The organism is Sphingopyxis chilensis (assembly GCF_035930445.1).
Taxonomy (GTDB): Bacteria; Pseudomonadota; Alphaproteobacteria; order Sphingomonadales; family Sphingomonadaceae; genus Sphingopyxis; species Sphingopyxis chilensis.
The window spans coordinates 2433481-2491022 of record NZ_CP142394.1 but is presented as its reverse complement, the minus strand read 5'-3'; the positions used below and the strand labels follow the sequence as shown (position 1 = coordinate 2491022).

At 65.2% G+C, this 57542-nt stretch carries 48 protein-coding genes (2 of these 48 only partly in view); 29 read left to right on the top strand and 19 right to left on the bottom strand.

The genetic code is table 11. The features are described from left to right. Together VSX79_RS11550 and VSX79_RS11545 are read right to left on the bottom strand one after the other, a co-directional pair. Positions 1-709: the 5' portion of an SDR family NAD(P)-dependent oxidoreductase gene (locus tag VSX79_RS11550; protein WP_326913408.1), read on the bottom strand. The gene continues 179 nt to the left of window position 1, outside the view; the window shows 709 of its 888 coding nt (coding positions 1-709); its start codon is at positions 707-709; its stop codon lies beyond the left edge, outside the window. Beyond that, positions 706-2001, bottom strand: a complete 1296-nt coding sequence (locus VSX79_RS11545) for a spinster family MFS transporter (protein ID WP_179495300.1) — start codon at positions 1999-2001, stop codon at positions 706-708. The genes VSX79_RS11550 and VSX79_RS11545 overlap by 4 nt, the downstream gene beginning before the upstream one ends. A 108-nt stretch (positions 2002-2109) precedes the next feature. Between VSX79_RS11545 and VSX79_RS11540 the strand changes: the two genes are divergently transcribed. Continuing rightward, positions 2110-2877, top strand: coding sequence for an SDR family NAD(P)-dependent oxidoreductase (locus VSX79_RS11540; protein WP_179495302.1), 768 nt, complete (start codon positions 2110-2112; stop codon positions 2875-2877). A 113-nt stretch (positions 2878-2990) separates the two neighbouring features. On the opposite strand, the gene VSX79_RS11535 is transcribed toward VSX79_RS11540, so the two are convergent. The 3 genes from VSX79_RS11535 to VSX79_RS11525 are packed head-to-tail and all read right to left on the bottom strand — an operon-like array spanning position 2991 to position 6459. Next, on the bottom strand, positions 2991-3701 hold the full coding sequence (locus VSX79_RS11535) for a glutathione binding-like protein (RefSeq protein ID WP_326913407.1): 711 nt from the start codon (positions 3699-3701) through the stop codon (positions 2991-2993). Next, positions 3698-4195 carry a nuclear transport factor 2 family protein gene (locus tag VSX79_RS11530; RefSeq protein ID WP_179495306.1) on the bottom strand — a complete coding sequence of 166 codons (498 nt, stop codon included), beginning with the start codon at positions 4193-4195 and terminating at the stop codon, positions 3698-3700. Before VSX79_RS11530 ends, VSX79_RS11535 begins: the two co-directional genes overlap by 4 nt. An 11-nt stretch (positions 4196-4206) precedes the next feature. Beyond that, positions 4207-6459, bottom strand: coding sequence for a TonB-dependent receptor (locus tag VSX79_RS11525; protein WP_326913406.1), 2253 nt, complete (start codon positions 6457-6459; stop codon positions 4207-4209). A 123-nt stretch (positions 6460-6582) separates the two neighbouring features. On the opposite strand from VSX79_RS11525, the gene VSX79_RS11520 reads away from it, so the two are divergent. Beyond that, positions 6583-7089: a DUF3237 domain-containing protein gene (locus VSX79_RS11520; RefSeq protein WP_326913405.1), complete on the top strand. Its 507-nt coding sequence runs from the start codon at positions 6583-6585 to the stop codon at positions 7087-7089. Between the two features lies 1 nt (position 7090). Then, the gene (locus tag VSX79_RS11515; protein WP_179495309.1) at positions 7091-7816 is read left to right on the top strand and encodes a glutathione binding-like protein; all 726 of its coding nucleotides are present in this window, start codon (positions 7091-7093) and stop codon (positions 7814-7816) included. Positions 7817-7871: 55 nt separating this feature from the next. Here the strand turns inward: VSX79_RS11515 and VSX79_RS11510 are convergent, their stop codons facing one another. Continuing rightward, entirely contained in the window at positions 7872-8525 is a 654-nt protein-coding gene (locus VSX79_RS11510) for a hydrolase (RefSeq protein ID WP_326913404.1), read from the bottom strand. A 149-nt stretch (positions 8526-8674) separates the two neighbouring features. On the opposite strand from VSX79_RS11510, the gene VSX79_RS11505 reads away from it, so the two are divergent. Then, entirely contained in the window at positions 8675-9565 is an 891-nt protein-coding gene (locus VSX79_RS11505) for a LysR family transcriptional regulator (RefSeq protein WP_326913403.1), read from the top strand. Positions 9566-9569: 4 nt separating this feature from the next. On the opposite strand, the gene VSX79_RS11500 is transcribed toward VSX79_RS11505, so the two are convergent. Beyond that, positions 9570-10274 (bottom strand): glutathione S-transferase family protein, encoded by a 705-nt coding sequence (locus VSX79_RS11500; RefSeq protein ID WP_326913402.1) that lies wholly within the window; start codon positions 10272-10274, stop codon positions 9570-9572. A gap of 4 nt (positions 10275-10278) precedes the next feature. After that, complete coding sequence (locus VSX79_RS11495; protein WP_326913401.1) at positions 10279-11442, bottom strand: CaiB/BaiF CoA transferase family protein; 1164 nt, start codon at positions 11440-11442, stop codon at positions 10279-10281. 118 nt (positions 11443-11560) lie between these two features. Here VSX79_RS11495 and VSX79_RS11490 point away from each other — a divergent pair, with 118 nt between their 5' ends. Beyond that, positions 11561-12463: a hydroxymethylglutaryl-CoA lyase gene (locus VSX79_RS11490; protein WP_326913400.1), complete on the top strand. Its 903-nt coding sequence runs from the start codon at positions 11561-11563 to the stop codon at positions 12461-12463. 50 nt (positions 12464-12513) lie between these two features. Here VSX79_RS11490 and VSX79_RS11485 read toward each other — a convergent pair whose 3' ends face one another. Continuing rightward, complete coding sequence (locus VSX79_RS11485; protein WP_179495317.1) at positions 12514-13425, bottom strand: DMT family transporter; 912 nt, start codon at positions 13423-13425, stop codon at positions 12514-12516. Positions 13426-13703: 278 nt separating this feature from the next. Here VSX79_RS11485 and VSX79_RS11480 point away from each other — a divergent pair, with 278 nt between their 5' ends. Next, entirely contained in the window at positions 13704-14687 is a 984-nt protein-coding gene (locus VSX79_RS11480) for an acyl-CoA dehydrogenase family protein (protein ID WP_326913399.1), read from the top strand. On the opposite strand, the gene VSX79_RS11475 is transcribed toward VSX79_RS11480, so the two are convergent. Both VSX79_RS11475 and VSX79_RS11470 read right to left on the bottom strand, forming a co-directional pair. Then, positions 14684-15808 carry an acyl-CoA dehydrogenase family protein gene (locus tag VSX79_RS11475; protein WP_326913398.1) on the bottom strand — a complete coding sequence of 375 codons (1125 nt, stop codon included), beginning with the start codon at positions 15806-15808 and terminating at the stop codon, positions 14684-14686. The two genes, VSX79_RS11480 and VSX79_RS11475, sit on opposite strands and share 4 nt — an antisense overlap. A 55-nt stretch (positions 15809-15863) precedes the next feature. Further along, positions 15864-16613, bottom strand: coding sequence for a helix-turn-helix transcriptional regulator (locus tag VSX79_RS11470; protein WP_326913397.1), 750 nt, complete (start codon positions 16611-16613; stop codon positions 15864-15866). A gap of 147 nt (positions 16614-16760) precedes the next feature. Between VSX79_RS11470 and VSX79_RS11465 the strand changes: the two genes are divergently transcribed. Beyond that, positions 16761-19199: a TonB-dependent receptor gene (locus VSX79_RS11465; RefSeq protein ID WP_326913396.1), complete on the top strand. Its 2439-nt coding sequence runs from the start codon at positions 16761-16763 to the stop codon at positions 19197-19199. A 13-nt stretch (positions 19200-19212) separates the two neighbouring features. Further along, positions 19213-20112 (top strand): oxygenase MpaB family protein, encoded by a 900-nt coding sequence (locus VSX79_RS11460; protein WP_326913395.1) that lies wholly within the window; start codon positions 19213-19215, stop codon positions 20110-20112. On the opposite strand, the gene VSX79_RS11455 is transcribed toward VSX79_RS11460, so the two are convergent. Continuing rightward, a complete protein-coding gene (locus tag VSX79_RS11455) occupies positions 20109-21806 on the bottom strand; it encodes an N-acyl-D-amino-acid deacylase family protein (RefSeq protein ID WP_179495327.1) in 1698 nt (565 codons plus the stop codon). The two genes, VSX79_RS11460 and VSX79_RS11455, sit on opposite strands and share 4 nt — an antisense overlap. A gap of 23 nt (positions 21807-21829) precedes the next feature. Next, on the bottom strand, positions 21830-22453 hold the full coding sequence (locus tag VSX79_RS11450; protein ID WP_179495329.1) for a helix-turn-helix domain-containing protein: 624 nt from the start codon (positions 22451-22453) through the stop codon (positions 21830-21832). Between the two features lie 141 nt (positions 22454-22594). Here VSX79_RS11450 and VSX79_RS11445 point away from each other — a divergent pair, with 141 nt between their 5' ends. From VSX79_RS11445 to VSX79_RS11410, 8 genes are all read left to right on the top strand, one after another. Further along, a complete protein-coding gene (locus VSX79_RS11445) occupies positions 22595-24574 on the top strand; it encodes a serine hydrolase (RefSeq protein WP_179495331.1) in 1980 nt (659 codons plus the stop codon). A gap of 23 nt (positions 24575-24597) precedes the next feature. Continuing rightward, entirely contained in the window at positions 24598-25581 is a 984-nt protein-coding gene (locus tag VSX79_RS11440; protein ID WP_326913394.1) for a dipeptide epimerase, read from the top strand. An 84-nt stretch (positions 25582-25665) separates the two neighbouring features. Further along, positions 25666-26808 (top strand): dipeptidase, encoded by a 1143-nt coding sequence (locus VSX79_RS11435; RefSeq protein WP_179495335.1) that lies wholly within the window; start codon positions 25666-25668, stop codon positions 26806-26808. A 4-nt stretch (positions 26809-26812) separates the two neighbouring features. Then, entirely contained in the window at positions 26813-28999 is a 2187-nt protein-coding gene (locus VSX79_RS11430) for a TonB-dependent receptor (RefSeq protein WP_326913393.1), read from the top strand. Between the two features lie 20 nt (positions 29000-29019). Beyond that, positions 29020-30060 (top strand): DUF1611 domain-containing protein, encoded by a 1041-nt coding sequence (locus VSX79_RS11425; protein ID WP_179495339.1) that lies wholly within the window; start codon positions 29020-29022, stop codon positions 30058-30060. Continuing rightward, a complete protein-coding gene (locus tag VSX79_RS11420; protein ID WP_179495341.1) occupies positions 30057-31196 on the top strand; it encodes a YkvI family membrane protein in 1140 nt (379 codons plus the stop codon). The genes VSX79_RS11425 and VSX79_RS11420 overlap by 4 nt, the downstream gene beginning before the upstream one ends. Next, entirely contained in the window at positions 31193-32770 is a 1578-nt protein-coding gene (locus VSX79_RS11415; RefSeq protein ID WP_326913392.1) for a serine hydrolase, read from the top strand. Before VSX79_RS11420 ends, VSX79_RS11415 begins: the two co-directional genes overlap by 4 nt. Continuing rightward, positions 32767-33948 (top strand): dipeptidase, encoded by a 1182-nt coding sequence (locus VSX79_RS11410; RefSeq protein WP_179495346.1) that lies wholly within the window; start codon positions 32767-32769, stop codon positions 33946-33948. Before VSX79_RS11415 ends, VSX79_RS11410 begins: the two co-directional genes overlap by 4 nt. A 6-nt stretch (positions 33949-33954) precedes the next feature. Here VSX79_RS11410 and VSX79_RS11405 read toward each other — a convergent pair whose 3' ends face one another. Beyond that, entirely contained in the window at positions 33955-35292 is a 1338-nt protein-coding gene (locus VSX79_RS11405; RefSeq protein ID WP_179495348.1) for a sigma-54-dependent transcriptional regulator, read from the bottom strand. Further along, positions 35289-37085, bottom strand: coding sequence for a sensor histidine kinase (locus tag VSX79_RS11400; protein ID WP_179495350.1), 1797 nt, complete (start codon positions 37083-37085; stop codon positions 35289-35291). The genes VSX79_RS11405 and VSX79_RS11400 overlap by 4 nt, the downstream gene beginning before the upstream one ends. Positions 37086-37277: 192 nt before the next feature. On the opposite strand from VSX79_RS11400, the gene VSX79_RS11395 reads away from it, so the two are divergent. From VSX79_RS11395 to VSX79_RS11370, 6 genes are all read left to right on the top strand, one after another. Further along, positions 37278-38639: a dicarboxylate/amino acid:cation symporter gene (locus VSX79_RS11395; protein ID WP_257018072.1), complete on the top strand. Its 1362-nt coding sequence runs from the start codon at positions 37278-37280 to the stop codon at positions 38637-38639. Positions 38640-38677: 38 nt separating this feature from the next. After that, a complete protein-coding gene (locus tag VSX79_RS11390; protein WP_326913391.1) occupies positions 38678-41809 on the top strand; it encodes a TonB-dependent receptor plug domain-containing protein in 3132 nt (1043 codons plus the stop codon). Between the two features lie 56 nt (positions 41810-41865). Next, positions 41866-42780, top strand: a complete 915-nt coding sequence (locus tag VSX79_RS11385) for a DUF4886 domain-containing protein (protein WP_326913390.1) — start codon at positions 41866-41868, stop codon at positions 42778-42780. 61 nt (positions 42781-42841) lie between these two features. Beyond that, positions 42842-43402, top strand: coding sequence for a hypothetical protein (locus tag VSX79_RS11380; protein ID WP_326913389.1), 561 nt, complete (start codon positions 42842-42844; stop codon positions 43400-43402). After that, positions 43402-43884: a DUF421 domain-containing protein gene (locus VSX79_RS11375; protein WP_179495360.1), complete on the top strand. Its 483-nt coding sequence runs from the start codon at positions 43402-43404 to the stop codon at positions 43882-43884. The genes VSX79_RS11380 and VSX79_RS11375 overlap by 1 nt, the downstream gene beginning before the upstream one ends. 60 nt (positions 43885-43944) lie before the next feature. Beyond that, positions 43945-45999, top strand: coding sequence for a transglycosylase domain-containing protein (locus VSX79_RS11370; RefSeq protein WP_326913388.1), 2055 nt, complete (start codon positions 43945-43947; stop codon positions 45997-45999). A 9-nt stretch (positions 46000-46008) separates the two neighbouring features. Here the strand turns inward: VSX79_RS11370 and VSX79_RS11365 are convergent, their stop codons facing one another. From VSX79_RS11365 to VSX79_RS11350, 4 genes are read right to left on the bottom strand one after another with little or no spacing between them, the layout of a single operon-like run. Beyond that, positions 46009-47109, bottom strand: coding sequence for a DNA alkylation repair protein (locus VSX79_RS11365; RefSeq protein ID WP_326913387.1), 1101 nt, complete (start codon positions 47107-47109; stop codon positions 46009-46011). 10 nt (positions 47110-47119) lie between these two features. After that, complete coding sequence (locus tag VSX79_RS11360) at positions 47120-48520, bottom strand: efflux transporter outer membrane subunit (protein ID WP_326913386.1); 1401 nt, start codon at positions 48518-48520, stop codon at positions 47120-47122. Then, positions 48513-51677 carry an efflux RND transporter permease subunit gene (locus VSX79_RS11355; RefSeq protein WP_179495374.1) on the bottom strand — a complete coding sequence of 1055 codons (3165 nt, stop codon included), beginning with the start codon at positions 51675-51677 and terminating at the stop codon, positions 48513-48515. The genes VSX79_RS11360 and VSX79_RS11355 overlap by 8 nt, the downstream gene beginning before the upstream one ends. A 6-nt stretch (positions 51678-51683) precedes the next feature. Beyond that, complete coding sequence (locus VSX79_RS11350) at positions 51684-52838, bottom strand: efflux RND transporter periplasmic adaptor subunit (protein ID WP_179495375.1); 1155 nt, start codon at positions 52836-52838, stop codon at positions 51684-51686. A 141-nt stretch (positions 52839-52979) separates the two neighbouring features. Here VSX79_RS11350 and VSX79_RS11345 point away from each other — a divergent pair, with 141 nt between their 5' ends. From VSX79_RS11345 to rplA, 7 genes are all read left to right on the top strand, one after another. Continuing rightward, complete coding sequence (locus tag VSX79_RS11345) at positions 52980-53585, top strand: TetR/AcrR family transcriptional regulator (protein ID WP_326913385.1); 606 nt, start codon at positions 52980-52982, stop codon at positions 53583-53585. 80 nt (positions 53586-53665) lie between these two features. Then, positions 53666-54994, top strand: a complete 1329-nt coding sequence (locus VSX79_RS11340; RefSeq protein ID WP_326913384.1) for an MFS transporter — start codon at positions 53666-53668, stop codon at positions 54992-54994. 157 nt (positions 54995-55151) lie between these two features. Then, positions 55152-55349: a preprotein translocase subunit SecE gene (gene secE, locus VSX79_RS11335; protein ID WP_037554036.1), complete on the top strand. Its 198-nt coding sequence runs from the start codon at positions 55152-55154 to the stop codon at positions 55347-55349. A 32-nt stretch (positions 55350-55381) separates the two neighbouring features. Further along, positions 55382-55918: a transcription termination/antitermination protein NusG gene (gene nusG / locus VSX79_RS11330; protein ID WP_093508678.1), complete on the top strand. Its 537-nt coding sequence runs from the start codon at positions 55382-55384 to the stop codon at positions 55916-55918. A 33-nt stretch (positions 55919-55951) separates the two neighbouring features. After that, a complete protein-coding gene (locus VSX79_RS11325) occupies positions 55952-56878 on the top strand; it encodes an acyl-CoA thioesterase (protein WP_179495379.1) in 927 nt (308 codons plus the stop codon). Positions 56879-57032: 154 nt separating this feature from the next. Further along, positions 57033-57464, top strand: a complete 432-nt coding sequence (gene rplK / locus VSX79_RS11320) for a 50S ribosomal protein L11 (protein WP_058808269.1) — start codon at positions 57033-57035, stop codon at positions 57462-57464. A gap of 2 nt (positions 57465-57466) precedes the next feature. After that, on the top strand, positions 57467-57542 hold the 5' portion of the coding sequence (gene rplA, locus VSX79_RS11315) for a 50S ribosomal protein L1 (RefSeq protein ID WP_179495381.1). Its footprint extends 623 nt past the window's final position; 76 of the gene's 699 nt are visible here — the first part of the coding sequence; it begins with the start codon at positions 57467-57469; its stop codon lies off the right edge, out of view.

Below are 57542 nucleotides of genomic sequence, written 5' to 3'. Positions count from 1 at the left end.
CCTGCACGACGCGCGCACCGACTTTTGCAGGGTCCATGCCACCGGCGAGCACACCCTGCATCGCCTGGCTTGTCGCCGCCGCCTTGCCGAGCTCGTTTTCGACTGGGCGCAGGTCGAGCGTCGTCTCGACGATCCGCGTCGCGGACATGCCGGGCATCAGCACCGAGATATCGACGCAGCTTTCGGCGAGTTCGTTGCGGAGCGCCATCGCGATACCGAGCGTGGCGTATTTGGAGCTGATATAGGCGACCGAAATCGGCGGCGGCACGATCGCGACCATCGACGAGGTGATGACGAGATGGCTCGGTTCGCCGCTCGCCTTCATGTCGCCGAGAAAGGTGCGACAGGCATAAAGATGCGCGTGCGCGTTGACCGCATAGTTCCAGCGCCAGACGTCGGTGTCATATTCCTCGAACGGCCCCGACCCGCCGCCGACGCCGGCGTTACTGAACAGGATGCGGACGGCACCGAAATCGCGTGCCGCTTCTCCCGCTGCGGCCCAGCTTTCCTCGCTCGTCACGTCGAGCCGGAGGCCGAGAGCCTTCGCGCCTTCGCTTTGCAGTTGTGCCGCCGCAGTTTCGGCGCCTGTGCCATCGATATCGGCGAGGATGACCGATGCGCCCTTGGCAGCCAGCGCCTTGGCGGTGGCGAACCCAAGCCCGCTCGCTCCGCCGGTGATGAACGCAGTCTTGCCCGCGACGCTGGTCATTCGGCGAAATCCTTCTCAAGGTAGCGGGTCATGCGAAACTGCGCGAGGCCTGCGGCGGCGGCGAAGGGCATCAGCGCCATCAGCGCCCACCTGAGACTGTCGTCGCCATATCCGGGCTTCAGGCTGTCGCTGACGATCCCGGCGAACAGCGGGCCGAGGCCGAGGCCCACGATGTTGAACATCAGCATCAGCACGGCGGCGGCGGTCGCCCGGCTGCGCGGCGGCGTCAAATTCTGCACCAGAGCCAAGGCGGGCGCGACATAGGCGGTGCACGCCGCCATCGGGACCAGCATGAGGGCGAGCGACAGCTGCCAGCTGTCGACGAGCAGCGCGGCGATGAAGGTCGGGATCAGCACCAGCGTTGCGAGCGCGGGGATCGAACCATAGGCGCGTGCCGACCGTTTCGCCCGGTGGCTGACGAGCCAGCCGCCGCCGAGGATGCCGACGCCGAAGGTGATACCGGCGGCCGGGCCGAAATATGTTGCCATCGCGTCGAGTGGCATCTTCTGGGTCCGCATCAGGAAGGCGGGAATCCAGTTGAGCATGCCATAGCTGACGAAGGCGGCGAGCCCGCTGCCGATCATCACCATGCGCAGCGAGGGGCGGCGGATGAACATGGCGAGGCTCTGGCTGAAGGGCAGGGCTTCGTCGGCGGGCTTATGTGTGTCCATCTGGCCCCGCGCGGGCTCGCGCACGAGCCAGATCAACAAGGGCGCGATCAATATGCCGACGATCCCGATGACGACAAACGCGTTGCGCCAGCCGATATTCGCCGCCGCCCATGCCCCGAAGGTGGCGCCGACGAATACGCCGAACGGGCCGTTGCAGGTAAAGGCACCGATCGCGAAAGGCCGCTGCGCCGGAGGATAATAATCCGCGATGACCGAGAGCGACGGTGCCGTTCCGCCTGCCTCGCCCGCGCCGACGCCAAAGCGCATCAGCGCGAGTTGCCAGAAGTTCGAGACCATGCCGCAGGCGGCGGTGAAACCGCTCCACACGACGCAAGCAATTCCGATCAGCTTCACCCGGTTCCAGCGGTCGGCGACCATCGCGACCGGCACGCCGGCGGCGGCGTAGAACAGCGCGAAGGCGAAGCCGGTGAGCAGGCCGAATTGCGTGTCGCTGAAATTCATCTCGGCGCGGATCGGCTCGACAAGCACCGACAGGAGCTGGCGATCGACGAAGTTGATCGTGCCGACGACGAACAGCATCGCGAGCGCGACGTTGCGGCGGAGCGCATGGCCGTTGCCCGGCGCTGCGGTGCCTGCACTGAAGGCGGTGGCCTCGGTCATAACTCTCCCCAAAAACGCGCGAGTCTTCTCGTCCGAAAAATACTTAGATATTTAAGTTTATCTGTCAATGTGCTTTACGGTAACGACCAGATCAATGGGAGAGAAGAGATGGATATCAACGGCAAGACCGCCATCGTGACGGGCTCTGCAGGCGGCATCGGCCGTGCGACCGCGGTGATGCTGGCGGCGCGCGGCGCGGCGGAGATCAGGCTGGTCGATGTGAAGGAGGACGCGCTTGCCGAAACGGCGCGCCTCGTCGCGGCAAAGGGCGCGCGCGTGACGACGCATATCCTCGACCTTTCCGACGTTCCGGCGGTCGAAGCCTGGTTCCAGGCGCATGGCGATGTCGATATCCTTCACAATAACGCCGGCGTCGTGTCGGGCCTGCCGCAGTTTCCCGATGTCGATGCGGCGCGCATCCGCTGGATCATCGACGTCAATGTCACCTCGCTCGTCGCCGCGACGCAGGTGGCGGTGCAGAAGATGAAGGCGCGCGGCGGCGGGGTGATCGTCAATACCGTCTCGACCGTCGCGCTCGGCGCCGGATTTTACGACGCGATGTATGCGACGACCAAGGCGGCGGTGATGATGTTCACGCGCTGCTGCGCGCCGCTCAAGGGGGAATGCAACGTCCGCGTCGCCGGCATGCTGCCGGGGCTGGTCGACACGCCGATCCTCGACACGACGGGGGCCGGCGGCAAATCGGAATGGATGGAACAAGTGCTCGCGAACAACGAGGCATGCGCGCCCGACGATATCGCGGGCGGGGTGATGGCGCTGATCGAGGACGACAGCCTTGCGGGCGGCGACTGGGTCGCGGTGCGGCGCTTGGGCGGGAAGGTCGAATATCAGTGGGGGCACGTCGATACGCTATGATCGCACCATCGTCATTGCGAGCGAAGCGAAGCAACCTCCAGCCAACGAACTCAGCCTATGGCCGCGAACTGGGGATTGCCGCGTCGCTTCGCTCCTCGCAATGACGAGTGTGACTAACGCGTCGGAGCTTCCAGCATATTCTTGCCGAACAGATTCGACCACTGCTCCTCGGTCAGCACCGGGCGCGCGCTCGACAGGTTCGCGGCGTTCTTGACGTCGGTTCCCGCCGTCACCGCAGGCCGCTCGCCGATGCGCGCGAACCAGTCGGCGACGGCGGGATAATCATCCAGCGTCAGCCCGATCGCACGGATCGCACGCGTCCAGGGCCAGCACGCGATGTCGGCGATGCTATATTCCTCGGCGAGATAGTCGGCTTCGCTAAGGCGGCCATTGAGGACATGAAGCAAGCGCAGCGTCTCGTTGCGATAACGTTCGACCGGATAGGTCTGCCCTTCGGGCGCATAGCGGATGAAATGATGCGCCTGACCCTGCATCGGGCCAAAGCTTGCCATCTGCCACATCAGCCATTGCTGCGCTTGGCTACGGCGACGCGGGCTTTCGGGAAGCAGCTGACCGCTCTTTTCGGCGAGATAGAGCAGGATCGCGCCGCTCTCGAACACCGGGAGCGGCGCGCCGCCGCCCACGGGCTCATGATCGACGATCGCGGGCAGGCGGCCGTTCGGGTTGATGCGGCGATATTCGGGGGTCAGGTGATCGCCCTCGAGCATGTTCATCGCGATGAGCCGGTGCGACAGGCCCACCTCTTCGAGCATGATCGAAACCTTGTGGCCGTTCGGCGTGGGCGTGAAATAGACGTCGATCATGCGGTGTTTCCTTCGGAGAAAATGGCGCGCGCGGCGGCGAAAGCGGTCTCGAACGCCTCTTTCCCGGCAGGATAGGCGACGACGGTCAGCGTCACGCCCGCGATCTTCCACCCGTCCCGCCGCACCAGCCGGTGCGTGTAGCGCCCGATCAGGTCGCCGAGCAGCGCGCGGTCCTCGACCCCGACGACGTGGACGGCATCGACGATGCTTGTCACCGTCGCGCGGTCGCCGTCGATGGTCGCGATAACATTGTGCAGTTGGTGCGCGGTCGCGTCGAAGCCTTCGAGCGTCCTGCAACGGTCCGTCCATTCGTCGGCGGGCACCGTCGCGACGAGCGACCCGATCGAACCATAGTCGACCGCGATCTCGTCGGTGAAGAGCGCGCGATACGCGTCCCAGTCGCGTGCATCGAGCGCGGTCGCGTAACAGGTCACGACCGCGGCCGCCGCTTCCCTGTCGAGGAAAGCCTGGGCCGCGGCCGATCCCTGGGACATCGTATCCGACCCTAGAACTTGATCCCCGCCTCGATCGAAATGTTGCGGGTGGGCTCCAGATAGAGGATCGCGCGCGGAACGGGTGTGATCGGCGCCGGCAGGTTGAACGCGCTGCCGATCGTTTTCTGGTTGGTCAGATTCTTGCCGACCAGCGCGAGGTGCCAACTGTCGTCCTGATCGGCGAGCTGGACGCGAAGGTCGAGTTTCACATAGCCGTTCTGAACCCCGAAGATCGGGCTCTGGTTGTCCGAGTTGAAATATTTCGAACGGCCGGCGGCGACGCCGGTGATGTCGAGCTTCATATCGTCTGACATGTCGAAGCGCGCGTGCGCGGTTACGCTGCCTGTCCATTTCGACGCGTAGGCGACCGGATAGCCGGCCAGGTTGTTCGTCGCCGGGGTGCAGGTCGCGGGTTGCGACGCGAGGCAGGCCGCGCCCGGATAATCGTCATATTTGATATCCGAATAGGCGGCCGACGCGCTGATGTCGAAATTGTCGATCGGGAAGATGCTCAGCGACCCTTCGACGCCCTTCGATGTCGCGGCGGCGGCGTTGCCGGTCAAATAGCTCGAGGTCGCGGGCTGATAGACCGAAACCTGGAGATCCTTGAACTTGGTGTGATAGGCGGAGACGTTCGCGACGACCTTGCCGTCGAACAGCGTCGACTTGACGCCCGCTTCGAAATTTTCGGACTGCTCGGGTTCGAAGGTGAAGGTGCTGTCGACGGTGCCGAGCGTGTTCGAGACGAAACCGCCCGATTTCGACCCGCGGCCCCATGTCGCATAGAGCATGACGCGCGACGCGACGTCATATTGCACCGTCACCGACGGATCGACATTGCCTTCGCTGATCGAGCCTTCGGCGCTTGAAATCGGGCGTATGGCGAAGGGCCCGTAAACCAGTCGCGACGCGAAATCGCCGTCCTTCTTGGTGTGGCTATAGCGCAGGCTGCCGATCACGCGCAGCGCGTCGGTGGCGTTGAACGTTCCCTGCCCGAACACCGACCAGCTTTCGGCATCCTGGTTGAAGATGCTGTCGATGCGGCCGAAATAGGGGCCGGTGAACACGCCGGGGATATTGAGGTTGGGGATGTTGAAGCCCTGAAATTGCTCCAGCTGATAGTTGGATTTGTCGTAATAGGCGCCCGCTACGAATTCGAAGGTTCGGCCCGTCGGCGACAGGATGCGGATTTCCTGCGAGAATTGGTCGAAGCGTTCGGGGAAGGCGTTGTAGACCGAATTGGCGGTAAACGCGCCGCCGCTGTTCGGGATCGTCTGATCGAAGCCGTTGACGATCTTCGACTTGAACCAGCTGTAGCCGGTGACCGAGGTCAGCGTGAAATCGCCGAGCGCGAGGTTGCCAACGCCCGAGATCATCACCGACTTATTGTCGTTCCCCTCGTCGCCGAGCGCCGAGCGTTCGAGATAGCGATTGGTCTGCGGATCCTGGTCGCTGGTCAGCGGGCTCGACACGGTGATGCCGCCGATGACTTCGCGGTTTCCGTACTCGACCTTCGCCGTGTAATCGAAATTCGCCGACGGCTCCCACTTCAGCGTCAGGCGCAACAGCTGCGACCTGATCTCGGGATCGTCGTGATCCTTCGCGCGGTTGTAGATATAGCCGTCCTGGTTGACGATCTTGTACGCGAAGCGCGCGCCGAGCGTGTCGGAGATCGGCCCCGACAGATAGCCCGAGAAATCGGTGCCCTTGTGGTCGAAATTGTAAAGGCCGGTAATCGCGCCCTCGAAATCCTTCGTCGGCCCCGCCGACACGACGCTGACCGCGCCGGCCGCGGTGTTCTTGCCGAACAGCGCACCCTGCGGCCCGCGCAGCACTTCGACGCGTTCGAGATCGAAGAAGGGCGCCTGCGCCTGGCGATTGCGACCGGCATAGATGCCGTCGACGTAGAGGGAGACCGACTGGTCGAAGGCGAAGTTCGCCGGCGGCGAGCCGAAACCACGGATATAGATGACGTCGTTGCCCGCGGTCGACTGGACGAAGACGTTCGGCGTGTAGTTCATCACCGCCTTGATGTCGCTGGTGTTGAATTCGGCGAGCTTGGCGCCGCTCACGACCTCCATCGAGATCGGCACGTCCTGCAAGCTCTGCTCGCGTTTTTGCGCGGTGACGATGATTTCGTTGGTGTTGCTGTCATCGATCTCCGCCGCGTCGGCGGGCGCCGCCTGCGCGAACGCCGGTGCGGCACCCGCGAGCATCGCGATTCCCGCGGCGCCGGACAGCAGAAACTGGTTACGAGCCTTCATTGTCACCCTCCCATAGAGCTTGTTTGTTGCGGTCCCGGAAAGCCTTCCGATCCGTCAATCTGATTGACCCTTAGTATACTAATGGTTTTATACTTGTCCATAGGCAGGAAGAGGATTCGCATCATGGACGAAGAAAATTCGCGCGCTGAACCCACCGCGCTGGCGACGCGCCATCTGTGCACCGTCGAGTTCGACGTAGGCGGCGGTATCATCGGCATCGGTGCCTCGCCGTTCGGCGATCAGCGGTTGGGATATATCAGCGGTGGTCGCTTTTTCGGTCCGCGTATCAACGGGATAGTATTGCCCGGCGGCGGCAACTGGTCACGCAGCGGGCGGCTGGGTGACGACGCTTCGGTCGGCACTTTCGATGCCCGCGCGGTGTGGCAGACGGACGACGGCGACCTCATTTATCTGAGCTATACAGGGCGCAATATAATTCCCGACGATGTCCGCGCGACCTTTGTCGATCCGGAGGTGCCCGACGCCGAGGCGTCAAGATACTATCTGCGAATCGCGCCGGTGTTCGAAACCGCGAGCGCGAAATATGGCTGGCTCAACGGCGTGCTCGCCGTGGGCGTGGGCGCGCGCACCGATTTCGGGGTCCGCCATGTGATCCACGAGGTGCTTTGAGATGATCGACCTGCATTATTCGGCGACCCCGAACGGACAGAAGGTCGCGATCATGCTTGAGGAAATCGGCGAGCCGTATCGCGTCATCCCCTATGACATTTTCAACGGCGATCAGCTCGCCTCATCGTTCGGCCGTATCAATCCGAACCACAAATTGCCCGCGATCGTCGATCTTGCTCCGGCGGGTGGCGGCGATCCCGTGACGGTATTTGAGTCGGGAGCGATTCTGCAATATCTGGCCGAAAAGGGCGGGCGTTTCCTGCCGGCATCGGGCGCGGCGCGCGCGGCGACGCTGTCGTGGCTGACGTGGCAGGTCGCCGGGCTCGGGCCGATGGGCGGGCAGGCGAGTCACTTCCTGCGCTATGCCCCGGCGGGGCAGGATTATGCCGTCGAGCGTTATACCAAGGAATTGAAGCGCCTGCTCACCGTGCTCGAAAAGCGGCTGGACAAGAGCGCCTATGTCGCCGGCGACGAATACAGCATCGCCGATATGGCGATCTGGCCTGGCCGCGCATCGGCGTTCGTGATGGGCATGGGGCTCGACGAATGGCCGGCGATGCACAGATGGTTCGAACGCATCCGCGAACGCCCCGCCGTCGCGCGCGCGATAGCGCGCGAGGACCTGAAGGCGCCCGAGAAATATATCGGCCGCCACCAGACGCTCGACGAGAAGGAGTGGTCGAACATGTTCGGCGCCGCAAATCACGCAGCGGTGAAGGGCGACTGAAGGCGACGGCGCGCGCGAGAGGGTGCCGGGATCGGCGAATCCCGGCACCAACGGATCAGCCGGCCGCGTCGGGCACAGGCGTGTTGAGCAGTTGCTGTTCCCACAGATAGGCGATGCCGCTGCCCGCGGCGTGCTGGATGAGGACGTCGGTCAGTTCGGCGGCATGTTCGGTCCGCGCCCAGTCGCGCTGCCATTCCGCCGCGAGGGCAAGCCACGTCATCATGTTCGCGCCCGCTGCGATCATGCGCTGGATCGCAGCCTCATGCGCCTCGATCGATGTCCCGCCCGACGCATCGGTGATGACCGTGACGTCCCAGCCTTCGCCGAGCGCCTGGATAACCGGCATCGCGACGCAGATCTCGGTCCACAGGCCCGCGATGATCAGCTGCTTGCGGCCCGTCGCCTTCACCGCGTCGACCACCTTCCGGTCTTCCCATGTGTTGATGAAGGTGCGGTCGATCACTTCCTGGCCGGGGAACAGATCGGTGATCTGGGGAAAGATAAGGCCGCCGCGATCGGCGACCACGCTGGTCAGGATGGTGGGGACGCCGAACGCCTTCGCGGTTTTCGCGAGGGCGGCCGAATTATTGACCACCGCGTGCGGATCGTGGCTGTTGAGGTTCGCCAGCTGATAGGGCTGGTGATCGATCAGGACGAGGACCGAATCCTCGGGGCGAAGGAGCGACGCGAGGCCGTTGCGAAAGGTCATGATTATCCCTTGCTGTCGATAGAGTAAGGCATTGTGCCGGCAGGCCCGCGCTCTCTGCGACATGGCCTGCACACGGGTATTGCCGTTCCCCAAGCCGATCCGGTAGTGTCGCCATCTGCCACACAGCGTCGCGGAATGAGGAACGGCTATTGGATATCGATGACCTGCGCACCTTTGTGGAAGTGGCCGACGCCGGGGGCGTGTCGCCCGCCGCGCGTCGGCTGGGTGTTTCCAAATCGATCGTCAGTCGGCGGCTATCGCGGCTCGAGGCGGAGCTGGGCGTCCAATTGCTCGCGCGATCGACGCGCGGCGCCGCGCTGACCGAAGCGGGCGCCATCTTCCGCGACCATGCCGCCAGAGCCGGCGCCGAGATCGACGTGGCGAGGGAAACCATTCTTCCCGCGGGCGAACTGCGCGGCCGCTTGCGGGTTTCGGCGCCTCTGACTTTCGGCCCGACCCATTTCGCGCCCGTGCTTGCCAAAATGGCGCGCCGCCATCCGCGGCTTCATCTCCAGACCTGTTACACCGACCGGTTCGTCGATCTGATCGCGGAGGGTTATGATTGCGCGATCCGCGTCGGCTATCTGCAGGACTCCAACCTGATCGCGCGCCGTATCGGCCCGATGTACGGACGGTTGCTCGCCAGCCCGGCCTATATCGAAGCGCATGGTGCGCCCGAGACGCCCGATGAGCTCGTCGCCCATCAGGCGCTGATGCAGGGCACCGAAAGCTGGCAGCTCATCGACGGCGACAGGGTCGTAACGGTCCGTCCGCAGGGGCGTTTCAAGGCGGACAACGGGACGGCGTTGATCGCGGCGGCGGTGGCCGGACTCGGGGTTGCCTATCTCCCCGACGGCCTGTCGCATGACTATGTGGCCTCGGGCGCGCTCGTCCCCGTCATGACGCGGCATCTTCCGCCGCCCGCGGGTGTTTATGTCGTCCGCCCGCCCAGCCAGCACCCCGCGCGAAAGATACGGGAACTCACCGAACTGCTCATCGAATATTATGAACAGACGCCGGCGCTGGCGGGGTTTGCATAGCCGCTCAACGTGTCGCGTGCTGGCGGTCGCCCCATAGGATCGCGCGATGTTCGTCGGTGAAGCCGGTGAGCCCGCCCTCGATCGTCTCGGCGCGCGCGACGCCGACCTTCATCCCCTCGGCGACCGCTGGCCGTTCGAGCATGGCGGCGCCCCAGCGCTCGACATGGGGGAAGCGCCCGGCCTTCTCGATCAGCTGGCGGCGGAGATAGGGCAGGGTGGCCATGTCGGCGATGGTATAGTCGTGGCCGGCCAGCCATTCGGCCTCGCCCAGTCTTTTGTCGATCACCATCATCAGCCGGTCGACCTCGCGGCTGTACCGTTCGATCGCATATTCGTGCCGGTCCTTGGCATAGTGGGTGAAATGTGCCTCCTGCCCGAACATCGGGCCGACGCCCGATAGCTGGAACGTCAGCCATTGCCAGCAGATCGCGCGCTTTACCGGGTCGGAGGGCAGGAAGCGCCCGGTCTTTTCGGCGAGATAGAGCAGGATCGCGCCGGTTTCCCACAGTATGAACCGCTCGCCGCCGGGTCCTTGATCATCGACGATCACCGGCGTCTTGTTGTTCGGGTTGAGCGCGAGGAATTCGGGGGTCAGCTGGTCGCCCGCAAGGATGTCGATATATTCGAGCCGCCAGTCGAGCTCCATTTCGAGGAGCGCGATCGCGATCTTGCGCGCATTGGGGGTCGGGCCGCCGTAGAGGGTGATCATCGCCTCAAGCCTCCCGTCCGAGCCATCGTTTCAGGACGTCTGCGCTATCCTGTCCAACCGTCAGCGGGGCAGGGCGGCGAACGCTGCCCGGCGTGGCTGACAGCTTGGGGAAGACACCCTGCATGGTGACTTCGCCCAATTCTTCGTCGGCGACCGTCACCAAGGCATCGCGCGCGGCGAAATGCGGGTCGGCCATCATGTCTTCGGCGTCGAAGACGCGGCCTGCGGGCACGCCGGCTTCGACCATCTTCGCTTCGAGTTCCTCGATCGTCAGCGTCCTCGTCCATTCGCCGATCAGCGCGTCGAGTTCCTCCTGCCGCACACCGCGCGCGCGGTGCGTGGCATAGCGTTCGTCGTGCGCAAGCTCAGACCGCCCCATGGCGGCGGCGAGCCGCGCGAAGACGCCGTCCTGATTGGCGCCGATCAGATATTCGCCGTCGCGGCACGGATAGACGTTCGAGGGCGCGATGCCGGGCAAGGTCGATCCGGTGCGCCGACGCTTGGTGCCGCTCGCCGAATAGTCGGACACGGTCGATTCCATGACCTGCAGCACCGCCTCATAGAGGGCGGAATCGACGATCTGTCCTTCGCCGGTCTTGCTGCGGTGATGGAGCGCTGCGAGCGCCCCCACGCAGCCGTAAGTCGCGGCGAGCGTGTCGCCGATCGACACGCCCATGCGCGCGGGCGGCAGGTCGGGATAGCCGACGATACCGCGCCAGCCACCCATTGCCTCCCCGATACCGCCGAAGCCGGCGCGCGTGGAGTAAGGGCCGGTCTGACCATAGCCCGACACGCGCACGACGATCAGCCCGGGGTTCGCCGTGCGGAGTTCGGCGGGATCGAGATTCCACTTCTCGAGCGTGCCGGGACGGAAATTCTCGATCAATATATCCGCCTTCGCGATCAGCTCGCGTGCCAGCGCCTGGCCTTCTTCGGACCGCAGATCGACCGCTACCGAATATTTGTTGCGCGCGATCACGCGCCACCAGCTCGGCTTGTCGCCCTGACCCCAGTTGCGCATCTGGTCGCCGGTCACCGGCGGTTCGAGCTTGACGATTTCGGCACCCATGTCGCCGAGCAGCTGTCCGCAGAAGGGGCCGGCGATGAGCTGCCCCATCTCGACCACCCTGATGCCTTCCAGCGCGCCCCCGCTGCCCGTCTCGCTCATATCATTCCTTTCGCGGCCGACTCTGGTAAGACGGCCTGCTTCGTCGATGGCCTTTGTATACTTAGAATGCTATGTAATTTTCAACCTGCTAAATGACTCGGGATGTCGAAGGCGCAAGATGTTGAAAAATAAGGTGGTGGAACTGGTAGAGGTCGGCCCGCGCGATGGGCTCCAGAATGAAGCGGCGATCGTTTCCACCGCCGACAAGCTCGAACTCGTCCGCCGTGCGATCGAGTATGGCGTGCGTCGCATCGAGGTGACGAGCTTCGTCAATCCGAAGAAGGTGCCGCAGCTTGCCGACGCCGAGGACCTCGTCGCGATGCTGCCCGAGCGCGACGATGTGACCTATATCGGGCTCGTCCTCAACCGGCGCGGTGCCGAGCGCGCGCTCGCGACCGGGCGCATCGACGAACTCGGTGCGGTTTGCGTGACGAGCGACAGTTTCGGCATTCGCAATCAGGGCCAAAGCTCCGACGAATCGCTCGCGGCGGCGATGGAGATCGTCGCATTCGCGCGGGAGGTGGGGCGCAGCGGCCAGATCACCATCGCCACCGCCTTCGGCTGTCCGTTTGAGGGGCGCGTCGCGATCGAGCGCGTCGTCGATATGGCGAAGCGCGCCGCCGACGCGGACCCGCGCGAAATCGCGCTCGCCGACACGATCGGCGTCGGGGCGCCCGCGCAGGTTTCGGAAATGGTCGGCTGCGTGCGCGAGGCGGTCGGGGAACTCCCCGTGCGCGTCCATTTTCATAACACGCGCGGCACCGGCATCGCCAATGTCTGGGCGGCGGTGAACGAGGGGGCGGCGACTGTCGACGCGTCGCTCGGCGGGCTCGGCGGCTGTCCCTTCGCGCCCGGCGCGGCAGGCAATGTCGCGACCGAGGACGTCGTCTATATGCTCGAACGGAGCGGGGTCGCGACGGGTGTGGATTTGTCGAAGGTCGTCGAAGCGGCCGACTGGCTCACCGGCGTAATGGGGCGCCCCTTGCCGGCAATGGTCAGCAGGGCGCCCGTCTTTCCCTAGAGCGGTGTCGCCTAATATACTCCGTTTGGAAAAGCCTGACCAACGTGGCCCTAAAAGGTGGCGAGCAGCGCCATCACGACGCCGCCGACGACGAGCAGCAGCCCGACGATCTCGTGCCACCGCACCGGCTCGCGCAGGTAGAAATGCGCAAAGCCGATCGTGAACACGACCTCGACCTGCCCGACGATCCGCACCAGCGCCGCAGGTGCCGCGGCGAAGCCGATATACCAGCAGGCTGAGCCGAGCGCCGACAGCAGCCCGACCTGGCTCGAATTGCGCCACGTCCGGAAAACCGCGCGCAGGGTATCGCGGTCGCGCAGCGCGACCCAGAGGATGTGCAGTCCGGTCTGGATTGCCATCACGACGACGAGCGTGACGAGCGCCGATCCGACCAGGTCGATATCTTCCAGTTCGGCGGTCGCGAGTTTCACGGCGATCGCCGCGAGCGCGAACATCGATCCCGCGCCGAGCCCGCACAGCGCCGCCGGCTGGCCGAACGCGCGCCTGAGCTCGCGCGCCGAAACCCCGCGTCCGGCGAGCGCGAGCACCAGCACGCCCGCAACCCCGGCGACGATCCCGATCCATGCGAGCAGCGGCAATCGCTCGCCAAGGAACAGCGCGGTGACGAGCGCCGCCTGCACCGCTTCTGTCTTGGAAAAGGCGGTGCCGACGACGAAGCCGCGATGCCCGAAAGCCATGATCAGCAGGATCGTTCCCGCCATTTGCGTGATTGCCCCCGCGACGGTGAAGGCCGCGAAAGCCGCACCGAATATGGGGACGGCGTCGCGCTGGATCGTCAGCCAGATGGTGGCGAAGGCAAGGGCGAAGGGAACGCCGTAAAGGTAGCGGATCAGCCCCGCGCCGCTGACGCTGAGCTCGGCGCGCAGGCGCTGTTGCAATGCGGTGCGCCAGGCCTGGAACAGGCCGCCAAACAGCGATGCGGGAAGCCAGATGGGATTCATGTCCTACTTCCGCGCCGCGCCGCGTCCCCGATTCGTTCCCAGTCCTGCATCGCTTTGCCATGCAATACTTTTATTGCTAAGTATATGAGGCAGTCTCCGGAAGCGCGGGGCGCATCCGTCCGGGTGACCTGCCACACCAATCAGCTAGACCCGCGCCGCTCCACGCGGCACAAACGGTGCGGGAGAGCAAATGACACATACCGACCAACAGCCGCGCCCCGCCGCTCCGGCCTTCTGACATGGCTGCCCTCGACCTTCCGCTCTGCGAAGATCAGCGCATGCTTCAGGAAAGCGTCCAGCGTTTCCTCGCCGACCATGCGCGCCCCGGCTGGCGCGACCTGTCCGCGTCGCTCGGCCTCGCCGGGATTGCGCTGCCCGAAAATGTCGGCGGTTTCGGCGGCGGTCCGATCGACATCGCGCTCGTGATGGCCGAGCTTGGCCCGGCGCTCGCGGGCGCCGACTGGCTGTCGCACGTCGCGGCGAGCGCGCTCCTCGCGCGCATTGCGCCCGCGCATCCGGCGCTTGGCGATCTGGCGGCGGGCCGGCGCCGCATCGCGATCATCTGTGCCGCCTCGACCGCCGCGATGCCGGCCGTCGAGGACGGGCTCGTGCGCGGCTGCGCCGCCCTGGTCGCAGGCGCGGCGGAAGCCGACCTGCTGCTGCTCGCAAGCGAAGAGGCGCTGCTGCTCATCGCCGCCGACGGCGGCAAGGTTGAACAGCGGCATCGCATCATGCACGACGGCAGCGTGTCGGCTGATCTCGCCTTCACACTCAAGCCAGGCGATGCGAGCTTGCTTGCGGATGGGGACAAGGCTCGTGGCCTGACCGATTATGCGAACGACCTGATCCTCGCCGGGCGCTGCGCCGAGGCGGTGGGTCTGATACAGCATATGATCGCCGACAGCGTCGATTACCTTGGGCAGCGCAAGCAGTTCGGTATGGCGATCGGCCGATTCCAGTCGCTCCGCCACCGCGCCGCCGACATGCAGCTTGCGGCGATGAAGGCGGCAGCGCTGACGGAGGTGGCGATCGTCGCCGTCGATCAGGATCGCGCCGACCGGGCGCAGGCGGTGAGCGCGGCGTGTATCGAGGTCGGCGACGCGGTGCGGATCGCCGGCGAGAGTGCCGTGCAAATCCACGGCGCGATGGGATTGACCGAGGAACTCAGCCTCGGCGGGCATTTCAAACGTGCACTGGCGATCGCGGCGGCATTCGGTCCGCGCGGCGGCCACCTCGTGCGCTTTGCCGAGGTGGCGTCCTAGCCGAGCATCGCCCGCGCGATCAGGTCGCGCTGGATTTCGTTCGATCCGGCATAGATGGTCGCGGCGCGATCGTTGAGGTAGCGCGGGACCGCGACCGCCAGATCGGCGGGCGCCTGCCCGTCGGCGTCGGCCCATGCCGCATAGCCGGCGAGCTCGCATGCCAGCGTGTCGATGCGCTGCGCTGCCTCCGTCCCGAGGATCTTGAGCGCCGAGGCATAGAGCGCCGCGCTGCCGCCTACGCCGCGCATCGCTTTCAGCTCGAGTGCCTGCAGCGCCTTGAGCGTCACTGCCTCGCGGTCGAGCTGCGCGCGAAGTGCGGGGTCGATGTCGTGATGCGCACGCAGCCGTTCGAGCCGACCGATCAGCCCCGGCGCATATTTGCCGCCGCGCTCGAACGTCAGCAGGTGCTTCGCGACCGACCAGCCCTCATTCTCGTCGCCGAGCCGGTTTGCCTGCGGCACGCGCACATCGTCGAAGAAGACCTGGTTGAACTCATGATCGCCCGCGAGTGTGCGGATTGGCTCGACGCTGATCCCCGGCGTTGCCATGTCGAGCAGCAGGAAGCTGATACCCGCCTGCGGTTTGCCTTCATTCGACGTCCGCACCAGCGCGAACATGCGGTTCGCGAAATGTGCGTGCGTGGTCCAGATCTTCGAACCGTTCAGCACATAGTCGGCGCCATCGGGCACGGCCCGTAATTGCAGCGCGGCAAGATCGGATCCCGCGCCGGGTTCGGAAAAGCCCTGGCACCAATAATCCTCGCCCGACAATATGCGCGGCAGATAATGGGCGCGCTGTTCCGGGCTGCCATAGTGCATGATCACTGGCGCCACCATTTTCAGCCCCATCGGCGCCAGGTTCGGCGCGCCGGCCCCTGCGCATTCGGCGGCGAAGATATAACGCTCGATCTCGCTCCACCCGGGACCACCGAACTCGGCGGGCCAGTCGGGCGCGGCCCAGCCCTTGGCATGAAGTATGCGCTGCCAGGGCAGCGAGATATCGGGGTCGATGAAGACGCTCGTTGCGCGCGCTGCGCCGCGGCGGATGTCCTCGGTCAGATGCGTCGCAAGAAAGGTGCGAACCTCGCCGCGAAAGGCCGTCAACGCCGGGTCGTTCAGCATGTCCATAGTCCCGGCTTAGGCTCTTGGCCGATGCCGCGCCAAGCTGGCACCTGCATCAGGCGGCGCGCGCGCCGACGAAGCCGAGCCCGGCGGCGATCTGGATCGACTGGGCGCGACCGGTCGCGCCGAGCTTGCCCGCGGCGTTGCGCAAGTGGAAGCGCACCGTCGACACCGACAGCGACAGGATGATGCCGATCTCGCCGTCGGTCTTGCCCGCCGCTGCCCAACGCAGGCATTGCACCTCGCGCCGCGTCAGCGTCTGCGGCACGGTGGCGTTGCGCGGGCGGCCGCGCGCCTCGTTGTGCGTCGCGACCAGCTTGACCGCAAGGTTGTGCAGATGCCCGGCTTGTTCGGCGAAGACCGCCTCCACCCCGATCGGTTCGCGCGAGCACCAGAAGACCGCGCCGACCAGCCCGCGCGGCAGATGCACCGGCGCGATGATCGCCTCGCCGAAATTGGGCGTGTTCCGAGCCTGCGAACAGTCGACCTTGTCGAGAAGGTGCGACGGGCGCCACGTGCCGAGGCGCCCGTCACTGTAGTAAAAGGGTTCGGCGGCGAGGCGCGCAGCGGTGAGGAAGGCGAGTTGCAGCGCGAGCTTGCGGTCGCGCCAATAGGCATAGCTCGGATCAACCCAGTGAAAGCTGGTTTCGGCGTAGGGGCGGCCTTCCTCGTCGCTCATCGGTTCGGGGTCGCCAAGGTCCGCTTGCGCCGCGACATAGGGAAGGCCGATCGCATCGCCCGCGGCTTGCACCGCCGCTACGAGCGCAGGCATCTCCGCCCAGCATTCGGCCCTCTGATCGGTCACGCCCGCGTCCCTCCTTTATCCTGACACAGGTGTCAGCTTGCTCGCCCCGCCGCAATCCTTTGTTCTGTCACGGTCCGGTTCGCGCGACGCTCGCACAAAGACGAGCCGCGGGACAAGGTGTTTGAGAGAGGATGAGTGATGAAAGCAATGCGTATCTTGCTGGGCGCGGGTTCGGCGATGGGGCTCGTTCTGGCGGCGCCTGCTTTTGCCGCCGGGGAAGGCGCGCCCGACGGCGTCGCGGCCGAAGGCGACATCATTGTCACCGCACAGCGCCGCGCGGAGTCGATGAACGACGTCGGTATGGCGATCCAGGCGGTCGATGGCGAAACGCTGGAAAATCTGCGCGTCACCGACATGCGCGATCTGACTGCGGTCGCGCCGAGCTTCACCGTTTCGCAAAGCTATCAGGGCGTGCCTACCTATACGCTGCGCGGAATCGGCTTCAACACGATCAACCTCTCCTCGACCTCGACCGTCGGCACCTATGTCGACGAAGTCGCCTATGCCTATCCGATCATGAACACCGGCCCGGTGATGGACCTCGAGCGCGTCGAGGTGCTCAAAGGCCCGCAGGGCACGCTCTATGGGCGCAACACGACGGCGGGCCTGATCAACTTCATCACCGCCAAGCCGACCGACAGTTTCGCGGGGAGCATCAAGGCCGACCTCGGCAATTACCAGACCTATAATATCGGCGGCCATATTTCGGGCCCGCTCGGCGAAGGCGTCGCGGCGCGCATCGCGTTCCGCAGCGAAAATAGCGACAAGGGCTGGCAGGTCAGCAACACGCGGGACGAACGGCTCGGCGAGGTCGACAAGCTGGGCATCCGCGGCTCGCTTGCGATCGATCCGGCGCCGGGAACACATTTCGACCTTTCCGTAACCTGGTGGCGCAACAGGTCGGATACCGTCGCGGGGCAGGGGATCGGCTTCACGCCTGCGACCGACCCCGTCACCGGCACCAGCAATTCGCGCTTCTTCAACGCGCCCGGGCTCGCCGATTATATCGCGCACAATTTCCCGACCAAGGCAAGCCAGGCCGACTGGGCGCCCGAAGCTGCGCGCTCTGCCGACATCGGCTCGGGGCTCGGCCTCGATGGCCCGCTCGCCGAGGACAATCGCTTCTGGGGGCTCAAGCTGCGCTGGGATCAGGATCTCGGTGAAACGACGAAGCTCGTTTCGCTGACGAGCTATAATGATTTCAGGCGCAACGCGCTCTCCGACTGGAGCGGCGCGCCGTTCGAAATCCTGCTCCAGAACACCGTCGGGCGGATCAAGAGCTTCGCACAGGAACTGCATCTGGAAGGCGAAAGCGGCGCGGTCAACTGGCTCGTCGGCGCCTATTATGCGAACGACCGCATCATCGATTCCAACCGCACCTTGCTGGGCCAGAACGCCAACGTCGGGCTCATTCGCGGCGCGGGTGTGCCCTTGCTCGGGACGCCGTTCAATTCGGGTGGCTATACGCCGACCGAACTCAGCCAGGCTTTCCGCACCTATGAGGATTTCGGTCGTATCCGGACGAAGACGTGGAGCATTTTCGGCAACGCGGATGCCGAACTGACCGAGCAGGTGAAGCTGACGGTCGGGGTGCGCTATACCGAGGACAAGCAGCGCTACAATGGCTGCTCGCGCGATTTCAACGGCAATATGCTGCCCAACGTCAACGTCGTGAACCGCGCGCTCTATTTCCAGACCTATGGCGTCCTCGCGCCCGAAATCGCGGCGGGTCAGTGCAACACATTCGATCCTGCGACGGGCACTTTCGGCGAGGTGCAGTCGCTGCTCAAGGAAGATAATCTCGCGTGGCGTGTCGCACTCGACTGGTCGCCGAATGACGACACCCTGATGTATGTGTCGGTATCGCGCGGCTATAAATCGGGGACGACGCCGATCAACGCCGCGAACCTCGCGCGCCAGAATGCACCGGTGAAGCAAGAGAAACTGACCGCCTACGAAGTCGGCGTGAAGGCGACGCTCGCCGACCGCGCGGTGCAGGCCAATCTCTCGGCCTTCTACTATGATTATCGCGACAAGCAGATCAGCACCTATTTCGCCGACCCGATCTACACCGCATTGTCGCGCCTCGATAATGTCCCCGACAGCGAGGCCTATGGGGTCGAAGGCGAACTGACGATCCGGCCGGCGACGGGGCTGACTCTCGCCGCCAACGCGCTGTGGCTGAAGACGCGGATCAATGATTACAACGGCACCAACGCGGCCGGCCAGCCAGAAAATTTCGACGGCGCCGAATTCATCTATAGCCCGAAATTCCAGGGTAGCATCACGATCGCCTATGACACGCCGGTCAGCGAGGAGATCAGCCTGACGGGCGCGGTCAGCGCGCGATACCAGAGCAAGTCGAATACGATCTTCGAGGATCTCGATCTCTACAAGGTCGATGCCTATGGCACCGTCAACGCAAGCCTTGGCCTTCGGCATGAAAGCGGCTGGTCGGTATCGCTGTGGGCGAAGAATCTGCTCGACAGATATTATTGGTCGGCGGTGGCGAGCAACGCCAATGTTGTCGTGCGTTTCGCCAACCAGCCGCGAACCTATGGGCTGACCGTCGGTTACGACTTCTAAGGAGGCCATCAACGTGGCGCGTTTGCCGATGCAGACCGACTATCTGGGGACCGCGATCGATTTCGCCGCGCCGACTGGCGAACCTGCGCTGCTCGCGCCCGACAGCGTCCAGTGGCGCGTGTACAAGAATCCGATCGCGCTCGGCATCGGCGGCATCGCGGCGGTGCTGCTCGAATTCGCCGAGCCGCGCATCCGGTCGGGGGTGTGGGACCATTCAACCTACAAGACCGATCCGATCGGCCGCTCGCGCCGCACCGGTCTCGTCGCCATGCTCGCCTGTTATGGGTCCGCAAGCGCCGCGAAGGAGGTGATCGGCAAGGTCAACCGCATGCACGGCAAGGTGAAAGGCGAAACGTCGGTGGGGGAGAGATATCGCGCGATGGACCCGCTCCTGCTCGACTGGGTCGCGGCGACGGCTTCCTATGGTTTCCTGATGGCCTATGATCGTTTCGTCCACCCGCTGAGCGATGCCGACAAGGACCGCTTCATGCGCGACGGCGATGCGATCGGGCGCGAGTTCGGCGCGCGTCGCACCCCGCCAACGGTGGCTGCGTTCATGGACATGATGGCCGAACTCGAACCGCGCTTGGAGCCGCATCCGATCATCTTCGAATTCCTCGATATTATCCAGTCGGGCCGCGCTGCGCCGGGCGTGCCGCGTTTTCTGCATCGCGCCATCGCCCGCGCGTCGGTGTCGCTGCTGCCCGATCATATCCGGCACAAGCTGGCGCTTGGAACCCGCTACGACCTGACGCGGCGCGACCGCGCCGCGCTGCGCATCGCCGGCCGGCTCGCCGACCGACATGTCGATCGTGCGGCGCCGCATTGTCAGGCGAGCGTCCGCCTCGGCCTGCCGCATGATTTCCTGTTCAGATCACCCGCCCAGCAGCGGCTCTTGCTTGCCGCCGCTTAGGAACAGCGGTTGAAGCCCGCGCCGCGCACCGCGCGCCCCGGTGTCGCGCCGCTATGTTCGCCGTTCCGTAGCACCGCGACGCCGTTGACGAACACGTCGCGCACGCCGACTGAATATTGGTGCGGCTTCTCGAAGGTCGACCGGTCGCCGATCACTGCCGGGTCGAACACCACGACATCGGCATAATAGCCGGGCCTGAGCGCCCCGCGATCCTTGATCCCCAAATTGGTCGCGGGCAGGGTGGTCAGACGATAGACCGCCTGTTCGAGCGGGATCAGCTTTTCGTCGCGGACATAGCGGCCGAGCAGCCGGGCGAAATTGCCATAGGTGCGCGGGTGTGCGCCCGATTTCAGGAAAACGCCCTCGGGCGCCTGCGACGCCGCATCGGATCCGAAGCTCATCCACGGCAGCTGGATCTGCTTGCGGACATTGTCCTCGGACATCAGGAAATAGACGGTGCCGACGCGCGAGCCGTCCTCGACGACGAGGTCCATCGCCGTCTCTTCGGGCGACTTGCTGCGCATCGCCGCGACCTCCGCCAGCGTCTTGCCGGTCAGCGGCTTCAGCGCGTCATTCTTGAACCCCGACAGGATCATCTTGTCAGCGCCCGCGCCGAAATAGAGATTTTCCCAGTCGCTTCCGGGCTTCTTCATTTCCTCGGCAACGCGGGCGCGGATCGCCGGGTCTTTCAGGCGCTCGATCCACTTCTCGAGCCCGCCCGCCTGCACCCACGTCGGCATCGCGGCGTCGAGCCCGGTGGCGCCCGCGGTATAAGTATACATATCGGTCGTGATCCGCAGTCCCGCGGCGCGGGCATCCTCGATCTTCTTCACGATCGCGCTGAGCTTGCCCCAATTGCTGCGCCCCGCCATCTTTAGGTGATAGATTTCCGCCGGCGCCCCCGAACGGCGCGATATGTCGATCAACTCGTCGACCGCCTCCTCGATCCGGTCGCCTTCGGACCGCATGTGGCTGATATACATGCCGCCGCATTTCGCGGCCTCGCTCGTCAGCGCGACGAGTTCGTCGGTTTCGGCGTAGGAGCCGGGCGCATAGATGATCGAGCTGCCGACGCCCATCGCACCCTCGTTCATCGCCTGTCGCACCAGCGCGCGCATCCGGGCAAGCTGCTCGGGGGTCGGATCGACGTCGCCCTCGCCCAGTTCGTGCACACGCACCGTCGCCGCGCCGACGAAGCTTGCGATATTGGTCGAAATGCCGCGTTTTTCGAGCCAGCCGAAATAATCGCCGAGCGTCGTCCATTCGATCGGATATTTGATGTCGCCCTGCCGCTCCGTTTCCTGGGCTTTCATCGCCGCGTTCATCGGTCCCATCGACCAGCCTTCGCCCATCACCTCCAGCGTAACGCCCTGGCGGATATCGCTCTGGCTTCTGGGATCGGCGATCAGCGATTCGGTCGCCCAGCTCAGCATGTTGATAAAGCCGGGCGCGACCGCCATGCCCTTGGCCGAAACCTCGCTCTTCGCCGTTCCGTCGATCTTGCCCATCGCGACGATGCGATCGTCCTTGATTGCGACATCGCCGACGACGGGCGGCTTGCCCGACCCGTCATAGAGCGTGCCGCCGCGGATGATCAGGTCATAGGCCGGCGCCTGCGCGACTGCGGCGGCGGATATGAGCATCGAACTGCAAAGCAGCAACAGGGAGGGTGCGAAGCGCCGGTGCGATGCCATATCATTCTCCAGGGTCAGGTTAGTCAGCCGTGCAGGCTCATCAGCGAATCCATCAGTCCGTCGTCGGCGCTCGAGCAGACGCCGAGCACCAGCGCCTCCTCATATCCATCGGCGACGACATAGGCGTGGCCCATCGACGAATCGATATAGATGCCCTGGCCAACGTCGAGCGTGACCGGGTCGTAAAATTCACTGTGCACCTCGATCCGCCCTTCGAGGACATAGATGAACTCCTCGCCCTGGTGATGGACGAGTTCGCCGAATTCGCGCGCGCTGTGGGCGCGGATGCGCGTCAGGATCGGGATCATCCGTTTCTGGCGCAAATCGGTGCAGAGATAGTGATAGTCGTAATTATCGGTCGTGACGCGCGCCGCGCGTTCGATGGTCCCGATGCTGCGGCGTCCGGTGACGCGCGGTGCGGCATCTTCCTCATCCTCTGCGAAGAGGTCCGACATGCGAATCTTGAGTCGCTGGCTGAGCTGTTGGAGCTTGTCGTAGCTCAAAGTCAGCCGGTCGTGCTCGACCTTCGACAGCGTCGAAACAGGAATGCCCGACTTCGCGCTCATTTCCTTGAGCGTCCAGCCGTTGCGCGCCCTTATGCCCTTCATCACCGCGCCGAGCGTCGGCGGGGTAGCACGGTCCGCCATCAGTTTTTCCAATCCCCGTTTGACAATTTTCTAATCAGGATCATTATGTCCCTATCGGGCTAACAGTCGTTGGCCCTTGGTAAGGGGTCGCGCGGCTGGCCGCAAGGTGTTGCAGGACGCGCCAGACAAAAGGGGAAAGCGATGCGTTTCATCCGCAAGGCGATGATCGGGCTGGCGGCCTTTGCCGCACTGCCGCTGGCGGCGCAGGGGCCGGTGCCCGCGCCTGCCGTAAAGAAGGCCGAGGCAACTGCGTCGGCCGCCAAGACAGCCGCGGCGCCGGCTTCGCTCGACCCCAAGGATCTCGAAGCCTGGATGGACGGATATCTGCCCTATGCGCTCGAACGCGGACGCATTCCGGGCGCAGTCGTCGTCGTCGTGCGCGGCGGCGAGGTCGTGCTTGAGAAGGGCTATGGCTATTCGGATGTCGCGAAGCGTGCGCCCGTCCTGCCCGAGACCACGCTTTTCCGCCCCGGTTCGGTGTCGAAGCTCCTGACCTGGACCGCGGTGATGCAGCAGGTCGAGGCGGGCAAGATCGATCTCGACAAGGACGTCAACGCCTACCTCGATTTCAAGATCCCGCCCTTTGAGGGCAAGCCGGTGACGATGCGCAACATCATGACGCACACCGCGGGCTTCGAGGAATCGGTGCGCCACCTGATCAGCAGCGATCCCAAGGCGGTGATGACGCTGAAGAAGCAGATGCCGCTCGCGCTGCCCGAACGCGTCTTCGCGCCGGGCACGACGCCGGCCTATTCCAACTATGCGACGGCGCTCGCGGGCTATATCGTCGAACGCGTCAGCGGCGAAAATTTCGACAATTATATCGAGAACCATATCTTCAAGCCGCTCGGCATGGCGCATTCGTCTTTCCGCCAGCCGCTCCCCGCGCGGCTCGCGCCGCATATGTCCAAGGGCTATCCCGACATCACGCAAAAGCCCGAGCCGTTCGAAATGGTCATCCCCGCGCCCGCGGGTAGCCTTTCGTCGAGCGGTGCTGACATGGCGAAGTTCATGATCGCGCATCTGAACAACGGTGCGGGGCTGATGAAGCCCGAAACCGCAAAGATGATGCACGATTTCAAGGCGCCCGGCGTCGGCCCGCTCAACAGCATGGCGCTTGGCTTCTATGAGCAATGGGTCAACGGCCACCGCGCCATTGCGCATGGCGGCGATACCGTCTGGTTCCACTCCTATCTCTGGCTGTTCCCCGATGCCGATGTCGGAATCTTCGTGTCGATGAACAGCGCAGGCAAGGACGGCGCGGCGGGCGCGGTGCGTAGCGCGCTGTTCCACAAATTCGCCGACCGCTACCTGCCGGGTCCGGCCGAAAAGCCGGCGCAGGTCGATGCCAAGACCGCCGCGCAGCACGCGCAGATGATGGTCGGCAATTACATCAGCAGTCGTGGCAGCTTCACCAACTTCATGAGCCTGTTCGGGCTGTTGGGACAGGCGACGATCGGATTGACCGAGGATGGCAAGATCAGCCTTCCGGCGCTCGACGGGCTCGGCGCGGGCGCGCGCGACTGGGTCGAGGTCGAGCCCTTCGTGTGGCGCGACACCGGCACCGGCGAGCGGCTTGCCGCCGAGGTGAAGGACGGCCGCGTCGTGCGGTGGAGCGTCGACGCCGGATCGCCTTTCATGGTGTTCGAACCCGCGCCTGCCAGCGTCAACGCCGCCTGGCTCAATCCCGCGCTGATCTTCGCCTTTGGCATCATCCTGCTCGCCGCGCTGGCGTGGCCGGTGCGTGCGATGGTCCGCCGCAGCTTCAAGGCCGACTTTGCGCTTACGGGCAAGTCGCTCCGCGCCTATCGCCTGTCGCGCGTCTTCGCCTGGCTCGCGATCGGCGCGCTCGTCGGCTGGATCGGGTTGATCGCCGCCTTCTCGGCCGACATCGGCAGCATCGGCGGCCCGCTCGACTGGCTCATCCACCTGCTGCGCATCCTGACCCCGCTCGCCGCCTTCGGGCTGCTCGCGACGGCCGCCTGGCACTTGTGGCTCGCTATCAAGGACAAGCGGCGCTGGACGATGAAGCTCGGCGCGGTGCTGCTGATCCTCGCCGCGCTGATACTCGTCTGGGTGACGCTCGTCTTCCACCTCTACGGCTTTGGGATGGTCTATTGATGGCGACGCAGAGCAGGCAGAAAATGACGCTCGACCTTCGGGTCGAGCGTTTTCCCTATCATCAGCCGTTCCGCATTTCGGGGCATGTCTTCACCGAAACCGCGCTGCTCGTCGCCGAGATATCCGACGGCTCGCATGTCGGGCGCGGGGAGGGGGCCGGGGTCTATTATCTCGGCGACGATATCGATCATATGCTCGCCGAAGCGACCGGCGTGCGCGATGCGATCGAGCAGGGCGCGACGCGCGCGGAACTGCAACAGCTCCTTCCGCCCGGCGGTGCCCGCAATGCGCTCGACTGTGCTTTCTGGGATCTCGAAGCCAAGCAGGCGGGCCGCCCCGTGTGGGAGCTTGCCGGGCTGGAATCCCCGAAAGCACTGCGATCGACGCTGACTCTGGGCGCCGACAGCCCGGACAATATGGCGAAAGCCGCACTGGCGATCGACGCGCAAGCCCCGGTCAAGGTCAAGCTGACCGGCGATTTGACAGACGACATCGCGCGGGTCGTCGCAATCCGCACGGCGCGGCCCGATGCGTGGATCGGCGTCGATGCCAATCAGGGTTATGACATCGGCACGCTTTCCGACCTGCTGCCGGTTCTCGTCTCGATGCGCATCGCGCAGCTCGAGCAGCCATTGAAACGCGGGCGCGAGGCCGATCTCGACGGCCTCAAGCGGCCCTTGCCCTTCGTCGCCGACGAAAGCGCGCTGTCACTTACCGACACCGCCTCGCTTGTCGGGCGCTTCGACGTCGTGAACATCAAGCTCGATAAATGTGGCGGGCTGACCGAGGGGCTGGCGATCGCGCGGCAGGCGAAGAAGCTCGGCCTCGACGTGATGGTCGGCAACATGATGGGCACAAGCCTGTCGATGGCACCCTCCTACCTGGTCGGGCAGCTGTGCGACATCGTGGATCTCGACGGGCCGACCTTTCTTGCGCGCGATCGCGTGCCCGGCGTCGAATATCGCGATGGCATGATTCATTGTTCGGCGGAAATTTGGGGTTCGTGACAATTTGATGTCCTAAATGGGTTGACAATTTTCCGATTAGGACAATAGTCTTGAAATTGAGATTTTCGTAAGAAGGAGGCTGGAATGACGACGTCATTCCCGATGACGCGCCGCGCGGCACTCGCGGGCGCGGTCGGGGTCACTTTGTCCGCGCCGATGGTGGGTCGCGGCGCCTATGCCTTCGCTGCGGCGCCCGCAAAGGCCTATTCGCGCCGCACGGTTGACCTCGTCGCTTCCTCGCTCGTCATCGACATGCTCGCGCCGCTCAAGATCACGCTGGAAGAAGATTATGTGGCGCACCGGCTGACTGATGCCGAGGCGGCGGAGTTCAAGGCGTCGGGTATCACCGGTTTCCACAATGCCTATGGCCTCGGCGGACCTGACGCAAAGCAACAGGCGTTGACCTTCCTCGCAGGCTGGCAGGGCTTTGCGGGACGCAACAGCCACGTCTTCACCCTCGTCGATACCGCCGCCGATCTCGACCGCGCGAAATCCGAGGGCAAATGCGCTGTCATCATGGGCATCCAGAACGCCGAGCATTTCGAGACGGTCGCGGACGTCGCGCTGTTCCGCCGCCTCGGCCTGCGCTGTTCGCAGCTTACCTATAACAGCCAGAACCGCATCGGATCGGGCAGCACCGATCGCGTCGACGGCGGCGTCAGCGACTATGGCGCAGCGATTATCACCGAAATGGAAAAGCAGAAGATGCTCGTCGACGTCTCGCATTGCGGCGACCGGACGACGCTCGACGCCATCGACATCGCCAAGGGGCCGATCGCGATCACGCACAGCAATGCCCGCGCTCTCGTTGATCATCCGCGCGTCAAGACCGACGAAGCGATTAAGGCGCTCGCGGCAAAGGGCGGGGTGATGGGCATCACCGGCGTGCGCATGTTCGTGCGCAGCACCGACCCCACCCATGTCGGGCACATGGCCGATCATATCGACCATGTCGCAAAGCTCGTCGGCATTGATCATGTCGGCATCGGCTCCGACGCGGACCTTCACGGCTATGACGACATGAAGCCTGATGAATATGCCGTGCTGAAGGGCGCCTACAAGGACAGCTACGCCTTTCGAGACAAGATCGACATCGATGGTTTCGACCATCCATTGAAGACCTTCGACCTCGTCGAGGAACTCATTCGCCGCAACTATTCGAACGATAACATCCGGGCCGTGCTCGGTGGCAATTTCCGCCGCCTGCTCGCCCAAGTCTGGGGGTAAGACGATGAACAAGGGACTTTTGGTAGCAGCAAGCATGGTCGCGGTGATCGCCGCGATGCCGGTACAGGCGCAGGAAGCGGGGGCGATCGAAGCCGCGGGCGAGATCGTTGTGACCGCACAGAAGCGCGTTCAGAATGTGCAGGACGTGCCGATCTCGATCTCGGTGGTCAGCGGCGAGGAACTGCAGGAACAGGGCTCGGCCTCGCTCGTCGACTATGCGGGCTATGTTCCCGGCATGAACGTCAGCAACGGCGGCACGCCTGGCCAGACGACGATCACGCTGCGCGGCGTCGCACCGCTCAATGCCAGCCAGACGGTCGGCATCTATCTCGACGATGCGCCGGTCGGGTCGAGCGCGCTCTATAACCGCGCTGGGCAGTTCACCATCGACCTCATGCCCTATGACCTCGAACGCATCGAAGTGCTCAAAGGCCCGCAGGGCACGCTCTATGGCGCGAGTTCGATCGGCGGCCTGGTCAAATATGTTACCGTCCAGCCCGACACGCGCGAATTCAAGGTGCGCGCGGGCGTCGAAGGTTTCACGATCAAGGACGCCGGCAGCCTCGGCTGGGGTGGGCAGGTCTATGTCAATGCGCCGATTGCGACCGACACGCTCGCGATTTCGGGCAGCTTCGCATGGCGCAAGACGCCGGGCTGGGTCGACAGCGTCAACAATGCCGCGCTCAAGGACCAGAACGACTATGAACAGCGCGGCGGTCGCGCCGCGCTGCTGTGGCAGCCGACCCCCGAGCTCAGTGTAAAGCTCGCCGGCATCTGGCAGTCGCTCGATTCTGACGGCAATGGCCTCTATGCCGCCGATCTCGACGGCAACCGTTTGGGCAACGGCCATTCGTTCAACAATTATGTGCCCGAATCCTACGACGTCGATCTCGATTATTATTCGGCGACGATCGACTATGATTTCGGCGCGGCGACGCTGACGTCTGCGACGACCTACAGCAAAACGCAGAGCCGGCAGGTACAGGACGCGAGCTATGCGTTCGGCGTGCTTTTCCCGCTGCTCACCGGCGGTGCCATCGATCCCGGCATCACACCTTTCTCGCTCGACCTCGGGCTCAAGAAATGGACGCAGGAAGTCCGTCTCGCTTCGCCGAGCGGCGGGCGTTTCGAATGGATGATCGGCGGCTTCTTCACCGATGAAGAGACGAGCAATGCGCAGCTTGTCCGCTCGTTCGATATGGACGGCAATGTCATCGCGCCGCTCGATCCGCTGGCGATCGTCGGCCTTCCGGCGACCTACAAGGAATATGCGATCTTCGGCAATGCGACTTTCAAGCTGAGCGAGCAGTTCGAGGTGACCGGCGGCCTTCGCTGGGCGCGCAACGAGCAGACCTTTACCCAGATCAGCTCGGGGGCGATCGTCCCCAGCGCCAATGATCCGGGCGAGTCGGCCGAAAGCGTCTGGACCTTCTCGGTCAGCCCGCAGTTCCATATCAACGAAGACGCCATGCTCTATGCGCGCGTCGCGACGGGCTATCGCCCCGGCGGCCCGAACGTCATCGTCCCCAATGTCCCGCCCAGCGTCGATGCCGACCGCATGACCAATTACGAGGTCGGGCTGAAAGCCGACTTCGCCGACCGCATGGTGTCGGTCGATGCCGCCTTCTTCTGGATGGACTGGACCGATATCCAGGTCACGCGCGCTTTCGGCGGCGTGTCGGGCGGCGCGAACGGCGGCAAGGCGACGAGCAAGGGCTTCGAGGGTAGCCTCGCGCTACGCCCGGCGCCTGGCCTGACGATCAGTGCGACCGGAAGCTACACCGACGCGAGCCTCAGCGAGGATGTGCCCGATATCAGCGGCCTCGACGGCGACCGCTTGCCCGCTGTACCCAAGTTCAGCGGCGCGCTGCGCGCCGATTATGCGTTCGAGCTGGGCGGCGGCAACCGGGGCAGCTTCGGCGCCGGCATCCGCCACGCGAGCAACCGCCTGTCGCTCGTCGAGAGCGATCCGCTCGTCGCGCGCGCCAAGGCTTACACCTCGGTCGACCTCAATGCGTCGGTGACCTTCGATGATCACTGGACGCTGCGCGCCTATGCGCGCAATCTGCTCGACAACAAGGGCGAGATGGCGCGGTCGACGCTTGCCGACGGGCTCAACCAGCCGAGCTTCCTAGCGATCTCGCCATTGCAGCCGCGCACGATCGGTGTCGCGCTCGACATGGCATTCTGAGCGAATTGGAGTTGGACAAGATGAACGCGCCCACCGGCAGGCTGGCCGAAAGCCTGACCCTGCCGCAACCCTATCTGCTGTTCCTCGGCGACACGACCGAGGCGGGCTATGCCAAGACCGCCTTTGGCCTCGCCGACTGGGCGGCTGACCGCTGCGTCGGCGAGTATGGGATCGGCGCCTGCTCGGTCAGCGCCGGCTTGCCGCGGCTGTCGCCTGACGAGGCCCGCGCGGCGGGAGCGCAGTCGTTGGTGATCGGCGTCGCGAACCAGGGCGGCGTCATCGGCGACGCCTGGGTCGCCGTGCTTGTCGAGGCGATGGAGGCGGGGCTCGACATTGTCAGCGGGCTCCACACACGGCTGACGAGCATCCCCGCGCTCGTCGAGGCTGCGAAACGGACCGGCCAGCGGCTGATCGACGTGCGCACGCCGCCGCCGTCGATCCCGATCGCCAACGGCCGCAAGCGCAGCGGCAAGCGCCTGCTGACGGTTGGCACCGATTGCGCGCTCGGCAAGAAATATACCGCGCTCGCGCTCCATCGGGCCTTTGTCGCGCGCGGAATCGACGCCGATTTTCGCGCCACCGGCCAGACCGGGATCATGATCGCGGGCGGCGGGATGCCGATGGACGCGGTGGTCTCCGATTTCGAGGCGGGGGCGGCGGAGATATTGAGCCCCGACGCGCCCGAAGACCATTGGGACCTGGTGGAGGGGCAGGGGTCGATCTTCAATCCTGCCTATGCCGCGGTATCGCTTGGCCTGCTCCACGGCAGTCAGCCCGACGTGTTCGTCGTCTGCCACGATCCGGCGCGCAAGGTGATCCTGGGCATGGAAAGTTTCGCGCTTCCCAGCATCGAGGAGGTGATCGACCTGACGATCCGCCTCGGCAGCCGGACCAATCCGGCGATCCGCTGCGGCGGGGTGAGCCTCAACACCTCGGCCTATGACGCCGATGCCGCCGAGGCGCTGATGGCGGCCGAACGGCAACGGCTGGGGTTGCCCGTAGCCGACCCGATCCGCGGCGGCGCGTCGTTCGACGCGCTCGTCGAAAACTGTCTCGCATGAGTGTGGGCGAGACGGGTGGCAGGTCGAGCTGGTTCCAGCGCTTCCTGCTGCCCGGTTTCGCGTTGAAGGCCGTCATCATCGGCGGCGGCTATGCCACGGGGCGCGAGCTGGCCGAATATTTCGTGCCGTCGGGGCCGTGGGGCGGGCTGGCCGCGATGCTGCTCGCGACCTTGATCTGGAGCATCGTCGCGGCGCTGACCTTCGCGCTCGCGCGCCGGATGCAGGCTTATGACTACCGCAGCTTCTTCGAAGGCCTGCTCGGCCCCGCCTGGATCGCGTTCGAAGGCGCCTATCTGATTTTCGTCGTGTTGATCATCGCGGTATTCGGTGCGGCGGCGGGCGCGATCGGCGCAGCGACCTTCGGCTGGCCCGACCTCGCCGGGTCGGTGCTGCTGGCGCTCAGCATCCTCGGTTTCACCGCCTTCGGCACGGCGCTTGTCGAGACATTGTTCAAATATGCCTCGATGCTGATCTACGCGGTCTATGCGCTGTTCCTTGTGTTCGCGCTCGCCAGCTTTGGCGAAATGATCGGAAGCGGCTTCGCGAATGCGCCGCCGCCGTCGGGCAATTGGGTGGCGGGCGGCATCACCTATGCGAGTTATAATATCGTCGGTGCGGTCGTCATCCTGCCCGTCCTCCGCCACCTCACCAGCCAGCGCGACGCAGTCGTCGCGGGGCTGATCGCGGGGCCGCTGACGATGCTGCCGGCAATCCTCTTCTTCGTCGCGATGATGGCTTTTTACCCTGCGATCGGCAGCGAAACCTTGCCTTCGGATTTCCTGCTGCGGCAGATGGCCGTGCCGGGCTTTCATATATTGTTCCAGATGATGATCTTTGCCGCGCTGCTCGAAAGCGGCGTCGGCGCGATCCATGCGATCAACGAACGCGTCTCGGGCGTCGTCGAGGCGCGCGGGCGGCCGCCGCTCGGCACCGGCCCGCGCGCCGCGATCGGGACGCTCGTTCTTGTCGGCTGCATGTTCGTCGCTGCGCGCGTCGGTCTCGTCGACCTGATCGCCAGTGGCTATCGTTTCCTCGCCTGGCTTTTCCTCGCGGTCTTCGTTCTGCCCTTGCTGACGATCGGGACCTGGCGCCTGCTTCGTCCCGCACCCGCTCCCCAAATGGAGGCCTTGCCATGAAAGCCGTTCGCCTGCTCGCCCTGTCGCTGATGCTGTCGGTCGCCGCGCCCGCATGGGCCGAGCCGCCCGCCGACATCGGCGAAAGCGTCGAGGCGCTGCGCAAGAAGGTCGGCGCGGCGGGCGTGTCGATCGCGATCGTCGAGGACAGCAAGACGACGTTGTCGCGCGGCTGGGGCGTGCGCAAGCTCGGCGAGCGCGCGCCGGTCGATGCGCAGACGATCTTCCAGACCGGATCGACCGGCAAGGCGATGACCGCCGCGGCGCTTGCGATCCTCGTCGACGAAGGCAAGATCGCGTGGGACGATCCGGTGATCAAACATATGCCTTGGTTCCGCATGTACGACGCCTGGGTAACCCGCGAGATCACGATCCGCGACCTGCTTGTCCATAGAAGTGGGCTGGGGCTGGGGCAGGGGGACCTGATGTTCGTGCCGCGCACGCATCTGACGCGCAAGCAGACGGTCGAGCGCGTCGCCTATTTGAAGCCCAAGACGAGTTTTCGCTCGGCCTATGCCTATGACAATATCCTCTATGCCGTCGCGGGTCAGCTGATCGAGGAAGTCACCGGGCAGACGTGGGAGGATTTCATCCGCGCCCGCGTGCTGCGCGCCGGCGGCATGAAGAATGCGACGAGCGACAGCGAAGACCGATTCCGTATCGCGAACCGCAGCTGGCCGCACGCCCGGCTGTCGGGCGCGCTGCGTGGGCTGGGCCCGCAACAGGCGCTCGACGAACGCGACGAGCTCGGCCGCAACGGCGCCCCCGCTGGCGGGCTCGCGCTCAGCGCCGACGACATGGCGGCGTGGCTCAAGATCCAGCTTGCGCACGGCGCGCTCCCCAACGGAAAACGCCTGTTCAGCGAGAAGCAGGCGGCGGAAATGTGGGCGCCGGTGACACCGATGCCGATCACGCCGCTTCCCGACCAGCTCAAGCCCGCGCAGCCGACGCAGCAGGCCTATGCGCTCGGCTGGCAGGTGCAGGATTATCGCGGCCACCGCATCATCCAGCACGGCGGCGGCGTCTTCGGGTCGATCACGCGCGTCGTCATGATCCCCGACAAAAATGTCGGCTTCGCGATCATGATGAACAGCGAGGACAGCGGGATGCTCCTCGGCCTCACCTACGACCTTCTCGATCATTATCTGGACCAGGGCGAGTATGGCTGGATCCAGAAGTGGGAAGACTGGTATCAGGCGCGGCTCGCGGGGGGCGAGGCGTTCCTGAAGCAGTCGAAGGCGTCGCCGGCGCAGAGCGGTCCCTCGCTCGCGCTGGCGCGCTACGCCGGGCGCTACCGCGATCCCTGGTATGGCGATGTCGTCGTGGGGTCGGGCGCGAACGGGCTGACGATCGATTTCACCTCGACGCCGCGGATGGCGGGGCGGCTCGAGCATTGGCAATATGACAGCTTCGTCACCAAGTTCGACGATCCGGCGATCGAGCCCGCCTATGTCACCTTCGCGCTCGACGCCGACGGCAAGGTGACGGGCGTGACGATGAAGGCGGTGAGCCAGATCGCCGACTTCAGCTGGGACTATCACGATCTGGATTTGAAGCCCGTGGAGGACACGAAATGAAGCATATCGCGATCCTGCTGGCCGCAACGGCACTCACGGCCTGCTCGACCGGAGGCGACAAGCCGAAGGAGGCGCCCGACGCGCCGCTGCACAGCCGGATGCTCGTGCTCGACACGCACCTCGACACCCCGCTCCATTTCGAACGCGCGGGCTGGAGCTTTGCCGATCGTCACGCGCTCGCCGACGACATTTCGCAGCTCGACATTCCGCGGATGAAGGACGGCAATCTCGACGGCGGCTTTTTCGCCATCTACACCGAGCAGGGGCCATTGACGCCAAAGGGTTACGCCGATGCACTCGCCTTCGCGCGCAAGCGTTCGGACCTGATCGACAGCACCATCGCCAAATATCCCGAAGTCATCGCTCCCGCCTTGACGGCACCCGATGCGCTGCGGCTGAACAAGGAAGGCAAGCTGATCGCCTTCAAGTCGATGGAGAACAGCTATCCGCTCGGCGAAGACCTTTCGCTGCTTCAGGAATTTTACGACAAGGGCCTGCGCCTCGCGGGGCCGGTGCATTCGAAGGACAATCAGTTCGCCGACAGCGCGACGGGGGCTGGGCGCTGGAAAGGGCTGAGCCCGCTCGGCAAACAGTGGGTCGCAGAGATGAACCGCCTCGGCATCGTGATCGATGCGAGCCATTCGTCCGACGCGGCGTTCGACCAGCTATTGGCGCTGTCGAAATATCCGATCCTGCTTTCGCACTCGAGCCTGCGATCGGCCTATGACCATCCGCGCAACCTCGACGAGGGCCGATTGAAGGCGCTCGCGGCGAAGGGCGGCGCCATGTGCATCTCGACGATCTTCATGTCGGAGATGAACATGTCGCCCGCGCGCGGCGAGCTGTTCGGCAAATATGAACGGATCGGCACGCTCTCGCCCGCCGAGCAGGCCGACCTCAACCGCCAGTGGCGCGAACTCGACAAGACCGAAAAATTGTGGGCGGCCGATTTCGACGCCTATATGACGATGGTGCTGCGCGCGATCGAGGTCGGCGGCGTCGACCATATCTGCTTCGGCGCCGACTGGGACGGCGGCGGCGGACTGCCGGGCATTGAGGATGTCTCGGCGCTGCCCAAGGTCACCGAGCGGCTGAAGGCGGCGGGTTATTCGGACGTCGACATCGAGAAGATGTGGAGCGGCAACATCCTGCGCGTGCTCGCGGCGCAGGGGAAATAGACGGCGTCAGCCGCGGAACTGCTTGGGGTCGATCCCGAGCTTTGCCATCTTGTCGTACAGCGTCTTTCGCGGCACCCCTAGCCGCGCCATCGTCGCAGCAATATTGCCGCGCGCCTGCGCCAGTGTGTCCTCGATGATCGTCGCCTCGAAGCGGCGCAGCCGCTCGGCGAGCGGCGCCTCGGCGGGTAGCGAGGAACGGCCTGGGTCGGAGGGCAGGTCCAGCACGACGCTATAGGCGAAATTCTTCAGCTCGCGGACATTGCCCGGCCAGTCGTGCTCGACCAGGTGGCGGCGGATGCTGTCGTCGATCTGGAACCCCGACATTCCCATCTTCGCCGCGGCTTCGTCGAGGAAGAAGGCGAAAGTCTGCGGAATGTCCGACCGCCGCTCGCGCAAGGGCGGAATGCGCAGCTTCACGACGTGCAGCCGGTAATAGAGATCCTCGCGGAAATCGCCGCCGCGCACCGCGTCCATCAGGTCGGTCTTCGTCGCCGCGATGACGCGCAGGTCGACGGGCTCGGGTGCGCTGGCGCCCAAGGGCTGCACCTCGCGTTCCTCGATCACGCGCAGCAGCTTCGCCTGCACCGCGGGGTGCATCGTGTCGATCTCGTCGAGGAACAAAGTCCCGCGGTGCGCGCTGCGGATGCGTCCGGCCTGACCCAGCTTGCCCGTCGCGCGGTCGGCAAGGTCGCTGCCGAACAGCTCGGCTTCCGCGAGCTCTTGCGGCAGGGCGGCGCAATTGACCGCAACCAGCGATGCCGCGCTCCGCCGGCTCTGGCGGTGGAGCATATGTGCGACCAGCTCCTTCCCGGTTCCCGTCTCACCCTCGATCAGCACGTCGATATCGGCCTGTGCGAGCTGTGCGATGGTCTCGCGCAGCCGCACCATCGCCGGGCTTTCCCCGATCAGCGGGCTGTCGATTGCCGCCGCCGCCGCGGTCAGCCGGCGGTTGTCGAGGATCAGCGCCCGGTGGGCGAGCGCGCGGCGCGCGACCCCGACCAGATGGTCCGCCGCAAAGGGTTTGGCGAGGAAATCGAACGCCCCGTCGTGGAGCGCGCGCACCGCCATCGTGACATCGGCGTGACCGGTGATCAGGACAACCGGAATCTCGGGATCGATCGAATGGATCGCCGCGCGCAGTTCGAGCCCGTCCATTCCGGGCATGCGGATATCGGTGACGACGATACCGGGAAAGCCGCTGTCGATGCGCGGCAGGACGCTGCGTGCATCCGGAAAGGACTCGACCGCGAGCCCCGCCAGATCGAGCGTCTGAACATTCGCTTCGCGCAGCGCCGCATCGTCGTCGACGAAGAAGACCGTCTGCTCGGCCGTGAAAAAGCTCATGCTCGCCTCAACGTCAGGCGGAAACCCGCGCCGCCGAGGGGCGAGGGGATGAGGGTCAGCGTACCGCCGAACCCGGTCATGATGTCGCTGGCGATCGCCAGCCCCAGTCCCAGCCCGTCGGGCCGGCCGGTGACGAAGGGCGTGAACAACTGCGGCAATATGTCCGCCGGAACACCGGGGCCATTGTCGCAAATGTCGATCAGCACCGGCCCGTTGCCATGCGCCAGCAGGGTTACGCGCGCGCCATCGACGTCGCGAACCGCCTCGGCGGCATTTTGCAGCAGGTTGATCAGCACCTGTTCCAGCCGCACGCGATCGGCGTGCACGGCGACGGCCGGCTCGTCTACTCCCACGTCAAGTGCGATGCCCTGCGCGCGCAGCCGGTCGCCGATCAGCAACAATGTCCCGTCGATCGCCGATCGCAGCGGGACAGGACCAAGCGGTGCCGGCGCGCGGCGCGCGAAATTGCGCAGCTCGCCGGTGATCGCGCCGACGCGGGCGGTCAGCTCGACGATATGGCCCAGATTGCCGCGCGCCTTGTCGGGCTGCGTCCGGTCGAGATAGGCAAGGGCGTTTTCGGCGAAGGTGCGGATCGCGGCGACCGGCTGGTTGATCTCGTGCGCGACGCCGGCGGTGATCTGTCCGATCGAGCCGAGCCGGCTCGCCTGCGCGAGTTCCTCGCGCGCGGCGCGATAGCGGCGGTCGGTTTCGGCCTGCCGCTCCGATGCCTGCCGTAATTCGTCGTTGGCGGCGCGCAAATCGCGCGTGCGGGCGGCAACCTCGCGTTCGAGCGCTTCGTGTGCCGCCTGCCGCATCGTCTGCCGCTCGACGAGGCGCAGCAGCGTGACGATCGCCGCGCCGACGAGGATCAGCAGGATCAGGAAGGCGACGCGCGCGGTCGCGGCGGCGCTGTCGCGCGCGGGTCCGGCGGGCTGGAGCAGGCGGAGTGTGCTGCCGCGAAGTGAAACGCGCTCGTCGGCCTGACGGAACAGATCGTCGCCGACGCGAAGGCCGCCCCCTGCGCGGTCGACCGGCAGCGGGGCCAGCCGCGCCTCGCCATAGCTGCGCGTCGCGCGAAGCCGCCGCTGCGCTTCGGCCGAGATCGGCACGAAGGAGCGGAAGCGCCAGCGCGCGTCGCTGCTCATCACGACGATACCCGCTGCGTCGGTCACCAGTGTGGTTGCGGACGAATCGGCCCAGCGCGACTCGAGCTTGTCGAATTCGACCTTGAGCACGATTACACCGAGCCGGCGCCCGCCGACGGTGACGCGCCGCGCGAGATAGAGGCCGGGGCGCCCGCTCACCGTCCCGAGCGCGAACAGCTCGGCCTCGCCGTCTTGCATCGCGCCCTGGAAATAGGGCCGGAAACGGTAGTTCTGGCCGACAAAGCTCGTCGGCGCGCTCCAGTTGCTCGCGGCGATCGTCGTGCCGCCGGCATCGAGGACATAGATCACCGCGGCGTCGGTGCGCGTGGCAAGCTGCTCGAGTTCGCGGTCGAGACGGCGCGAGGCGGCGTCGCTCTTGTCGGCGAGCGCCGCGCGCACGTCGGGAAATTCGGTGAGGACGCGCGGCAGCAGGCGGAATTTCTGCAATTCGCTTTCGAGCAGATTCGCATGCGCGCGCGCATTCTGGCGCGCTTCGAGATCGGCCTGCGCGTTCGCGCGATCGGCCGCCCATCGGGCTAGGCCAAAACCCGCGACGAGCAGGATCGCGAAGCCGACCGCGACGGCGACGAGCAGGCGCCGGCGACCCGCTTGGGCCCTTGGTGGCTGCGAATCGGTAGGATCGGACATGTGCGGATTATTGCACAGATATTTGCAAACCTATGCGGAAAGTTGCACAAATCTGTTGTCGCCGCGAACAGGCTTATAAATAAAATTGAGCTATTACATATATTTATGAAAAATTGCCCTCATATTTGACCCCCGTTCCGCGCCGCTCGTAAATTGGCGGAAAGGCCGTCCGACGGCCGCAAGCGAGCGCCGATGGCGCGAAGACATGGGGAGAGGCTGGTGGCAGTCACGATCGATTTGACCGCGCCGCAGACGCCGCAGGCCCGGCCGTGGTGGACGCACCTCTACGTCCAGGTGCTCGCGGCAATCCTCGCGGGCGTGCTGCTCGGCCATTATTGGCCGTCGGTCGCGACCGAGTTCAAACCGCTCGGCGACGGCTTCATAAAACTCGTCAAGATGATCATCGCCCCCGTCATCTTCCTGACCGTCGCGACGGGCATCGCGTCGATCGGGGAGACCAAGGCGCTCGGCCGCGTCGTCGGCAAGACCTTCGCCTATTTCCTTTTCTTTTCGACGCTGGCGCTGATCGTCGGGCTGGTCGTCGCCAATGTGATACAGCCGGGTGCCGGGATGAACATCGACCCGGCGACGCTCGATGCCGGGGCGGTCGCGCAATATGAGGCCAAGGCGCACGAAGCGACGCTCACCGCCTTCCTGCTCGAGATCATTCCGACCACTTTTGTCTCGGCGCTGACCGAGGGATCGATCCTGCAGGCACTGTTCGCCGCGATCCTCTTCGGCCTCGCGCTGTCGCACGCGGGCGAACCGGGGCGGCAGGTGCTGGGTCTGCTCGAAAAAGTGTCGGTGGTCTTCTTCGGTCTCGTCGGCATGTTGATGAAATTCGCGCCAATCGGGGCGTTCGGCGCGATGGCGTTCACGATCGGCCGATATGGCGTCGAATCGCTCGCCAACCTCGGCCTGCTGATAGCGACCTTCTATCTGACCTCGCTCTTCTTCGTGATCGTCGTCCTCGGCGCGGTCGCACGGCTATGCGGTTTCTCGATCTTCAGCCTGATCGCTTACCTCAAGGCCGAATTGCTGCTCGTGCTCGGCACCTCCTCGTCGGAAGCCGCCTTGCCGAGCCTCATCCAGAAGCTCGAACAGGCCGGCTGCGCCAAGCCGATCGTGGGCCTCGTCGTGCCGACCGGCTACAGCTTCAACCTCGACGGCACCAACATCTATATGACGCTCGCCGCGTTGTTCATCGCGCAGGCGGTCGGCGTCGACCTCAGCCTCGGCGACCAGCTTGCGCTCCTGCTCGTTGCGATGGTCAGCTCGAAGGGCGCGGCCGGTGTCACCGGCGCGGGCTTCATCACGCTCGCCGCGACGCTGTCGATCGTGCCGTCGGTGCCCGTCGCGGGGCTCGCGCTGATCCTTGGCATCGACCGTTTCATGAGTGAGTGCCGCGCGCTCACCAACTTCATCGGCAACGCGCTCGCGGCGATCGTCGTCGCGGGATGGGAAAAGGCGCTCGACCGCGACGCGCTCCACCGCGCGCTCAGGGGCGAGCCCGCGCCGCTCGCCGCGCAGCCGATCGAGACCGACGCCGATTGACCGACAACGAAAAGAATATGGGGAGTGAGACAATGAAAATGACCAAAGCCCGTTGGGCCCGCCACAGCAGCCGCACCGTGCTGGTGCTCGTCGGCATCGGCGCCTTCGCCGCGCCGCTCGCCGCGCAGGAAGCGCCGGCGGAGACCGCCGCCACGCCGCCGGGTGAAGAGGCGATCGTCGTCACCGGCAGCCGCATCGCGCGCGAAACCTATGACACCCCGGCGCCGGTGATCGGCGTCTCGTCCGAGGACCTGGCTGAATCGGGCGACAGCGAACTCAGCGAAACGCTCGCCGACCTGCCGCAATTGTCGTCGGCGACCAACGATTCCACGGTCACCGGAAACACGCAGAATTCGGGTCTCAGTTCGATCGAGCTACGCAACCTTGGCTCGAACCGTACGCTCGTTCTCGTCGATGGTCGCCGCACCGTGTCGAACAGCAGCATTTCCAACCTCGTCAGCCTCTCGACGATCCCCAGCGATTTCATCGACCGGGTCGAGGTCATCACCGGCGGCACCTCGTCGGTTTACGGTTCGGACGCGGTCGCGGGCGTCGTCAACATCATCACCAAGAAGAATGAACGCGGCCTGACGCTGCGCGCGCGCGCCGGCGTCACCTCGGAAGGCGACGGGCAGGAACTGACGCTGGGCGCGACTTATGGCACGCGCTTCGCCGACGGTCGCGGTTATTTCCTCGTCAGCGGCACCTATGACCGCGACTGGGGCATCCGCGCGGTCGATCGCGAATGGGCGGTGCGGCCGGTGTCTTACGACTATGATTTCGAAAATGGCATCAACGAGTTCGAGGGCGTCTATATCAACGCCGACGGCGCGCCCGCGAGCGGATCGCGCCCCGCGTCCCAATTCCCGCCGCTGATGATGAGCGATCTCAGCAGCTTCATCCCCGGCGGCGTGTTCTCGGGCGCCAACTCGGCGCGCGACCGCTTCTACCGGAACGGCGTGCTCGTCGAGCGCGGCCCCGACCCCGTCACCGGGGACCCTGTCACCGGCAGCGGCGGCGGCGCGAACAGTCCCGGCAACGTCGGCTATTTCCTGCCGAACCGCGACGGGTACAACCAGCGCACCGGCCGCTCGCTGATCCTCGCCCGCGAACGCTATCTGGGCGCGGCCAAGCTCGAATATGAATTTTCGGACGCGATCGAGGGGTTCGCGCAGCTCCAATATTCGCGGATCACATCCGGCGAAACGCGCGAATCGGTGGGCATCGGGTGGGATTCGACCTATCCGCTGACCGATCCCGTCACCGGCGTCACGACCGAGATCGAATATGGCAAGATCCCGTGCCGCCCGGACAGTGGCCGGGGGTCGGGCCCGTGCAATCCGTTCGTTCCCGACGAAATTCGCGCCGATGCCCCTTCGACCGGCGCGGGCATCGCCTGGGACCGCCGCTTCGACGAGGTCGGCGGCCAGATCACCGAGAACAAGCGCGAGACGATCCGCAGCTGGGCCGGCCTGCGCGGCAAGATTTCGGACAGCTGGAATTGGGAAGCGAGCTTCGGTTATGGCCAGTACAAGCAGGATCAGTGGCGCCGGAACGAGATCAACGGCGTCAATCTGACACAGGCGCTTAACGCCGAGCTGGGACCAGACGGCGCCCCGCGGTGCGTCGATGCCGATGCGCGCGACGCAGGCTGCGTCCCCATCAACCTGTTCGGCGAAGGGGCGATCACCCCCGAAGCCGCGGCGTGGATCCGCGCCGACCTGCACCAGGAACTGACGATCCGCCAATATACGGGGCAGGCCTTCGTCACCGGCGAATTGTTCCAGCTTCCCGCCGGCCCGGTCGGCGCCGCCTTCGGCGTCGATTATCGCAAGGACAGCCAGGAACTCACCGGCGATCTGCTGTCGCAGACGGGCGGCACGACCGGCAATGCCGTGCCCAATTTCGGCGGCTCGATCCGCGCACTCGAAGGTTATGGAGAAGTCAGCGTGCCGCTGGTCCGCGACGCGCCGGGCGCCTATCTGCTCAGCGTTGATGCCTCGGCGCGCGTCGCCGACTACAGCATCGACAATGTCGGTACGGTGTTCAGCTGGCGCGGCGGCGTACAATATGCGCCGATCCCCGATATCCGCTTCCGCGCCCAATATGCCCGCGCCCAGCGCGCGCCCGACATCGCCGAGCTCTATTCACCGCCGCGCGGCAATTTCGAAGCCGCGAACGACATCTGCGATGGCGTGACTCCGACGACGACCGGACAGATTGCCGCGGGTTGCCGGCTCGATCCGGGCATCCAGGCGCTCTTCGCGCAGCAGGCGACCGATGGCGTGACGCAGCAATATTCGCAGGCGGGCAACAGCCTCTACAGCCCCAACGGCGGCAACCTCGACCTCAAGGAGGAAACCGCCGACACGCTGACGCTCGGCGCCGTGCTCGCGCCGCGCTTTATCCCCGGCCTCACGATCGCGGTCGATTATTACGACATCCGCATCAAGGACGCGATCGACGCCTATTCGAACCGCGACATCCAGCTGCAATGCTATGACACCGACGTGCCGCAGGCGGACAACCCCTTCTGCGCCGACATCACGCGCAACGCCAACAACGGCCAGATTGTCGAACTGGTCCAGCGGCAGGTAAATCTCGCGCGCTTCGACACGCAGGGGATCGACGTCGCGTTCAACTATCGCTTCCGCCTCGACGATGCGCTCGGCATCCCCGGCCGCTTCGACCTGCGCTACGATGGCACGCATGTGCTGAAGCAGAAGGTGCAGTTTCAGGGCGTCGACGGGACCGTCACCAACGATCTTGCCGGCGACCTGGCCGAAGGCAGCTTCAAATATCGCGCACGCGCATCGCTCGGCTGGCGGCTCGACAATTTCCGCATCCGCTGGACGACGACCTATTATGGCAAGATCAACGACAGCAATTCGCTCGCCGACCAATATGCCGCGCTGCTCGAAACCAATCCGAATGCCGAGGTGCCGGTCTTCCTCAATATCGGCGACGTGTGGGAGCACGACCTGTTCCTGTCGTTCGACCTCGACGCGGGCGGCAAGGAATTTCGCCTCTATGGCGGCGTGAACAACCTGTTCAATTCGATCAGTCCCTTCCTGCCGAGCGGGACCGAAAGCGGACGCTTGACCAACCAGAACGGCGTCTATGATATTGCCGGACGCCGCTTCTACGTCGGCGCAACGGTGAAATTCTGATGCGAAAACAAATGAAACGAGCTTCGGGGCTTCTATCCACTGGACCCCTGAAGGCCATGTCGGGAGCGGTGCTGCTGACGCTGGCAGGGTGCGCGCCCGGCCAGGCGGTCGCCAGCACCGCCCCGCATGGTGAAACCGCCGGGCAGGCGATATCGTCCGAGCCCAAGGCCGCGCCGAAAACGATCCTCTTCATCGGCAACAGCTTTACCCAGGGCGCGCATTCGGCGGCGCGCAACTGGCGCGCGGGGTCGGTCGCTGACCTCAACCAGGCGGGCTATGGCGGCGTGCCCGCGCTGTTCAAGCTGTTCACCGAGCAGGCGGGGCTCGACTATGAGGTCAGCCTCGAGACGCAAGGCGGCAAGTCGCTCGGCTTTCATTATGACGAGCGGCGCCAGCGTTTCGACCGCGCGTGGGACGTGGTGGTGCTACAGGAATATAGCACGCTCGACCGCGAGCGGCCCGGCGACCCCGCTGAATATATCCGCAACGTCGGCCGCCTTGCGGCGCTGTTCAAAGCGCGCAATCCGGCAGTCGATATCCGCCTCGCCGCGACCTGGTCGCGCGCCGACCAGGCCTACAAGCCCAAGGGCCATTGGTACGGCAAGCCGGTGTCGACGATGGCCGAAGACCTTCGTGCCGCCGCCGATCGCGCGCGATCCGCCAACCCCGCAGTGGCGGGCGTACTGCCGGTCGGGCAGGCGTGGAACCGCGCGATGACGACGGGGGTCGCCGACCCCAATCCCTATGACGGGATCGGCTATGGCCAGCTCGACCTCTGGGCCTACGACCATTATCACGCGAGCGTCGCGGGCTATTATCTCTCGGCGCTCGTTACTTTCGGTGCGGTCACCGGTATCGACCCGACCACGCTCGGCCCGAAGGAAAAGGGCGCCGACGAGCTTGGCCTTTCGGACGCGCAGGCCGCGGCGCTGCAACGCGTCGCGCGCGATACGCTCGCAGGCGCCCCATAGATCGAAAGCGCCGCGAACGACTGTCGAACAGCGGAACGAACCGCCGCGCCAAGCGTCCAATATGGGCTCTCGGCCGGTCGTGGCCGCGATCGGGCAGGAGGATCGGATGCAGGCGCCCGAAGGTTTGGAATCCCCGCCGCAGCGCCTGCGCCTGTGGGACCGCCACGCCAGCCCGATCTCGATCCTCGTCCTCGGCGCGCTCCTGCTCGCGGCCGTCCTCGGCTTCACTGGCGGCCAGCCCAGCCCGCCGCGCACCGCCGATTTCGGCGCGGCCCGCCTGACCGTGAAGACGCCGGCCATCATCCGCAACGGCGAGTTTTTCGAAACCGACGTGACGCTGACCGCCAACGCCCCGCTGGGTGACGCCGTGATCGCGGTGACGCCGACGCTGTGGCGCGACATGACCGTCAACACGATGATCCCGGCCCCCGTCGAGGAGAGCTTTGAGGATGGACGCTTTCATTTCTCCTACGGCCCGCTCGAGCCCGGAGAGCGCCTCCGCGTCAAGATCGACGGTCAGATCAACCCGCCGCTGTTCGCCGGCACGCAGGGGGACATCGCGGTGTTCGATGGCGAGCGGCGGATCGGCGCGATACCGCTGCGCATCAAGGTGCTTCCCTGATGGATATCGTCCTGCGCGCCACGGTGATGTTCTTCGTCTTGTTCCTCCTGATCCGCCTGCTCGGCAAGCGCGAGCTTGGCCAGATGACGCCGTTCGAATTCGTCGTGCTCGTCGTGCTCGGTGACCTGATCCAGCAGGGCGTGACGCACAATGATTTCAGCCTGACCGGCGCAACGCTCGCCATCTGCACCTTTGCCTTCTGGGCGCTGGTTCTCAGCTGGACCGCCTATCTAGTCCCGCGCGCGAAGAATCTGCTCGAAGGGACGCCGCGGGTGATCGTGCGCGATGGCCGGATCGTAACCGAAAACCTGCGCCGCGACCGGCTGACGCGCGACGAAATCCTCTCCGAAATGCGGCTCGCCGGCATCGGGCGACTCGCCGACGTCGCCTGGGCGATCCTGGAGCCGCAGGGCAAGATGAGCTTCATCAAGAAGGATGAGGGCGACGCGCGGCAACGGGATCGCGACGATCCCGCCGACTGACCGGCCGGCACGACAAGCCATTTGCTTATGCTGTATTGGGGCTGTAATACGGCCCCGAGCATGACCTGGTTTCGTAAACCCGATGGCCCCGACCCCACCCTTGCGGTGGGGCCGGGCGCACCCTTTGCCGAAATGGTGCCGCCTCCGCCGCCGCCCCTTCCCGAAACGCGGCGGGGCAAATGGGTGCGCCGCATCGCGCGCGGTTTCGTTGTGTTCTTCGCCTTTTTCCTCCTGCTCGTCGGCTGGCTCGCCCTCACCGCGCCGCTGTCGAAATCGCTCGAGCCGATCGCGCCGCCGCAGATCACCCTGCTCGCCTCCGATGGCACGCCGATCGCGCGCACCGGCGCGATCGTCGACGCGCCGGTCGAGGCGAAGAAGCTGCCCAAACATGTCACCGGCGCCTTCCTCGCGATCGAGGACCGGCGCTTTTACAGCCATTGGGGTATCGACCCGCGCAGCATCGCGCGCGCGGTATGGAGCAACGTCACCGGCGGGCGGACGCAGGGCGGCAGCACGATCACCCAGCAGCTCGCGAAATTCACCTTTCTGACGCCGAAGCGCACGCTGGGCCGCAAGGCGCGCGAGGCGCTGATCGCTTTCTGGCTCGAAGCCTGGCTGACCAAGGACGAGATTCTCGAACGTTATCTGTCGAACGCCTATTTCGGCGACAATACTTATGGCCTGCGTGCCGCCTCGCTCCACTATTTCTACCGGCATCCTGAAAAGCTGACCCCCGCGCAGGCGGCGATGCTCGCAGGGCTGGTGCAGGCGCCGTCGCGCCTCGCGCCGACGCGCAACCCCGATCTCGCCGAAAAGCGCATGAAGCTGGTCCTGAATGCGATGGTCGACACCGGCTATATGACCGAGCGCGAGGCCGGGGCGATCCGCACCCCGCGGATCGACGTGCGCACCCGCAACACGTTGCCGACCGGCACCTATTTCGCCGACTGGGCGCTGCCCGAGGCGCGCAAATTGAGCGACGTCGGCTATTCGCGCCAGACAATCACGACAACGCTCGACGCGCGGCTGCAATCGATCGCGCGCCGCGTGACGGGCCGCGCGGGGCTCGGCAAGGCGCAGGTCGCGCTTGTCGCGATGCGCCCGAATGGAGAGGTTGTCGCGATGATCGGCGGCAAGGATTATGCCGCCTCGCCCTTCAACCGCGCGACGCAGGCGCGGCGTCAGCCGGGTTCGACCTTCAAGCTTTTCGTCTATCTCGCGGCGCTTGAGGCCGGCTGGGAACCCGATGACCGGATCGACAACAGCGTGATCGAAACCGGCTCCTATCGTCCCAAAAATTCGGGCGGTGCCTATTCGAAGGACATCAGCCTCGAAGACGCCTTCGCCTCGTCGAGCAATGTCGCCGCGGTGCGTCTGTTCGGCGAAGTGGGCGACGAGAAGGTGATCGCGATGGCGCGCGACCTTGGCGTCACCGCGCCGATGGCGAAGGGGGACCCCAGCCTCGCGCTCGGCACGTCGAGCATGACCTTGATCGAACTCACCGCCGCCTATGCCGCGGTCGCGGCGAACAGCTATCCGGTCGAACCCCACGCATTCAAGGAACAGGAAAAGGGATGGTTGGAAAATCTGGTCTGGGGACCGTCGCGTTTCGGCGCTGGCGAGCATGAGGATATCGAGAAAATGCTGCGCGCCGCGGTCAATCGCGGGACCGGCCGCGCCGCGCGGCTGCCGCAAGCCAATTATGGCAAGACCGGCACGACGCAGGACAATCGTGACGCCCTGTTTGTCGGTTATGCGAACGACCTCGTCGTCGGCGTGTGGATCGGCAACGACGACAATACGCCGCTTCGGGGCATATCGGGCGGCGGCCTGCCCGCGCGCATCTGGCGTGATTTCATGACCGAGGCATCGGGCCGGCAGGCGGCGCCGCGACCCCGGCGCGCCGACCCGGCGGGTCCGGTCGAACCGCTCGACATTCCCGACATCGGCGACATTCCCGTCGGCGACCGGACGCGCGTCGGGATCGAGGGCGGCGATGCGGTGATTTCGACCGAGATCAATGGCAGCCGCATCGACCTCAGGCTGCCGATCCAGGACCGGGCGTCCGAACCGGTCGAGGCGGAACCGCCGCCGGCGGCGCCGACGCCTCCCTAGGCTGGCATCTCAGCCGGGCAACAGGTCGAATGCCGCGGTCGCCAACGTCCGCCCGTTGACGATCAACTCGACTTCATGGCGCTCCGGATGATGGCGCCGCGTACTGAAATCGCGGATCGTCTGGCCGATGGCGAGGGTGGCGGTATCGCGTCCGGCAAGCGCGAATGTTTTCAGTTTGAACACTTTGGGCGCGGTCTTGCCCCCCGCGCGGGCGTAGTGGACGCGGTAATCAACGACCAGTCGCTGATCGTCGGGCGAATCCGACAGGATCTCGGCGCTGATCGCGATCCGGTCGCCGAGGCGCACCGTTGCCGGTACGATGACGAAATCGCGCACGCTGACCGCCGCGCCATGGCCGACGCCGATCAGCGCGAGCGCGCCGGGGTCGCCTTTCTTGATCAGCGTGCGCAGCGCGTGGCGAACGATCCACGCCGTGCGCGCGTCGCCCTGCGGCCAATCGTTCAGTCGCGCCAACAACCAGTCGGGCCGGTCCTTGGCGATGTCGTTCAAATGGTTGGCGACCGATTTGCGGACATAGGCGCTGGGATCGGCCTTCAGCGCCTCGAGGATCGGCGCCGCCAGCGTCGGATCGGCCTTGAGCGCCGGCACGCGCGCTGCCCACGGCAGTCGCGGCCGCGCGCCCTCGCTCGCGAGCCGGCGCACATGATCGTCGTCGCTGCCGGTCCAGCGGGTCATCGTCGCCAGCGCGCGGGCACTATCGGCCACCAGAAAGGGGCGGATCGCGAATTCGGCGGAGCCGAAGCGCGTCAGGTCCGCGAGCGCATCCATCGACGCATCGAAATCGGCAAGACCGTGGCGCGCCACATATTCGGTGATCGCGATCGCCTGAAACCCGTGGGTCAATCGCGGTGCCATCGCCCGAAGGACATCGAGACGCGCCGCATGGTCGCCGGGCAACGCGGGATGGAGCGCGTCGGCGATATGGCGCACGCGTTCCATGATCGACAGCGCGTCGAGCCCATCGGACGCCGCGCCCAGAAACGCCTCACGGTCGAAGCGCGGAGAGACCCCGGAACCCGCGTCAGCGATCGTCTCCAGCGCCCGGAGCCCCAGAATATCCTTGAGCAGGGCCGGGGTTTCGGCGGTCACGATGTTGGCCTTACCGGCTCTCGACCAGCCCGCCGCCGAGCGCGACGTAGAGCGTGACCAGATTGTCGACCTGCGCGCGGCGCAGTTCGATCAGCGTCTGTTCGGACGCGAACAGATTGCGCTCGGCGTCGAGCACTTCGAGATATGTCGAAACGCCTTCGCGATATCTTTTGCGCGCCAGATCGGCGATCTGCCGCGTCGCAAGCGTGCCGCGCTCCTGCGCATCGACCTGTTCGGCGAGGTAGCGGCGCCCGGCGAGCGCGTCGGCGACTTCGCGAAAGGCGCCTTGCACCGTGCGCTCATAGGTGGCGACCGCGATATTCTCGCGCGCTTCGGCGACGGTCAGATTGCCCTTGTTGCGCCCGAAGTCGAAGATCGGCAGGCTGATCGACGGGCCGAAGCTCCACGTCATGCTGTCGTCGCTGAAAAGATTGTCGAGCGACAGCGACGAAAAGCCGAGATTGCCCGTCAGCGAGATCGAGGGGAAGAAGGCGGCGCGCGCGGCGCCGACATTGGCGCGAGCGGCGCGCAGTTGTTCTTCGGCCGCGACCACGTCGGGGCGCGCGACGAGCAGGTCCGACGGCAGGCCTGCGGTCAGCGTCGGTGACTGCGCCTGCGCGACGAGCGGCAGCGGCGCGGGCAGGGGGCCGGCTACCGGGCCACCGGTGAGCACGGCGAGGAAATTATCGGCCTGTGCCTTGCCGAGCTTCAGGCTCGCAAGCTGCGTCTCGGCCTGCGTCAGCAACGTTTCCGACTGGCGATAGTCGAGCGCGGAGGTCACCCCGGCGTCAAGGCGGCGTTTGGCGATCCGCAGCCCTTCCTTGCGGCTTGTCACCGTCGCCTCGGCAAGCTCGATCTGCTCCTCGGCGCCGCGTGCGGAGAAATAGGTCGAGGCAACGTCGCGGACGAGCGCGAGGCGGAAGGCGCGCTCGGCCTGCTCTGTCGCGAGATACTGGCTGCGCGCGGCTTCGGACAGATTCTTGACCCGGCCCCAGAAGTCGAGCTCGAACGAGGTCACGCCGACGCCGACCGAATAGCGGTTGATCGTCGCAGCGCCCGTGCCCGGAACCAGCTGGCTGCGCGACCGCGTCGCGTCGGCGCTCGCGCCCACCGTCGGCAGGCGATCGGCGTCCTGAATGCGATAGAGGCCACGCGCTTCCTCGATCTGCGCGACCGCGACGGCAAGGTCGCGGTTGCGCCCGATCGCCTGTTCGATCAGCACCTTGAGCTGCGGGTCGGCGAAGAAGTCGCGCCACGCGACCTCGGTCGCGCGCTGTCCCAGCGTCACGTCGCCCGCGAATTCGGCCGGATAGTCGGCGGCGGTCGACAGCGGCGGCCGCTCGTGCTTCGGAGCCATGTTGACGCATCCGGCAAGCGCCGTCGCCGCGGCGAGCGCGATCAGGTTACGCATGGCCGGGTTCCTCATGATGGCCTTTCTCGGCGGGGGCAGGGGGGCGCTTGCGGCTGAGCCATTTGCGCACCGAAAGGTAGAAGAGCGGGATGAAAAAGATGCCCAGCAAAGTGGCTGCGATCATCCCGCCCATGACACCCGATCCAACCGCGATGCGGCTCGCGGCACCCGCGCCGCTCGCGATCACCAGTGGCACCATGCCGAGGATGAAGGCAAGGCTGGTCATGATGATCGGACGCAAGCGCAGCTTCACCGCTTCCATCACCGCGTCGAGCGTCGACTTGCCTTCGGCTTCCTGCTCGATCGCGAATTCGACGATCAGGATCGCATTCTTCGCGGCGAGCCCGATGATCGTGATCAGGCCGACGTTGAAATAAATGTCCGCCGACAAACCGCGGAACATCGAAAAGAGCACCGCACCGAGCACGCCCAGCGGCACGACGAGCAGCACAGCGACCGGAACCGACCAGCTTTCATAGAGCGCCGCGAGCAGCAGGAAGACGACGACGAGCGACAGGCCGAGGAGCATGCCGATCTGGCCCGCCGACTGCTTCTCCTCATAGGAAATGCCCGTCCATTCGAACGCGAAGCCCGCGGGAAGCTGCGACGCAAGCCGCTCCATCTCGGCCATCGCCTCGCCGGTCGACTGACCCGGCGCGGGCTCGCCCGAGATCGTCATCGCGGGATAGCCGTTATACCGCTGGAGCTGCGGGGCTTCCGCTGACCATTCAGCCTTGCTGAACGATCCGAAGGGCACCATGCCGCCGTTCGCACTGCGGACGCGCAGGTCGAGCACGTCCTGCGGCGTCATCCGGTTCGCGGCATCGGCCTGCAACAGCACGCGCAGCACGCGGCCTTCGCGGGTGAAGTCGTTGGCATAGGCGCTGCCGAAGCTGATCGCGAGCGTCGCGTTGACGTCGCCGATCGACAGGCCGAGCGCCCGCGCCTGGATGCGGTCGATATCGACCTTCAGCACCGGAGCGTCCTCCTGACCCTCGGGACGGACGTTGGCGAGCAGCTTGCTCTGCATTGCGCCGCCGAGCATCTGGTTGCGCGCGGCGACCAGCGCATCGCGCCCGTTGCCGCCGCGGTCCTGCAGCTTGAAGGTGAAGCCGCTCGACGTGCCGAGCTCGGGGATCGACGGCGGGCTCAGCGAAAAGGCAAACGCCTCCTTGATCCCCATGAACGTCCCCATCGCCTTGCCCGCGATCGCGTCGGCGCTGTCGCCTTCGCCCGTGCGTTCGTCCCAGGGCTTGAGCGGCGTGAACATGATCGCGTTCGCCTGGCCCTGGCCAAAGAAGCTGAAGCCGTTGACCGATACCACATTGGCCACCTGCGGCTGTTCGGCGAAGAAGGCCTTAACCTGCTTGGTCGCCTCGTTGGTGCGTTGCGTCGTCGCGCCCGGCGGTGCCTGGATGACGGTGATCAGATAGCCCTGGTCCTCCTGCGGCAGGAAGGATCCCGGCAGGCGGAAGAACAGCAGCCCGGTCACCGCGACCATCAGGACGAAGACGCCGAGCCAGCGCAGAGGCGCCGACAATATCTTGCCGACGCCGCCCTGATAGCGATCGGTCGTGCGGCCGAACCAGTCATTGAACCGGCCGAAGAAGCGGTCGGCGAAGGCTCCGATCCGGCCCTTGCGCTCTGTATTGTCGTGCGGTTTCAGGAGCGTCGCGCAGAGCGCCGGGGTCAGCGTCAGCGCGAGCAGCGCCGAAAAGGCGATCGAGATCGCAAGCGTCATCGAGAATTGGCGATAGATGCCGCCGGTCGATCCGGGGAAGAAGGCCATCGGGATGAACACCGCGATCAGCACCAAAGTGATGCCGATGATCGCCGAGGTGATCTGGCCCATCGCCTTCACCGTCGCTTCATAGGGCGGCAGATGCTCCTCGTTCATGATGCGCTCGACATTCTCGATCACGACAATCGCATCGTCGACGAGGATGCCGATCGCGAGTACCATGCCGAACAGCGTCAGCACGTTGATCGAGAAACCGAACATCCACAGGCCAAGGCACGCGCCCGCAAGCGCGATCGGCACCACTACCGTCGGGATCACCGTCGCGCGCCAGTTCTGGAGGAACAGGAACATGACGAGGAAGACGAGCAGCATCGCCTCGCCCAGCGTTACCACCACTTCCTCGATCGACAGGCTGATGAAGGGTGTCGTGTCATAGGGGATCGACCAGGTGATGTCGGACGGGAAGCCCTTCGACAGCTCGTCCATCCGGGCGCGAATGCCCTCGGCGGTCGACAGCGCGTTGGCGCCCGGGGTCAGCTGGACCGCGAGCCCCGCCATCGGCTTGCCGTTGAGTTCGGACGAAAAGAGATAGCTCGCCGCGCCCAGCTCGACGCGACCGACATCGCCCAGCGTCACCGCCGACCCGTCGGGGTTGGCGCGCAGGATGATGCTCTCGAACTGTTCGGGCTTGGTGAAGCGGCCCTGCGTGGTGATCACGGCATTGAGCTGAGCGCCCTTGGCGATCGGCTGGTCGCCGAGCTGGCCGCCCGGCGTCTGGCTGTTCTGCTCCTGCACCGCGCCCAGGGCTTCGGCGGCGGAGAGGTTGTAGGACGCCAGCTTTTGCGGATCGAGCCAGATACGCATCGCATATTCGGGCGCGAAAGCCTGGACATTGCCGACGCCATTCACGCGGCGCAGCTCGTCGAGGACGCGCGTATTGGCGAAGTTGTTGACCTCCATCGGGTCGGTGTTGCCGCTCTTGGACGTGATCGCGACGATCAAGAGGAAGCCCGAATTCGCTTCGGTTACCGAAATGCCCTGGCGCCGGACATCTTCGGGCAGGCGCTGTTCGACGCGGCGCAGGCGGTTCTGCACCTCCATTTGCGCATTATCGATGTCGGTCCCGGCCTCGAAGGTCAGGGTGATCGACGCGGTGCCGTTCGATTCGCTGGTCGAGGCCATGTAGAGGAAGCCCTCGACCCCGTTCAGTTCCTGCTCGATGACCTGCGTGACATTTTGTTCGAGCGTGCTCGCGTCGGCGCCCGGATAGGTGACGCCGATCGTCAGCGACGGCGGCGCGACCGTGGGATATTGCTCCACGGGCAGGCTGCGCAGCGCGATGATGCCCGACAAGAGGATGCCGATGGCGATGACCCAGGAGAAGATGGGCCGGTCGATGAAGAAGCGGGGGGTCATGTCAGGTCAGCGCTTCGCCGCGGGGGCCGACGCCGTTCCCTTGGGCGCAGCGACGCGGACCGGCTGTCCCGGCTGGACCTTTTGCAGTCCGTCCACGATGACCCGGTCGCCCGGTTTCAGCCCGTCGAGGATCGACCACTGACCCGCGACCATGGTGCCCAGCTTGACGGGGCGCGGTGTCGCCACATTCTTTGCATCGAGCACCATCACGCTCGCCGCGTCGGCGGCCAGCTTCACCGCACGCTGCGGGATCAGCATGCCGTCGGCGCGATTGCCGGCAAAGATGCGCGCCCGGACGAACTGTCCGGGAAGCAGCGCCGAGTTCGGGTTCGGGAATTCGGCGCGCAGCGCCGCGGTGCCCGTCGCTTCGTCGATCGAGAGGTCGAAGAAATCGAGGTGTCCGACGATCGGGTAGGCGGTGCCGTCCTCGAGGATGAGCTGGACTTCGACGCGTTCGAGTTGCGGTGCGTTGACCTTGCCCGATTCCATGTCGCGACGTGTCGCCAAAAGGTCGGAGCTGGACTGGCCGAAATTGACATAGACGCGATCGATCTGCTCGATGGTGGTGAGCAGCGTCCCCTGTCCGGCGTTCACCAGCGCGCCCTCGGTAACCTCGGCGCGGCGCGCGCGGCCCGAAATCGGCGCGGTGACCGACGCATAGCCGAGATTGAGGCGCGCCGATTCCAGATTGGCCTGCGCCGCCTGCACATCGGCTTCGGCCGTCCGCTGCGCGGCAACCGCGGCGTCATATTCCTGTTTGCCGATTGCCTGATCGGCGAGCAGCGGCTGATAGCGTCCGACGACCTGGCGCGCGTTGGCCGCGGTGGCCTGCGCACGTGCGAGCTGCGCCCGCGCCGCATTGGCGGTCGCGGTCAACTCGCGGGGATCGATGCGGAACAGGGGGGTTCCGGCGCGCACATAGCTGCCCTCGTCGAACAGTCGCCGTTCGACGATGCCGTTGACGCGCGCGCGGACTTCGGACGTGCGATACGCCTGAACCCGACCGGGCAGTTCGATGACGTTCGGCACGGCTTGCGCGCGGACGGTCACGATATTGACCTCTGGCGGGGGTGGCGCGGGGGGCGCCTCGGACGAGCAGGCAGCCAGCAGAAAGGCCAGCGCAGCGCCGGCGGCGCAGCTGAGAGGACGGACGCGACTCATATGAACCCCTGAAAAATCGCAGTTGTGCGGGATTTGTTTATACGCAAATGCTTGCGCCGATGCGCCGTGTAATTTAAATTACAGGAAAGAGCAAGGGAAGGGGAGCGGGAATTGAGCATGTCGGAAACGATTTTATGTCAAATGGATAAGTCATCGCCGCGCGAACGGCGGCAAAGCGCTATTCTCGACGCCGCCGAGTCGTTATTTCTCGAACAGGGCTACGAGCGCACCAGCCTTGCCGAAATCGTCAAACGCTCGGGCGGTTCGCTCGCGACCCTTTATGAACTGTTCGGCAACAAGCAGGGATTGCTCCGCGCGATCGCGACCCGCTGGTGCGACGAAGCCATGCTCAGGTCGCTCGACGATGATGCGATCCGGGGACTGTCGAGCGTCGATGTCCTGAAGCGTTATGCGCATCGCCAGAAAGAGCTGATGGAATCGCCGCACGCGGTCGCCCTGATGCGCATGTTGATATCGGAAAGTTTGCGCGACCACGAATTTGCCATGCAGATCTACCTCGACCTTCATGTGCCTGCGCTGGAGGAATTGATCGAACTGTTCGCCGAATGGGCGGCGACGGGCAGGGCCGAGATTGATCGCCCGGACGCCGCAGCGCGCCTGTTTTTCGATATCGTCATCGGCGATTCGATGCTGAACACGCTGATGGGGATAGAGGTCGAATGGCTCGATCCCGAGCAGATCGACTGGCGGCTCCAGCCGTTCCTGTCGCATTTCAAGATCCGGTAAAGCGTCTGCGCGACGCGTTGATGTTGACATGATTGTCAGTAACTGAAAACCTGCGCCTTCCGTTTCGGGAGTGTCGCAACTTGGCCAGTACCGCCCTGCCATCGGCCGCCCCGGCCGACGAAACCTCCGCCTTGCGGCCGCGCACCGTCGCCGCCTATGCTGCAACCGCGGGGCCGACGGTCATGCTCGGCCTTCCATTCAGCGTCTATCTGCCGCCTTATATCGCCGAGGGCGGGGCGATTTCGGTTGCGCTGGTCGGGCTTCTCTTTTCGCTGACGACGATCTGGGACGGTGCCGTCGATCCGCTGATCGGGACGATGGTCGATCGCGCCCGCACCGGGCTGGGCGCGCACCGGCGCTGGATGCTGCTGGCGCTGCTTCCCTTGTCGCTACTGCTGCTGGCGCTCGTAACCGTGGGCGATCAACTGCCGTTCGCGGCGCTCTTCCTGATGATGGTGCTGTTTTACTCGAGCTACAGTCTGTACGAGGTCGCGCAGCTGTCGTGGGGATCGGCGCTCGTCCGCACGCCGGCCGACAGCGCGCTCCTCTATGGCATGCGCGACTGGTTCGCGAAAATCGCGCTGATCCTGGCTTTCGCCGCGCCCGCCGCGGCGCAGCTGCTGATTCCGGGGCTTAGTCTGCAGGGGCGGATCATGGCCTATGCCAGCCTCTTCCTTCTATTGGTGCCGATAGCGCTCGTCGCGATCCGCCGCGTGCCGTTGCGCGCGGTGGTGGCCGAATCCGGCTTCGGCTGGCGGCACGAAATCCGCGCGTCGCTGTCCTTTCGGCCCCTGATGCTGCTGCTCGGGGTGCAGTTCCTCAACAGCTTCGCTTTCGGGTCGCTGACTTCGCTCTTCGTCTTCTTCGCCGCGGCCGTGCTCGATCTCGACGCGCAGAGCGCCGTTCTGCTTTTTGCGAGCTTCATCGGCGGGGCGCTGGCGTCGCCGGTCTGGACTTTCCTCGCGCGCCGCTTCGGCAAGCCGCCGATGATGATGGCGATGGGGCTGCTGATCGGCAGTCTGCTCGTCGCGACACTGGCACAGCAGCCGCGCGGGCTGGGGCAGGCGGTCGGCTTTTCGCTGATGCTCGGCACCGGCTTCGTCGGCCTGCTGTTCACCTATTCGATGCTTGCCGACCTGATTCCGCGCGACAGCGCGCGATGCGGGCGGAGCCGGTCGGCCTTCCTCTTTGCGCTCTTGAACCTGATGGCGAAATTCGGCGTCGCTGCCGCGATCGCGGTCAGCTATGCGGCGCTTGATATCGTCGGTTTCGATCCGCAAAACGGCGAGGCGGCTGCGCGCGAACTGCATCTGATCTTCGCGCTGCAACCGACCGCCAGCTGGATTGTCATGGTCGGCCTGTTGATCTGGATGCAGCACGAACTTGCAATCGCCGCGCGGCCCAAGTAAAGGCCGCTTCATTCGGACAGATGCGCCGTTCTTTCCCGCCTTTCGCCGACACGCTCGGGGAGGGTGGGCGGACTATTGCCCAAAGCGTGCTTGACGCATGGGCGGCGGCAACCCATCTGGCCCGGATCATTGACGTTGCAAGGACAGGACGATCGACATGGCCAAGACCAGCCCGGCTGAGTTCATCAATCAGGTGCGCGCCGAAGCTCGCAAGATCGTCTGGCCGACGAGCCGCGAAACGGTGCAGACGACGATCATGGTGCTGATCATGACGACGATCCTTTCGCTCTTCTTCCTCGGCGTCGACACGGTTTTCAACGCGATCGTCAGCTGGCTGACGTCGCTCGCGCGCTAACGCCCGCGATCACAGGGACAGGATACGCATACATGGCGCGCTGGTACATCATTCACGCCTATTCGGGTTTCGAGAACAAGGTTCGCGATTCGGTGCTGTCCGAAGCCGAACGCATGGGCCTCACCGACTTCGTCGAAGCGGTCGAGGTGCCGGTCGAAACCGTCACCGAGGTGAAGCGCGGCAAGAAGGTCCAGGCCGAGCGTAAATTCTTCCCTGGCTATGTTCTCGCCAAGCTGACGATGACCGACGACGTCTATCACCTCGTCAAGAATACGCCGAAGGTCACCGGCTTCCTCGGCTCGATGGGCAAGCCGCAGGCGATCAGCGAAGCCGAAGCCGCGCGCATCCTCAACAGCAAGGAAGAGGCCGCGGCGCGTCCGAAGACCGAAATCCGCGTCGACTATGAAATCGGCGACCAGGTCAAGGTGCTCGACGGTCCCTTCGCCAGCTTCAACGGGCTGGTCGAGGAACTCGATTTCGAAAAGGCGCGCGTCAAGGTGTCGGTGTCGATCTTCGGTCGCGCGACGCCGGTCGAACTCGACTTCGAACAGGTCGAACGCTTCAAGTAACGGCGCCGTGCGCCCCAGCCGATGGAACAGCGCATGAGCTTCACGCCCGAAGAGCTGCAGGCGCGCCTCGATCTCGCGCGCGAAATCAACGCGAGCACGCCCGCCGACAAGGTCGTTGGCGCCGTGGCGCGGCTGTTCGACCTCGACGCGGTGCCGGGCCTCGACGATGAATTCACCTTTCCCGCGCGCCCGACCACCTCGCGCGACCGGATTTTCGGCGGTCAGGTTATCGCGCAGGCGATGACCGCCGCGGCGCGCACGGTCGATCCTGACAAGCAGGTTCATTCGCTTCACGCCTATTTCCTGCGCGGCGGCGACGAGACGAAGCCGCTGCATTTCCGCCTGCACCGTGACTTCGACGGCCGCAGCTTTTCGAACCGCCGCGTCGTCGTTCGTCAGGACGGCAAGGTCATCTTCAACCTGACCGCGTCGTTTCAGCTACCCGCCGAAGGACTGTCGCACCAGGTTCCCATGCCCGACCTGCTGCCGCCCGAGGAATGCTGGGACTTCACCGATTTCATCGCGGCAGATCCCCATATTTCCGACCGTCAGCTCGCGCATATGGCGCGCAGCCGCCCGTTCGAGGTGCGCAGCTTCCGCCCCCCGGCTTCGGACAAGGCGACGCAGCATTACCAGTGGTTCCGCGTCGCATCGCCGATCGGCGATGACCCGCTGCTCCACCGGGGTTTCCTCGCCTTCGCGTCCGACATGGGGCTCCTGTCGTCTGCAATGTTGCCGCACGGCGTCAGCTTCTCGACCCCGGGCATGGTGTCGACCAGCCTCGATCATGCGATGTGGCTCCATGGGCCGGTGCGCGTCGACGACTGGTTCGTCTTTGTGATGGACAGCCCGTGGACGGGCGGCGACCGCGGGCTGTGCCGCGGCTCGATCTATCGCCGCGATGGCACGCTGATGGCCACCGTCGCGCAGGAAGGCCTGATCCGCTACCGCCCCCAATAAGGCTTGTTTTCCGGCGCCTTTGGCCTTATGGGCGCCGCTTCGCATCAGATACGGTTGCGATTCCGCGCGGGAGGAGGGGTGATGCCCTCTGCTGGACCGCTTATTTTGAGGCTCGTCGCCACGCGGCGGGCCGACAGAAAGAAAGGAGGCCATCATGGCCAAGAAGATCAGCGGCTACATCAAGCTGCAGGTGCCCGCCGGCACCGCCAACCCCTCGCCGCCGCTCGGGCCGGCGCTCGGTCAGCGCGGCGTCAACATCATGGAATTCTGCAAGGCGTTCAACGCCGCGACCGATTCCATGGAAAAGGGCACCCCAACCCCGACCATCATCACCGTCTTCGCCGACAAGAGCTTTTCGTTCGTCACGAAAACGCCGCCGGCAACCTACCTGATCAAGAAGGCCGCGAACCTGAAATCGGGTTCGAAGGAGCCCGGCAAGATCAGCGGTGGCAAGATCGCGCGCTCGAAGCTCGCCGAAATCGCCGAGATCAAGATGAAGGATCTCAACGCCAACGACATTGAACAGGCGACGAAGATCATCGAAGGCAGCGCCCGCTCGATGGGCCTCGAAGTGACGGAGGGCTGAACATGGCCAAGCTGACCAAGAAGCAGAAGGCCCTCGAGGGCAAGGTCGATGCGCTGAAGCTCCACGGCGTCGACGAAG

Excerpts from the sequence above, each read along its gene's own strand:
- VSX79_RS11345 (WP_326913385.1), top strand. The coding sequence starts at position 52,980 with ATGGATAAGTCATCGCCGCGCGAACGGCGGCAAAGCGCTATTCTCGAC.
- VSX79_RS11525 (WP_326913406.1), bottom strand. The coding sequence starts at position 6,459 with ATGAAGGCTCGTAACCAGTTTCTGCTGTCCGGCGCCGCGGGAATCGCG.
- VSX79_RS11380 (WP_326913389.1), top strand. The coding sequence starts at position 42,842 with ATGGGCTCTCGGCCGGTCGTGGCCGCGATCGGGCAGGAGGATCGGATG.
- VSX79_RS11510 (WP_326913404.1), bottom strand. The coding sequence starts at position 8,525 with ATGACCTTTCGCAACGGCCTCGCGTCGCTCCTTCGCCCCGAGGATTCG.
- VSX79_RS11405 (WP_179495348.1), bottom strand. The coding sequence starts at position 35,292 with ATGAGCTTTTTCACGGCCGAGCAGACGGTCTTCTTCGTCGACGACGAT.
- VSX79_RS11375 (WP_179495360.1), top strand. The coding sequence starts at position 43,402 with ATGGATATCGTCCTGCGCGCCACGGTGATGTTCTTCGTCTTGTTCCTC.
- VSX79_RS11360 (WP_326913386.1), bottom strand. The coding sequence starts at position 48,520 with ATGCGTAACCTGATCGCGCTCGCCGCGGCGACGGCGCTTGCCGGATGC.
- VSX79_RS11455 (WP_179495327.1), bottom strand. The coding sequence starts at position 21,806 with ATGGCATCGCACCGGCGCTTCGCACCCTCCCTGTTGCTGCTTTGCAGT.
- VSX79_RS11485 (WP_179495317.1), bottom strand. The coding sequence starts at position 13,425 with ATGAATCCCATCTGGCTTCCCGCATCGCTGTTTGGCGGCCTGTTCCAG.
- secE (WP_037554036.1), top strand. The coding sequence starts at position 55,152 with ATGGCCAAGACCAGCCCGGCTGAGTTCATCAATCAGGTGCGCGCCGAA.
- VSX79_RS11465 (WP_326913396.1), top strand. The coding sequence starts at position 16,761 with ATGCGTATCTTGCTGGGCGCGGGTTCGGCGATGGGGCTCGTTCTGGCG.
- nusG (WP_093508678.1), top strand. The coding sequence starts at position 55,382 with ATGGCGCGCTGGTACATCATTCACGCCTATTCGGGTTTCGAGAACAAG.
- VSX79_RS11440 (WP_326913394.1), top strand. The coding sequence starts at position 24,598 with ATGACGCTCGACCTTCGGGTCGAGCGTTTTCCCTATCATCAGCCGTTC.
- VSX79_RS11480 (WP_326913399.1), top strand. The coding sequence starts at position 13,704 with ATGCTTCAGGAAAGCGTCCAGCGTTTCCTCGCCGACCATGCGCGCCCC.
- VSX79_RS11535 (WP_326913407.1), bottom strand. The coding sequence starts at position 3,701 with ATGATCGACGTCTATTTCACGCCCACGCCGAACGGCCACAAGGTTTCG.
- VSX79_RS11445 (WP_179495331.1), top strand. The coding sequence starts at position 22,595 with ATGCGTTTCATCCGCAAGGCGATGATCGGGCTGGCGGCCTTTGCCGCA.
- VSX79_RS11545 (WP_179495300.1), bottom strand. The coding sequence starts at position 2,001 with ATGACCGAGGCCACCGCCTTCAGTGCAGGCACCGCAGCGCCGGGCAAC.
- VSX79_RS11435 (WP_179495335.1), top strand. The coding sequence starts at position 25,666 with ATGACGACGTCATTCCCGATGACGCGCCGCGCGGCACTCGCGGGCGCG.
- VSX79_RS11355 (WP_179495374.1), bottom strand. The coding sequence starts at position 51,677 with ATGACCCCCCGCTTCTTCATCGACCGGCCCATCTTCTCCTGGGTCATC.
- VSX79_RS11495 (WP_326913401.1), bottom strand. The coding sequence starts at position 11,442 with ATGAGCGAGACGGGCAGCGGGGGCGCGCTGGAAGGCATCAGGGTGGTC.
- VSX79_RS11385 (WP_326913390.1), top strand. The coding sequence starts at position 41,866 with ATGTCGGGAGCGGTGCTGCTGACGCTGGCAGGGTGCGCGCCCGGCCAG.
- VSX79_RS11395 (WP_257018072.1), top strand. The coding sequence starts at position 37,278 with ATGGCGCGAAGACATGGGGAGAGGCTGGTGGCAGTCACGATCGATTTG.
- VSX79_RS11430 (WP_326913393.1), top strand. The coding sequence starts at position 26,813 with ATGAACAAGGGACTTTTGGTAGCAGCAAGCATGGTCGCGGTGATCGCC.
- VSX79_RS11400 (WP_179495350.1), bottom strand. The coding sequence starts at position 37,085 with ATGTCCGATCCTACCGATTCGCAGCCACCAAGGGCCCAAGCGGGTCGC.
- VSX79_RS11425 (WP_179495339.1), top strand. The coding sequence starts at position 29,020 with ATGAACGCGCCCACCGGCAGGCTGGCCGAAAGCCTGACCCTGCCGCAA.
- VSX79_RS11530 (WP_179495306.1), bottom strand. The coding sequence starts at position 4,195 with ATGTCCCAGGGATCGGCCGCGGCCCAGGCTTTCCTCGACAGGGAAGCG.
- VSX79_RS11370 (WP_326913388.1), top strand. The coding sequence starts at position 43,945 with ATGACCTGGTTTCGTAAACCCGATGGCCCCGACCCCACCCTTGCGGTG.
- VSX79_RS11415 (WP_326913392.1), top strand. The coding sequence starts at position 31,193 with ATGAAAGCCGTTCGCCTGCTCGCCCTGTCGCTGATGCTGTCGGTCGCC.
- VSX79_RS11325 (WP_179495379.1), top strand. The coding sequence starts at position 55,952 with ATGAGCTTCACGCCCGAAGAGCTGCAGGCGCGCCTCGATCTCGCGCGC.
- VSX79_RS11475 (WP_326913398.1), bottom strand. The coding sequence starts at position 15,808 with ATGCTGAACGACCCGGCGTTGACGGCCTTTCGCGGCGAGGTTCGCACC.
- VSX79_RS11515 (WP_179495309.1), top strand. The coding sequence starts at position 7,091 with ATGATCGACCTGCATTATTCGGCGACCCCGAACGGACAGAAGGTCGCG.
- VSX79_RS11490 (WP_326913400.1), top strand. The coding sequence starts at position 11,561 with ATGTTGAAAAATAAGGTGGTGGAACTGGTAGAGGTCGGCCCGCGCGAT.
- VSX79_RS11350 (WP_179495375.1), bottom strand. The coding sequence starts at position 52,838 with ATGAGTCGCGTCCGTCCTCTCAGCTGCGCCGCCGGCGCTGCGCTGGCC.
- VSX79_RS11500 (WP_326913402.1), bottom strand. The coding sequence starts at position 10,274 with ATGATCACCCTCTACGGCGGCCCGACCCCCAATGCGCGCAAGATCGCG.
- VSX79_RS11450 (WP_179495329.1), bottom strand. The coding sequence starts at position 22,453 with ATGGCGGACCGTGCTACCCCGCCGACGCTCGGCGCGGTGATGAAGGGC.
- VSX79_RS11540 (WP_179495302.1), top strand. The coding sequence starts at position 2,110 with ATGGATATCAACGGCAAGACCGCCATCGTGACGGGCTCTGCAGGCGGC.
- rplK (WP_058808269.1), top strand. The coding sequence starts at position 57,033 with ATGGCCAAGAAGATCAGCGGCTACATCAAGCTGCAGGTGCCCGCCGGC.
- VSX79_RS11410 (WP_179495346.1), top strand. The coding sequence starts at position 32,767 with ATGAAGCATATCGCGATCCTGCTGGCCGCAACGGCACTCACGGCCTGC.
- VSX79_RS11420 (WP_179495341.1), top strand. The coding sequence starts at position 30,057 with ATGAGTGTGGGCGAGACGGGTGGCAGGTCGAGCTGGTTCCAGCGCTTC.
- VSX79_RS11390 (WP_326913391.1), top strand. The coding sequence starts at position 38,678 with ATGACCAAAGCCCGTTGGGCCCGCCACAGCAGCCGCACCGTGCTGGTG.
- VSX79_RS11520 (WP_326913405.1), top strand. The coding sequence starts at position 6,583 with ATGGACGAAGAAAATTCGCGCGCTGAACCCACCGCGCTGGCGACGCGC.